42 protein-coding genes and 1 other RNA gene are annotated in these 54,367 nt (G+C 60.9%); 26 read left to right on the top strand and 17 right to left on the bottom strand.

Annotation, left to right across the window (positions count from 1 at the left end; all coding sequences use genetic code 11):
• Positions 1-350 precede the first annotated feature (350 nt).
• A complete protein-coding gene (locus KGA88_RS19310; RefSeq protein WP_223593559.1) occupies positions 351-1,142 on the top strand; it encodes a CPBP family intramembrane glutamic endopeptidase in 792 nt (263 codons plus the stop codon).
• A 105-nt stretch (positions 1,143-1,247) separates the two neighbouring features.
• On the top strand, positions 1,248-2,813 hold the full coding sequence (locus tag KGA88_RS19305) for a methyl-accepting chemotaxis protein (protein WP_223593557.1): 1,566 nt from the start codon (positions 1,248-1,250) through the stop codon (positions 2,811-2,813).
• Positions 2,814-2,991: 178 nt separating this feature from the next.
• Here the strand turns inward: KGA88_RS19305 and KGA88_RS19300 are convergent, their stop codons facing one another.
• A complete protein-coding gene (locus KGA88_RS19300; RefSeq protein WP_110659707.1) occupies positions 2,992-3,669 on the bottom strand; it encodes an alpha/beta family hydrolase in 678 nt (225 codons plus the stop codon).
• Between the two features lie 85 nt (positions 3,670-3,754).
• Between KGA88_RS19300 and ccoN (KGA88_RS19295) the strand changes: the two genes are divergently transcribed.
• From ccoN (KGA88_RS19295) to ccoP (KGA88_RS19260), 8 genes are all read left to right on the top strand, one after another.
• Complete coding sequence (ccoN, locus tag KGA88_RS19295) at positions 3,755-5,179, top strand: cytochrome-c oxidase, cbb3-type subunit I (protein WP_110659708.1); 1,425 nt, start codon at positions 3,755-3,757, stop codon at positions 5,177-5,179.
• Between the two features lie 10 nt (positions 5,180-5,189).
• Positions 5,190-5,798, top strand: a complete 609-nt coding sequence (gene ccoO, locus KGA88_RS19290; RefSeq protein WP_102698752.1) for a cytochrome-c oxidase, cbb3-type subunit II — start codon at positions 5,190-5,192, stop codon at positions 5,796-5,798.
• A 3-nt stretch (positions 5,799-5,801) separates the two neighbouring features.
• Positions 5,802-5,996: a cbb3-type cytochrome oxidase subunit 3 gene (locus tag KGA88_RS19285; RefSeq protein WP_110659709.1), complete on the top strand. Its 195-nt coding sequence runs from the start codon at positions 5,802-5,804 to the stop codon at positions 5,994-5,996.
• Positions 5,993-6,946 carry a cytochrome-c oxidase, cbb3-type subunit III gene (gene ccoP, locus KGA88_RS19280; protein WP_110659710.1) on the top strand — a complete coding sequence of 318 codons (954 nt, stop codon included), beginning with the start codon at positions 5,993-5,995 and terminating at the stop codon, positions 6,944-6,946. The genes KGA88_RS19285 and ccoP (KGA88_RS19280) overlap by 4 nt, the downstream gene beginning before the upstream one ends.
• 482 nt (positions 6,947-7,428) lie before the next feature.
• Positions 7,429-8,871: a cytochrome-c oxidase, cbb3-type subunit I gene (gene ccoN, locus KGA88_RS19275; RefSeq protein ID WP_110659711.1), complete on the top strand. Its 1,443-nt coding sequence runs from the start codon at positions 7,429-7,431 to the stop codon at positions 8,869-8,871.
• Positions 8,871-9,479 carry a cytochrome-c oxidase, cbb3-type subunit II gene (gene ccoO, locus KGA88_RS19270; RefSeq protein ID WP_007905434.1) on the top strand — a complete coding sequence of 203 codons (609 nt, stop codon included), beginning with the start codon at positions 8,871-8,873 and terminating at the stop codon, positions 9,477-9,479. The genes ccoN (KGA88_RS19275) and ccoO (KGA88_RS19270) overlap by 1 nt, the downstream gene beginning before the upstream one ends.
• A gap of 5 nt (positions 9,480-9,484) precedes the next feature.
• Positions 9,485-9,670: a CcoQ/FixQ family Cbb3-type cytochrome c oxidase assembly chaperone gene (locus KGA88_RS19265; RefSeq protein ID WP_003175465.1), complete on the top strand. Its 186-nt coding sequence runs from the start codon at positions 9,485-9,487 to the stop codon at positions 9,668-9,670.
• Positions 9,667-10,650 (top strand): cytochrome-c oxidase, cbb3-type subunit III, encoded by a 984-nt coding sequence (gene ccoP, locus KGA88_RS19260; RefSeq protein ID WP_110659712.1) that lies wholly within the window; start codon positions 9,667-9,669, stop codon positions 10,648-10,650. The genes KGA88_RS19265 and ccoP (KGA88_RS19260) overlap by 4 nt, the downstream gene beginning before the upstream one ends.
• A 255-nt stretch (positions 10,651-10,905) precedes the next feature.
• Here the strand turns inward: ccoP (KGA88_RS19260) and KGA88_RS19255 are convergent, their stop codons facing one another.
• Complete coding sequence (locus KGA88_RS19255) at positions 10,906-11,910, bottom strand: metallophosphoesterase family protein (RefSeq protein ID WP_223593555.1); 1,005 nt, start codon at positions 11,908-11,910, stop codon at positions 10,906-10,908.
• A 433-nt stretch (positions 11,911-12,343) separates the two neighbouring features.
• Here KGA88_RS19255 and ccoG point away from each other — a divergent pair, with 433 nt between their 5' ends.
• From ccoG to KGA88_RS19215, 8 genes are all read left to right on the top strand, one after another.
• Entirely contained in the window at positions 12,344-13,759 is a 1,416-nt protein-coding gene (gene ccoG, locus KGA88_RS19250; RefSeq protein ID WP_110659714.1) for a cytochrome c oxidase accessory protein CcoG, read from the top strand.
• 11 nt (positions 13,760-13,770) lie between these two features.
• The gene (locus tag KGA88_RS19245) at positions 13,771-14,310 is read left to right on the top strand and encodes a FixH family protein (RefSeq protein WP_110659715.1); all 540 of its coding nucleotides are present in this window, start codon (positions 13,771-13,773) and stop codon (positions 14,308-14,310) included.
• Between the two features lie 166 nt (positions 14,311-14,476).
• Positions 14,477-16,927: a heavy metal translocating P-type ATPase gene (locus KGA88_RS19240; protein ID WP_223593550.1), complete on the top strand. Its 2,451-nt coding sequence runs from the start codon at positions 14,477-14,479 to the stop codon at positions 16,925-16,927.
• A gap of 22 nt (positions 16,928-16,949) precedes the next feature.
• Positions 16,950-17,168, top strand: coding sequence for a cbb3-type cytochrome oxidase assembly protein CcoS (ccoS, locus tag KGA88_RS19235; protein WP_110662431.1), 219 nt, complete (start codon positions 16,950-16,952; stop codon positions 17,166-17,168).
• On the top strand, positions 17,161-17,844 hold the full coding sequence (locus KGA88_RS19230) for a sulfite exporter TauE/SafE family protein (protein ID WP_110662430.1): 684 nt from the start codon (positions 17,161-17,163) through the stop codon (positions 17,842-17,844). Before ccoS ends, KGA88_RS19230 begins: the two co-directional genes overlap by 8 nt.
• 237 nt (positions 17,845-18,081) lie before the next feature.
• Positions 18,082-19,464 (top strand): oxygen-independent coproporphyrinogen III oxidase, encoded by a 1,383-nt coding sequence (gene hemN, locus KGA88_RS19225; RefSeq protein WP_223593561.1) that lies wholly within the window; start codon positions 18,082-18,084, stop codon positions 19,462-19,464.
• A gap of 93 nt (positions 19,465-19,557) precedes the next feature.
• Complete coding sequence (gene fnr, locus KGA88_RS19220; protein WP_007995802.1) at positions 19,558-20,292, top strand: fumarate/nitrate reduction transcriptional regulator Fnr; 735 nt, start codon at positions 19,558-19,560, stop codon at positions 20,290-20,292.
• 80 nt (positions 20,293-20,372) lie between these two features.
• A complete protein-coding gene (locus tag KGA88_RS19215) occupies positions 20,373-20,921 on the top strand; it encodes an adenine phosphoribosyltransferase (RefSeq protein WP_008057870.1) in 549 nt (182 codons plus the stop codon).
• 129 nt (positions 20,922-21,050) lie between these two features.
• On the opposite strand, the gene KGA88_RS19210 is transcribed toward KGA88_RS19215, so the two are convergent.
• The 5 genes from KGA88_RS19210 to dnaX all read right to left on the bottom strand — a co-directional run bounded on the left by KGA88_RS19210 (position 21,051) and on the right by dnaX (position 26,863).
• A complete protein-coding gene (locus KGA88_RS19210; protein ID WP_223593547.1) occupies positions 21,051-22,199 on the bottom strand; it encodes an acyl-CoA dehydrogenase family protein in 1,149 nt (382 codons plus the stop codon).
• A gap of 181 nt (positions 22,200-22,380) precedes the next feature.
• A complete protein-coding gene (gene recR, locus KGA88_RS19205) occupies positions 22,381-22,983 on the bottom strand; it encodes a recombination mediator RecR (protein ID WP_046041325.1) in 603 nt (200 codons plus the stop codon).
• Between the two features lie 79 nt (positions 22,984-23,062).
• Complete coding sequence (locus KGA88_RS19200) at positions 23,063-24,097, bottom strand: NADP-dependent oxidoreductase (protein WP_110659233.1); 1,035 nt, start codon at positions 24,095-24,097, stop codon at positions 23,063-23,065.
• A gap of 272 nt (positions 24,098-24,369) precedes the next feature.
• Positions 24,370-24,708 (bottom strand): YbaB/EbfC family nucleoid-associated protein, encoded by a 339-nt coding sequence (locus KGA88_RS19195; protein ID WP_007971455.1) that lies wholly within the window; start codon positions 24,706-24,708, stop codon positions 24,370-24,372.
• A gap of 67 nt (positions 24,709-24,775) precedes the next feature.
• Positions 24,776-26,863 carry a DNA polymerase III subunit gamma/tau gene (gene dnaX / locus KGA88_RS19190; RefSeq protein ID WP_223593544.1) on the bottom strand — a complete coding sequence of 696 codons (2,088 nt, stop codon included), beginning with the start codon at positions 26,861-26,863 and terminating at the stop codon, positions 24,776-24,778.
• A 123-nt stretch (positions 26,864-26,986) separates the two neighbouring features.
• Between dnaX and KGA88_RS19185 the strand changes: the two genes are divergently transcribed.
• Positions 26,987-27,784 carry a substrate-binding periplasmic protein gene (locus KGA88_RS19185; protein WP_223593542.1) on the top strand — a complete coding sequence of 266 codons (798 nt, stop codon included), beginning with the start codon at positions 26,987-26,989 and terminating at the stop codon, positions 27,782-27,784.
• A gap of 60 nt (positions 27,785-27,844) precedes the next feature.
• On the opposite strand, the gene ffs is transcribed toward KGA88_RS19185, so the two are convergent.
• From ffs to KGA88_RS19155, 6 genes are all read right to left on the bottom strand, one after another.
• An RNA gene (gene ffs, locus KGA88_RS19180) (signal recognition particle sRNA small type) lies at positions 27,845-27,941 on the bottom strand.
• A 111-nt stretch (positions 27,942-28,052) separates the two neighbouring features.
• A complete protein-coding gene (locus KGA88_RS19175; RefSeq protein WP_223593540.1) occupies positions 28,053-29,219 on the bottom strand; it encodes a putative zinc-binding metallopeptidase in 1,167 nt (388 codons plus the stop codon).
• 170 nt (positions 29,220-29,389) lie between these two features.
• Positions 29,390-31,747 carry an NAD-dependent DNA ligase LigA gene (gene ligA / locus KGA88_RS19170; protein WP_110659890.1) on the bottom strand — a complete coding sequence of 786 codons (2,358 nt, stop codon included), beginning with the start codon at positions 31,745-31,747 and terminating at the stop codon, positions 29,390-29,392.
• Between the two features lie 166 nt (positions 31,748-31,913).
• Positions 31,914-32,768: a cell division protein ZipA gene (gene zipA / locus KGA88_RS19165; RefSeq protein WP_223593538.1), complete on the bottom strand. Its 855-nt coding sequence runs from the start codon at positions 32,766-32,768 to the stop codon at positions 31,914-31,916.
• A gap of 258 nt (positions 32,769-33,026) precedes the next feature.
• A complete protein-coding gene (gene smc / locus KGA88_RS19160; protein ID WP_223593536.1) occupies positions 33,027-36,515 on the bottom strand; it encodes a chromosome segregation protein SMC in 3,489 nt (1,162 codons plus the stop codon).
• A 2-nt stretch (positions 36,516-36,517) separates the two neighbouring features.
• A complete protein-coding gene (locus tag KGA88_RS19155) occupies positions 36,518-37,177 on the bottom strand; it encodes a GntR family transcriptional regulator (RefSeq protein ID WP_110660871.1) in 660 nt (219 codons plus the stop codon).
• Positions 37,178-37,454: 277 nt separating this feature from the next.
• Between KGA88_RS19155 and xdhA the strand changes: the two genes are divergently transcribed.
• From xdhA to guaD, 4 genes are all read left to right on the top strand, one after another.
• Positions 37,455-38,909 carry a xanthine dehydrogenase small subunit gene (gene xdhA / locus KGA88_RS19150; RefSeq protein ID WP_223593534.1) on the top strand — a complete coding sequence of 485 codons (1,455 nt, stop codon included), beginning with the start codon at positions 37,455-37,457 and terminating at the stop codon, positions 38,907-38,909.
• Complete coding sequence (xdhB, locus tag KGA88_RS19145) at positions 38,902-41,301, top strand: xanthine dehydrogenase molybdopterin binding subunit (RefSeq protein ID WP_223593533.1); 2,400 nt, start codon at positions 38,902-38,904, stop codon at positions 41,299-41,301. The genes xdhA and xdhB overlap by 8 nt, the downstream gene beginning before the upstream one ends.
• A 139-nt stretch (positions 41,302-41,440) precedes the next feature.
• The gene (gene xdhC, locus KGA88_RS19140) at positions 41,441-42,298 is read left to right on the top strand and encodes a xanthine dehydrogenase accessory protein XdhC (protein WP_110660868.1); all 858 of its coding nucleotides are present in this window, start codon (positions 41,441-41,443) and stop codon (positions 42,296-42,298) included.
• Positions 42,299-42,321: 23 nt separating this feature from the next.
• Positions 42,322-43,626, top strand: a complete 1,305-nt coding sequence (guaD, locus tag KGA88_RS19135) for a guanine deaminase (RefSeq protein ID WP_110660867.1) — start codon at positions 42,322-42,324, stop codon at positions 43,624-43,626.
• A 157-nt stretch (positions 43,627-43,783) separates the two neighbouring features.
• On the opposite strand, the gene KGA88_RS19130 is transcribed toward guaD, so the two are convergent.
• The gene (locus tag KGA88_RS19130; RefSeq protein WP_008050187.1) at positions 43,784-44,548 is read right to left on the bottom strand and encodes a GntR family transcriptional regulator; all 765 of its coding nucleotides are present in this window, start codon (positions 44,546-44,548) and stop codon (positions 43,784-43,786) included.
• 410 nt (positions 44,549-44,958) lie between these two features.
• Here KGA88_RS19130 and KGA88_RS19125 point away from each other — a divergent pair, with 410 nt between their 5' ends.
• A complete protein-coding gene (locus KGA88_RS19125; protein WP_223593532.1) occupies positions 44,959-46,173 on the top strand; it encodes a benzoate/H(+) symporter BenE family transporter in 1,215 nt (404 codons plus the stop codon).
• Positions 46,174-46,282: 109 nt separating this feature from the next.
• On the opposite strand, the gene KGA88_RS19115 is transcribed toward KGA88_RS19125, so the two are convergent.
• Entirely contained in the window at positions 46,283-46,627 is a 345-nt protein-coding gene (locus KGA88_RS19115; RefSeq protein ID WP_007971486.1) for a YggL family protein, read from the bottom strand.
• A 234-nt stretch (positions 46,628-46,861) separates the two neighbouring features.
• Here KGA88_RS19115 and dacB point away from each other — a divergent pair, with 234 nt between their 5' ends.
• Complete coding sequence (gene dacB, locus KGA88_RS19110; RefSeq protein ID WP_110662780.1) at positions 46,862-48,322, top strand: D-alanyl-D-alanine carboxypeptidase/D-alanyl-D-alanine-endopeptidase; 1,461 nt, start codon at positions 46,862-46,864, stop codon at positions 48,320-48,322.
• A 137-nt stretch (positions 48,323-48,459) separates the two neighbouring features.
• Here dacB and KGA88_RS19105 read toward each other — a convergent pair whose 3' ends face one another.
• Positions 48,460-50,859: a GGDEF domain-containing protein gene (locus tag KGA88_RS19105; protein ID WP_223593530.1), complete on the bottom strand. Its 2,400-nt coding sequence runs from the start codon at positions 50,857-50,859 to the stop codon at positions 48,460-48,462.
• 198 nt (positions 50,860-51,057) lie between these two features.
• Positions 51,058-53,328, bottom strand: a complete 2,271-nt coding sequence (gene rlmKL / locus KGA88_RS19100) for a bifunctional 23S rRNA (guanine(2069)-N(7))-methyltransferase RlmK/23S rRNA (guanine(2445)-N(2))-methyltransferase RlmL (protein WP_223593528.1) — start codon at positions 53,326-53,328, stop codon at positions 51,058-51,060.
• Between the two features lie 529 nt (positions 53,329-53,857).
• Here rlmKL and rmf point away from each other — a divergent pair.
• Entirely contained in the window at positions 53,858-54,073 is a 216-nt protein-coding gene (gene rmf, locus KGA88_RS19095; protein WP_003223300.1) for a ribosome modulation factor, read from the top strand.
• Positions 54,074-54,367: the final 294 nt, after the last annotated feature.

Genomic DNA, 54,367 nt, shown 5'->3' with positions numbered 1-54,367 from the left:
TCAGCCCCGCACTATGTCCTGCCTCATCGGCGAGAGGAGCGTATTTATCCTCGCGCCATCCGGCTCAAATCACCGAAGTATCCGATCAGAAATAAAAATGCCAGTCAGCTTAACTGACTGGCATTACCGCCTTCGGGCGGTGTTTTTGCTTGGGTCACGCTTATAATCGCAGCCCTCGGGACACCCCAATCCGTGGCGAGGGAGCTTGCTCCCGCTCGACTGCCAAGCAGTCGCCAGCCCTGCAGATGCACTTCATCTGGCACACCGGGTTGATGTTGCTGGGGCCGCTTCGCAGCCCAGCGGGAGCAAGCTCCCTCGCCACAAAAGCTATTCATCTCTAAGGACTTCACATGCTTGCCCTGCCATGGACGTTTCTGGCCCTGCTTTCCTTCGGCTACGGCCTGGCGCTGACCTACGGCCACCTTGGCTGGCTCTCGGCAATCCCGGTGTTCCTGTTGCTGGTCGCAGGTGTCGCCGTCCGCCAACACTACATCCCTTTTGCCCGCTACCTTGGCCATGGCCTGTTCATCGTCCTGGCCTTGGCCTTGGCGACGCATTGGCTACCCGGCTTCTATAACGGTCGCGTTATCGATCCCCAGCGTTTTACCGATGATGCCGTGTCATTCGCCATGCACCTGAACCTGGACAAACCGCTGATCGGCTTCTGGTTGTTACTGGTTTGCCCGTGGATTGTCGGCCGCCGTTCGCTTCGGCTATCGCTGTATGCCACCGCACTGGCACTGCCCCTGAGCACCGTGCTGGCGTTGGGCGGCGCGCTGTTGCTGGGCGTCATCGCCTGGACGCCGAAATGGCCGGATCAAGCCTGGTTGTGGCTACTGAACAATCTGGTGCTGGTGACCCTGGTCGAGGAAGCGCTGTTCCGCGGCTACATCCAGGGTGGCCTGAGGCGTTGCCTGAAAAACCTGCGCCATGGCGAAAACCTGGCCCTGCTCCTGGCTTCGTTGATTTTCGGCCTGGCGCATGTCGGGGCAGGATGGCAATGGGTCTTGCTGGCCAGCCTGGCCGGGATCGGCTATGGCCTGGCCTACCGTTTCGGCGGACTGGCTGCTGCCGTTGCCTGCCACTTCGGCCTGAACCTGCTGCACTTCGGCCTGTTCACCTATCCGATGCTCGCCGGCTGACGCAAGGGGCATTTTGCGACGCATCGCTGATTATCGAAAAATAATCTCAACAATCCGCCGATCTTGCCGATACAGCACTTGAAAGCCTTGCGGATTAAAAAAGCCATGCGTAACAACCAGCCAATTACACAACGCGAGCGGACCTTCCCGGCTCAGCAACGGTTGATTTCCACCACCGATGCCAAGGGCATGATCACCTACTGCAACGACGCCTTCGTCGAGATCAGCGGGTTTTCCCGAGAGGAGTTGATCCGTGCACCGCACAACCTGGTCCGTCACCCCGACGTCCCGGCCGCGGTGTTCGCACACATGTGGGCCACGCTGAAACAAGGCTTGCCATGGATGGGCATTGTCAAGAATCGCTGCAAGACCGGTGATCATTACTGGGTGAACGCCTATGTGACACCGATCTTCGAAGGCAAACAGGTGACCGGTTACGAGTCGGTGCGGGTCAAGCCCACCGCCGAACAGATCCGCCGCGCCGAAGCGCTCTACCAACGCATCAACCAGGGCAAGTCGGCCATTCCCTCTTCGGATAAATGGTTGCCGATCCTGCAGGACTGGTTGCCGTTCATTCTGGTCAGCCAGTTGAGCTTCATGATCGGTGCATCGCTGAACTCCCATTGGGGTTTTGCCCTGGCGGCCGGTCTTTCGGTGCCACTGGGCCTGATGGGCCTGCGGTGGCAACAGCGTGGCCTCAAGCGCTTGCTGCGCCTGGCCGAGCAGACCACGTCCGACCCGTTGATCGCACAGATGTACACCGACAGTCGCGGCGACCAGGCGCGCCTGGAGATGTCGATCCTCAGTCAGGAAGCGCGCCTGAAAACCTGCCTGACGCGTCTGCAGGACACGGCCGAACACCTGACCGATCAGGCCCGGCAATCCGATGCCCTGGCGCACAACAGCTCCAGCGGCCTGGAACGTCAACGGGTCGAGACCGAGCAAGTGGCCACTGCGGTCAACCAGATGGCCGCGACTACCCAGGAAGTCGCCAGCCACGTACAACGCACCGCCGACGCCACCCAGGAAGCCAATCGCCTGACCGGTCGTGGACGTGACATCGCCGGGGAAACCCGCGAAGCCATCCAGCGCCTGTCGGTGGTGGTCGGTGAAACCGGCGTGACCGTGACCCAACTGGCCAAGGACAGCAACGAAATCGGTGGTGTGGTCGACGTGATCAAAGGCATCGCCGACCAGACCAACCTGCTGGCGTTGAACGCCGCCATCGAAGCGGCCCGTGCCGGCGAGATGGGTCGTGGTTTTGCGGTGGTGGCCGACGAAGTCCGTCAGCTGGCGCAACGCACCAGCGAGTCCACCGGGCAGATCCATGCGCTGATCGCCAAGCTCCAGCAAACCGCCGGCACCGCCGTGCAGACCATGGAAGCCGGGCATCGTCAGGCCGAAGAAGGTGTAGCGCGGGTACTGGAAGCGGACCAGGCTCTGGTGGGGATCAGCGAAGCGGTGGCCAACATCACCGACATGACCACCCAGATCGCTGCCGCGACCGAAGAGCAAAGTGCCGTGGCTGAAGAAATCAGCCGCAACATCAGCAACATTTCCCAGTTGGCGGACCAGACTTCGGAACAGGCGCAGAACTCGGCGTTGCTCAGTGAAGAGCTGACCAAGACTGCCAATACCCAGTATTCGTTGGTGGAGCGGTTCAACCGCTGATAGAGGCTGGAATGACAAAAACCCGGACAGCGAAAGCTTCCGGGTTTTTATTGTCTCGTCGGAAATGATGTTGCCCGTCCTGGCCTCTTCGCGAGCAAGCCCGCTCCCACAATTGAAATGCATTCCAAATGTGGGAGCGGGCTTGCTCGCGAAGAGGGCCTGACTGGCACTGCAAATCTCATTGCAGAAATGCGGTTACCTTCCCAGCCGCAGCCGCCAAATGCTGCTCATGGCTAAACCCCGAAGCCTTCAACGGTTTCAAATCATGATCCCCCGCCGCCAGCCAGAACACCTCGATACTCGGTGACAGCACATAACCCTCGACCGCCTCACGATTACCCAGCGCATCGCGCTCGCCCTGCACAATCAACGTGCGGGTTTTCAAAGAAGCCAGATGTTCGACCCGTGGCTTCTCCGGCTTGCCCACTGCATAGAACGGATAACCCAGGCACACCAGCGCATCCGCGCCCAACTCATCAGCCAGCAGACTGGCCATGCGCCCACCCATGGACTTGCCGCCGATGGCCAGCGGCCCAGTGACATGACGTCGCACCTGGGCATACACCTCACGCCAGCATTCCAGCAGTTTCGGTGCCGGGTTCGGCGGGCGCTTGCCACCATCGATGCGCCGCTGTGCCATGTAGGGAAATTCGAAACGCAACACGTTGACGCCTTGCGCGGCGAGGCGTGCAGCCATGCCGCTCATCCAGTCGCTGTCCATCGGTGCGCCGGCGCCATGGGCGAGGATCAGCGTCGCCGCAGCCTTGCCGCTGGCGGCATTCCACAACCATCCATGATCCCGCACGCACTGCGCCCATTGATCCCCGTCAATACCGGCCTTGTGCTGTTTGTCCATGCTTGCCTCGCTTTTAGTCTGCCTATAACTCCAGGCGAAGGATGCGCTGCCGCACTCACTTCGGCTGAACCGTGGATGGGGAACCATGAACACTTCTATCAGTACCGCCTACAACTACAAGGTGGTCCGCCAATTCGCCATTATGACGGTGGTGTGGGGCATCGTCGGCATGGGGCTCGGGGTTTTTCTCGCGGCCCAGTTGGTCTGGCCCGAACTCAACTTCAATTTGCCGTGGACCAGCTTCGGTCGCTTGCGCCCGTTGCACACCAACGCGGTGATCTTCGCCTTTGGCGGCTGCGCCCTGTTCGCCAGTTCTTTCTACTCGGTGCAACGCACCTGCCAGACACAATTGTTTGCGCCAAAAATCGCCGCGTTCTGTTTCTGGGGCTGGCAGCTGGTGATCCTGCTGGCGGCCATCAGCCTGCCGCTGGGCTACACCAGCTCCAAGGAATACGCCGAGCTGGAATGGCCGATCGACATCCTGATCACCATCGTCTGGGTCGCCTACGCCATCGTGTTCTTCGGCACGATCATGCAGCGCAAGACCAAGCACATCTATGTCGGTAACTGGTTCTTCGGTGCGTTCATCATCACCGTGGCGATCCTGCACATCGTCAACAACCTGGAATTGCCGGTCAGCTTCACCAAGTCCTACTCGCTGTATTCCGGTGCCACCGACGCCATGGTGCAATGGTGGTACGGGCACAACGCCGTGGGCTTTTTCCTCACCGCCGGTTTCCTCGGCATGATGTATTACTTCGTGCCGAAACAGGCCGAGCGTCCGGTCTACTCCTATCGCCTGTCGATCGTGCACTTCTGGGCGCTGATCACTTTGTACATCTGGGCCGGCCCGCACCACTTGCACTACACCGCGCTGCCGGACTGGGCGCAGTCGCTGGGCATGGTGATGTCGTTGATCCTGCTGGCGCCAAGCTGGGGCGGGATGATCAACGGCATGATGACCCTGTCGGGCGCCTGGCATAAGTTGCGCAGCGACCCGATCCTGCGCTTCCTCGTGGTGTCCCTGGCGTTCTACGGCATGTCGACCTTCGAAGGGCCGATGATGGCGATCAAGACAGTCAACGCCCTCTCCCACTACACCGACTGGACCATCGGCCACGTACACGCAGGCGCCCTGGGCTGGGTGGCGATGATCTCCATCGGCGCGCTGTACCACATGATTCCGAAAGTCTTCGGACGCGAGCAGATGCACAGCATCGGCCTGATCAACGCGCACTTCTGGCTCGCCACCATCGGCACCGTTCTGTACATCGCCTCGATGTGGGTCAACGGTATCGCCCAGGGCCTGATGTGGCGTGCGGTGAACGAAGACGGCACGCTGACCTACTCCTTCGTCGAGACCCTGGTGGCCAGCCACCCTGGCTTCGTCGTGCGGCTGGTGGGTGGTGCGATCTTCCTCAGCGGCATGTTCCTGATGGCCTACAACACCTGGCGCACCGTGCGGGCCTCGCAGCCTGCCGACGTCGCCGCTGCCGCGCAGATGGCCTGAGGAGTCCGCCATGAAACACGAAACTATCGAGAAAAACGTCGGCCTGTTGCTGCTGCTGATGATCCTGGCCGTGAGCATCGGAGGCCTGACCCAGATCGTCCCGCTGTTCTTCCAGGACGTGACCAACAAACCGGTGGAAGGCATGAAGCCCTACACCGCACTGCAACTGGAAGGTCGCGACATCTATATCCGCGAAGGCTGTGTCGGGTGTCACTCGCAGATGATCCGCCCGTTCCGCGCCGAAACCGAACGTTACGGTCACTACTCTGTGGCCGGCGAAAGCGTCTGGGATCACCCGTTCCTGTGGGGCTCGAAGCGCACCGGGCCGGACCTGGCGCGGGTCGGCGCGCGCTACTCGGATGACTGGCACCGCGCGCACTTGTACAACCCGCGCAACGTCGTGCCGGAGTCGAAGATGCCGGCCTACCCGTGGCTGGTGGCCAATCAGCTCGACAGCAGTCATACCGAAACCAAGATCAAGGCCATGCGCACCCTGGGCGTGCCGTACACCGACGAAGACATCGCCGGTGCCGTCGCTTCGCTCAAGGGCAAGAGCGAGATGGACGCGCTGGTCGCCTACCTGCAAGTGCTCGGCACTGCCATCAAGAGCAAGAGGTGAGCAATGTTTGAATTGAGCACTGGAATGATCCGCGGTCTCGGCACCGTCGTGGTGTTCGTGGCCTTCGTCGGCTTGACCCTGTGGGTATTCAACAGCAAGCGCAGCCCGGAATTCGCCGAAGCGCGCCTGCTGCCCTTCGCCGACGAGCCACAACCCGACACCACCGAAGAATCAGCAACAAGGAGTACCCGGCCATGACCACCTTCTGGAGTACGTGGATCTGCGTACTGACCATCGGCAGCCTGATCGGCCTGACCTGGCTGCTGATCGGCACCCGCAAGGGCGAAACCAAAGGCAGCGTCGACCAGACCATGGGCCACAGCTTCGACGGCATCGAGGAGTACGACAATCCGCTGCCGCAATGGTGGTTCATGCTGTTCGCCGGCACGCTGGTGTTTGCCGTCGGCTACCTGATTCTTTACCCGGGCCTGGGCAACTGGAAAGGCATCCTGCCCGGCTACGAGAACGGCTGGACCGGCGTGCACGAATGGGAAAAGGAGATGGCCAAGGCTGACGCGAAGTTCGGACCGATCTTCGCCAAATTCGCAGCGATGCCAGTAGAAGAAGTGGCCAAGGACCCGCAGGCACTGAAAATGGGCGGCCGCCTGTTTGCCTCCAACTGCTCGGTGTGCCACGGCTCGGACGCCAAGGGTGCATTCGGCTTCCCCAACCTGAGCGACAGCGACTGGCGCTGGGGCGGCGCGGCCGAAACGATCAAGGCCACCATCATGGGCGGCCGGATGGCGATGATGCCAGCCTGGGGCGAAGTCCTGGGCGAAGCCGGTGTGAAGAACGTCGCCGCTTATGTGCGCCATGATCTGGCCGGCCTGCCGCTGCCTGCCGACAGCAAAGCTGACCTTCCGGCCGGACAGCAAGCGTTCAGCACCACCTGCGTCGCCTGTCACGGGGCAAACGGCCAGGGCACCGAAGCCATGGGCGCGCCGAACCTCACGCACCCGGCCGGGTTCATTTACGGCACCAGCCTGACGCAGCTTGAACAAACGATTCGCCATGGCCGCCAGGGCCATATGCCGGCGCAAAACGAACTGCTGGGCAATGACAAGGTGCAATTGCTGGCCGCGTATGTGTACAGCCTGTCCCACGGTTTGAATACCGAGCGCCTACAGGCTGAAGACAACCGCAAGTAAATCCCGACCGCTCTGCTGCCGCATTCTCCCGGATGCGGCAGTTCCCTGCCCCTTTGCGACCCATTGTCGCACCCTCGCATAGACTTTCTTTCGGATCACCGAATTCGGGTCTAAGCTTCCCCCGATGCGGACTGGCCGGTGCCGGTTCCAGGTCGACCCTGAACGATGTGTTCGACAAATCTGCCCGATGACAGGCCGCAAAGGCTGGTAGATACCGGCTGTCGCGCCAGTTGCCTTCGGTCAGCCAAAGGTTGCGTTTGAACACACCCCGTTACATCCGACCTGACCCCCTCGCCTGATCAGTCCGCCAGGACATTTTGCCCACGGGCAAATTTGTCCTTACGCGGTGCATGGAAAGGCCGCAGAATCAGCATTTGAAAGCATTGACCCAGGTCATGGCGCGTTGCAATGACCCCTTGCTTTCTCCATACTTGCGGCCGATTTTTAATCCTAATAAAACACCCAAACCGTGGAACCTTAGAATGAGCACAGCAATCAGTCCGACTGCTTATAACTATAAGGTAGTCCGCCAGTTCGCCATCATGACGGTGGTCTGGGGGATCCTTGGCATGGGGCTCGGTGTCTTCATCGCCTCGCAACTGGTCTGGCCGGAGTTGAACTTCGGTCTGCCATGGACGAGCTTTGGACGCCTGCGCCCGCTGCACACCAACCTGGTGATTTTCGCCTTCGGTGGATGTGCACTGTTTGCCACTTCTTATTACGTCGTGCAGCGAACCTGCCAAACGCGACTGATTTCCGACAGCCTCGCCGCCTTCCACTTCTGGGGATGGCAAGCGGTGATCATCGGCGCCATCGTTACCTTGCCGCTGGGTTACACCACCACCAAGGAATACGCGGAACTGGAATGGCCCCTGGCTATTCTGCTGGCCATTGTCTGGGTCACCTACGGTCTGGTGTTCTTCGGCACCATCGTCAAGCGCAAGACCAAGCACATCTATGTGGGTAACTGGTTCTACGGCGCGTTCATCGTCGTGACCGCGATGCTGCACATCGTCAACCACATGTCGCTGCCGGTCAGCCTGTTCAAGTCCTATTCGGCCTACTCGGGTGCGACGGACGCGATGATCCAGTGGTGGTACGGCCACAACGCCGTGGGCTTCTTCCTGACCACCGGTTTCCTGGGGATGATGTACTACTTCGTGCCGAAACAGGCCGAGCGCCCGATCTACTCCTATCGCCTGTCGATCGTGCACTTCTGGGCACTTATCACCCTGTACATCTGGGCCGGTCCGCACCACCTGCACTACACCGCACTGCCGGACTGGGCTCAGTCCCTGGGCATGGCGATGTCGATCATCCTGCTGGCTCCGAGCTGGGGCGGCATGATCAACGGCATGATGACCCTGTCGGGCGCCTGGCATAAGTTGCGCACCGACCCGATCCTGCGCTTCCTGGTGGTCTCCCTGGCGTTCTACGGCATGTCGACCTTCGAAGGCCCGATGATGGCCATCAAGACCGTGAACTCCCTGTCGCACTACACCGACTGGACCATCGGCCACGTACACGCCGGCGCTCTGGGCTGGGTAGCAATGATCTCGATCGGCGCGATCTACCACATGATCCCGAAACTGTTCGGTCGTGCGCAGATGCACAGCACCGGCCTGATCAACACCCACTTCTGGCTCGCAACCATCGGTACCGTGCTCTACATCGCTTCGATGTGGGTCAACGGCATCACCCAGGGCCTGATGTGGCGTGCAATCAACGATGACGGCACCCTCACCTACTCGTTCGTCGAAGCGCTGCAAGCCAGCCACCCAGGCTTCATCGTTCGCGCCCTGGGCGGTGCGTTCTTCGCCTCCGGCATGCTGTTCATGGCCTACAACGTCTTCCGTACCGTACGCGCCTCGAACCCGGCTGAAGCCAAAGCCGCCGAACAGATCGCCGTAGTTGGAGCTCACTGATGAAGCATGAAGCAGTCGAGAAGAACATTGGCCTGCTGGCCTTCTTCATGGTCATCGCCGTCAGTGTCGGCGGCCTGACCCAGATCGTTCCGCTGTTTTTCCAGGACGTCACCAACAAGCCGGTCGAGGGCATGAAGCCCCGCACCGCCCTTGAACTGGAAGGCCGGGACGTTTATATCGCCAACGGTTGTGTCGGCTGCCACTCGCAGATGATCCGTCCGTTCCGTGCTGAAACCGAACGCTACGGCCACTACTCGGTCGCCGGTGAAAGCGTCTGGGACCACCCGTTCCTGTGGGGTTCCAAGCGTACCGGTCCGGACCTGGCCCGTGTCGGCGGTCGTTACTCCGATGACTGGCAGCGTGCGCACTTGTACAACCCGCGCAACGTAGTGCCCGAGTCGAAAATGCCGGCCTACCCGTTCCTCGTGGAAAACAAGCTCGACGGCAAGGACACTGCGAAGAAAATGGAAGTCTTGCGCACGCTCGGCGTCCCTTACACCGACGAAGACATCGCCGGTGCAAAAGACGCAGTGAAGGGCAAAACCGAAATGGACGCGCTGGTGGCCTATCTGCAAGGCCTGGGCACCATCATCAAAAGCAAACGGTGAATTAGATGGATATCGGGATGATTCGTGGCCTGGGCACCGTTGTCGTGATGGTGGCCTTCATTGGACTGGCACTGTGGGTGTTCAGCCCCAAGCGCAAGTCGGAGTTTGAAGACGCGACCTTGCTGCCTTTCGCGGATGATCCCGAAGCCATCAAGCACGTCGAGCAAGCTTCTAGGAGTAACAAAGAATGACTACATTCTGGAGTCTGTACGTCACAGTCCTCAGTCTCGGTACGATCTTCGCCCTGACCTGGCTGCTGCTGTCGACCCGCAAGGGCCAGCGCAGCGAACAGACGGACGAGACGGTCGGGCACTCCTTCGACGGGATCGAGGAGTACGACAACCCGCTGCCGAAATGGTGGTTCATGCTGTTCGTGGGCACCATCATCTTCGCACTGGGCTACCTGGCGCTGTATCCGGGCCTGGGTAACTGGAAAGGCCTGCTGCCGGGTTACGGCTACCTCGACAACGAGAAGCAGACCCCGTTCGCCAACGGCCAGACCGGCTGGACCGGCGTTCACGAGTGGGAAAAGGAAATGGCCAAGTCGGACGCCAAGTTCGGTCCGATCTTCGCCAAGTTCGCTGCCATGCCCATCGAAGAAGTGGCCAAGGACCCGCAAGCCCTGAAAATGGGTGGTCGCCTGTTCGCTTCCAACTGCTCGGTTTGCCACGGTTCCGACGCCAAGGGCGCCTATGGTTTCCCTAACCTGACCGACGCCGACTGGCGCTGGGGCGGCGAGCCGGAAACCATCAAGACCACCATCATGGGCGGCCGTCACGCGGTGATGCCGGCGTGGGCTGAAGTGATCGGCGAGCAAGGCGTGGCCGACGTGGCCGCGTTTGTCCTGACCAACCTCGATGGCCGCAAGCTGCCGGAAGGCACCAAGGCCGACCCGGTTGCCGGGCAGAAACTGTTCGCCACCAACTGCGTGGCGTGCCACGGTCCGGAAGGCAAAGGTACGCCAGCGATGGGCGCACCTAACCTGACTCACCCGGCCGCGTTCATCTACGGTTCGAGCTTTGCTCAACTGCAGCAGACCATCCGTTACGGCCGTCAGGGCCAGATGCCTGCGCAAGAGCAAATGCAGGGTAACGACAAGGTTCACCTGCTGGCCGCTTACGTCTACAGCCTGTCTCACGGCGAAAAAGCTGCGGAAGCCGAGGCTCAGTAAGACCTGCGCTTTCGGTAACAACAAAGGCCGCGCCAGTGAATCTGGCGCGGCCTTTTTGTTGGCTTTCTCTGGTTGGGAGATCATTTCATTTTCGACCAGGACTCGGCCTCTGTAGGAGCTGGCTTGCCAGCGATGGTCGTTAACGATAACGCGTGTGACCGGATAAACGCGGCGCACTTGAGTCCATCGCCGGCAAGCCGGCTCCTACAGGTATTGCGTTATCGGTGTTTCCCGGGATTGCGTGAAGAACCTTTTTCATGGGCGGCTGGCAAAAATCGATTTCACGGGCACCGTCTGGATCAACTGACGCGCCTGCCAATCGTTGTTCTTCACCAGGCTGACATGCAGTTGCTTGCGATCCTCGGAAAAACTGGCAACCAGGTAAGTCTCCTGAGAAGCGCCACCGCTGAGAAACATCGGCACACCGTTCAGGCTGGAGACCTGGCCCCCGTCCTGATGGTAGTGACCCGCGAAGATGGCCGTGACCTCATACCTGGCGACCATTTCCCGGAAGCGTTTGACTTGCTCCCAATCCCCCATCATTCCGTCCGGCTTATGCATGTTGATGATGATCGCGTAGCCCTGAGCCCGGGCAGCCTTGAGATCTTTCTCCAACCAGTCGAGCGAACTGGTGATTTCGAATGTCGTCGGATTCAACACATGAGATATGCGGGTTCTGTAAGTCGGCTCATTATTCAACTGAACCATATGAACCTCGCCTATATTTTTTGAGTAAGCGAGACTGCCCGAATACAACCTGTAGAGCGCTTCTCCGGTTATACGCAGATCAATCTCGTCGACTTTACCCAAGTGGTGCTCCTTGAACTCCACGATACTGCCAGCAGCGCAGCTATTACTAAAACAATCATCAACATTATTCTGATAGTCGTGATTACCCAGACCATAAAGGTAATCACCTGCAAAGTATTTATTCAATGTCGACTCAAGGTAGGAGCGCTGCCATCCATGACCAAACGCTGTCATGTCGCCATTGATCATCAAGGGCACTTGTGACGGCGCGCCATGTTTCATACGGAAGTCGGCAATGCTCGCAAACTGGCTATCGAGCAGCCATCTGGAACGTTTTTCAAAGTCTGCAGCGGACTCGGGCTCGCCACTATCGGACTTCTCTGTCCATGGATATTGCGGATCAGAGGCAAAAACCATATGAAGCGGCATTCCTTCCACCGCCTGCACAACACTGGATGCCGAGAACAACAGCAGGCAGGCAAAAAACTTGATACTTGCATGAGTAAACATAGCGTCGAATTCCATCCATAGAATTAATAACACGCGAACAAAAAATCATCCGCAGTGGACTTTTAAATTATTCGACAAGAAACAAAACTTCAAAGATTCAGACGAATACAACCAAGTAAAGATATTTCCCGCGCGTCCCGCACCCTGGCAATCGCCGATCCGCCGCTCACACTAAGCGCAACCACACACTGCGCGTCCACTTGAGCGATATCGCTCGCCCTACCTGAAAACCGTCCATACTTCACAAGTCAATTGACTCAGATCACGTTTTGTTACATTCGCTACACCATCCGGGATTTTTACCCAACGCGACCAAAGGTCGCACCCGCAGGCTAGAGCGACAGGCGTATCATTGCGCCACTGCAACACCCCTTTTTGACCGCGGTCGGCATGTACTGACCGAGGCACTTTTCCACTGCCGTGGGATGCAATGATGAGCAACCAGATTCCGGTACACGACGTCACTCCACCCGCCAAGAACGCGAACAACAGCGTCGACCTCTACGCCTCCAGGGAAAAAATCTATACCCGCGCCTTCACCGGCCTGTTTCGCAACCTGCGGATGGCCGGCGGCGCCGTGCTGTTCCTGCTGTATTTCGGCACGGTGTGGCTGAACTGGGGCGGCCATCAGGCCGTGTGGTGGAACGTGCCTGAGCGCAAGTTCTTCATTTTCGGCGCCACCTTCTGGCCCCAGGACTTCATTCTGCTGTCCGGCATGTTGATCATCGCCGCGTTCGGCCTGTTCTTCATCACCGTGTACGCCGGACGGGTCTGGTGCGGCTATACCTGCCCGCAAAGCGTCTGGACCTGGATCTTCATGTGGTGCGAAAAAGTCACCGAAGGTGATCGCAACCAACGTATCAAGCTCGACAAGGCGCCGATGAGCGCCAACAAGTTCCTGCGAAAATTCAGCAAGCACAGCCTGTGGCTGTTGATCGGCTTCGTCACCGGCATGACCTTCGTCGGCTACTTCTCGCCGATCCGCGAACTGGTTTTCGACTTCTTCACCGGCCAGGCGGATGGCTGGTCGTATTTCTGGGTCGGGTTCTTCACCCTCGCCACTTACGGCAACGCCGGCTGGCTGCGTGAACAGGTGTGCATCTACATGTGCCCGTACGCACGCTTCCAGAGCGTGATGTTCGACAAGGACACCCTGATCGTTTCCTACGACCCGCGCCGTGGTGAAGGCCGTGGCCCGCGCAAGAAAGGTGTCGACTACAAGGCCCAGGGCCTGGGTGACTGCATCGACTGCACCATGTGCGTCCAGGTCTGCCCGACCGGTATCGACATCCGCGACGGCCTGCAAATCGAATGCATCGGTTGCGCCGCCTGCATCGATGCCTGCGACGCCATCATGGACAAGATGGAATACCCGCGCGGGCTGATCAGCTACACCACCGAGCACAACCTGTCGGGGCAGAAAACCCATAAACTGCGTCCGCGCCTGATCGGCTATGCGGTGGTGCTGCTGGCGATGATCAGCTTGCTGGTGACCGCGTTCTTCATGCGTTCGCTGGTGGGTTTCGATGTCAGCAAGGACCGTGTGCTGTACCGCGAGAACGCCGAAGGCCGGATCGAAAACGTCTACAGCCTGAAAATCATGAACAAGGACCAGCGCGACCATACCTACCTGCTCGAAGCCTCCGGCCTGCCGGATCTCAAATTGCAGGGTCGGCGAGAGATCAAGGTCGCGGCCGGCGAGATCGTCAGCCAGCCGGCCGAGCTGTCCGTCGCACCGGAAAAACTGCCGTCGAGCACCAACGAGGTGAAATTCATCCTCAAGGATGCAGACGACGACAGCATCCACATTGAAGCCAAGAGCCGGTTCATCGGCCCACAAAATCGTTGAGAGAACTGAACATGCCCGCTGCAAATGCCGCAAGTCCCTGGTACAAGCACCTCTGGCCGTGGATCATCATCGGGATCCTGGCTTGCTCGGTGACGCTGACCTTGTCCATGGTGACCATCGCGGTGAAGAACCCGGACAACCTGGTCAACGACAACTACTACGAAGCCGGCAAAGGCATCAACCGTTCCCTCGACCGTGAGCTGTTGGCGCAGAACCTGAAAATGCGCGCCAGCGTTCATCTCGATGACGTGACCGGCGAAGTCGACTTGCGCCTGAGCGGCGACAGCCAGCCCCAGACCCTGGAACTGAACCTGATCTCACCGACCCAGCCGGAGAAGGACCGCAAGATCACCCTGACCCGCAGCGACACCGAACAGGGCCGCTACATCGGCCAATTGAGCGACAAGATCGAAGGCCGGCGTTTTGTCGAGTTGCTCGGCACCCAGGACGAGCACATCTGGCGCATGTTCGAAGAGGAACTGGTCAGCCATGACAAGGACCTGCTGCTGGGTGACGAACCGTTGCAAGGCGCGGAAGACCTGAAAAAGTAAACATGCCATCGACTGTGGCGAGGGAGCTTGCTCCCGCTGGGGTGCGAAGCGCCCCTAAAACCTGCAACTGCGCTTCTTCAGGCACAGCGAGTCCGCAGCACTACGACTGCTTCGCAGCCGAACGGGAGCAAGCTCCCTCGCCACAAAGGCTTTCATGGCTACAGAAATGACCACCCCACTCCCCTGCTACCACTGCGCCCTGCCCGTCCCGGCCGGCAGCCGCTTCACCGCCGCCGTGCTCGGGGAGTCCCGCGAGTTCTGCTGCCCGGGTTGCCAGGCCGTGGCCGAGGCCATCGTCGCCGGCGGCCTGGAAAGCTATTACCAGCACCGCAGCGAAGCCTCGGCCAACCCCGAAGCGCTACCGGTGCAACTGGTGGACGAACTGGCGCTGTACGACCGTGCCGATGTGCAGCAATCCTTCGTTCGCCATGAAGGCGAACTCGCCGAAACCACCCTTTTGATGGAAGGCATCAGCTGCGCGGCTTGCGGCTGGTTGATCGAAAAACACCTGCGCACCTTGCCGGCGGTAGCCGAAGCTCGCCTGAACCTGTCCAACCATCGCCTGCACGTGCGCTGGAGCGACGCGCAACTCCCCCTGAGTCAGGTCCTCAGCGAACTGCGCCAGATCGGTTATGCCGCACACCCCTATCAGGCCGACCGCGCCAGCGAACAACTGGCCAGCGAAAACCGCCTGGCCCTGCGCCAGCTCGGCGTGGCCGGGCTGCTCTGGTTCCAGGCGATGATGGCAACCATGGCCACCTGGCCTGAATTCAACATCGACCTTAGCCCCGAAATGCACACCATCCTGCGCTGGGTCGCGCTGTTCCTCACCACCCCGATCGTGTTCTACAGCTGCGCGCCGTTTTTCAAAGGTGCCATGCGCGATCTGCGCACCCGCCACCTGACCATGGACGTTTCGGTATCGCTGGCCATTGGCAGCGCCTACATCGCCGGGATCTGGACGTCGATCACCGGGGTCGGCGAACTGTATTTCGATGCCGTCGGCATGTTTGCCCTGTTTCTGCTCGCCGGGCGTTATCTGGAACGGCGCGCCCGCGAGCGCACGGCTGCCGCCACCGCGCAGCTGGTAAACCTGTTGCCCGCCTCGTGCCTGCGATTGATGCCTGACGGCCAGAGTGAACGCATTTTGCTCAGCGAACTGCGTGTCGGCGATCAGGTGCTGGTTCATCCCGGCGCCATTCTTCCGGCTGACGGAAAAATTCTCGACGGTCAGTCGAGTGTCGACGAGTCACTGCTGACCGGCGAATACTTGCCGCAACCCCGCTCCCTCGGCGACGCAGTCACCGCCGGCACCCTGAACGTCGAAGGCGCGCTGACCGTCGAGGTTCAGGCCCTGGGCCAGAACACTCGCCTCTCGGCCATCGTTCGCCTGCTCGATCGTGCCCAGGCCGAAAAGCCGCGACTGGCGGAAATCGCCGACCGCGCCGCGCAATGGTTCCTGCTGTTGTCGCTGATCGCTGCCGCCGCCATTGGCCTGCTGTGGTGGGAGCTGGACTCATCGCGGGCCTTCTGGATTGTGCTGGCGATGCTCGTGGCGACCTGCCCGTGCGCGTTGTCACTGGCCACACCGACTGCCCTCACCGCCGCCACCGGTACGCTGCACAAACTTGGCCTGCTGTTGACTCGCGGCCATGTGCTCGAAGGCCTCAACCAGATCGACACGGTGATTTTCGACAAGACCGGCACCCTCACCGAAGGACGCCTGGCGCTGCGCTCGATCCGCCCTCTCGGCGCCCTCGACAGTGATCAATGCCTGAGCCTCGCCGCCGCCCTGGAAAACCGCTCCGAACACCCGATCGCCCGTGCTTTCGGACGCGCGCCGATGGCTGCCGAAGAAGTCCACAGCACCCCGGGCCTTGGCCTGGAGGGGCTGGTCGAAGGGCGTCGCCTGCGCATCGGCCAGCCAGGATTCGTTTGCGAGCTCAGCGGCGCCGTGGTGCCGTCGATGCCCGAAGAAGCCGGCCAATGGCTACTGCTGGGTGACAGCCAGGGACCCTTGGCCTGGTTCGTCCTCGATGATCGTCTGCGTGCCGACGCGCCCGCGCTGCTGGACGCGTGCAAGGCACGTGGCTGGCGCACGCTGTTGTTGTCCGGCGACAGCTCGCCGATGGTCGCCAGCGTGGCGGCGGAACTGGGCATCGATGAAGCCCGTGGCGGCTTGCGTCCGGACGATAAACTGCAGGTCCTGCAACAGTTGCATAAAGAAGGCCGCAAGGTGTTGATGCTGGGTGACGGGGTCAATGACGTGCCGGTGCTGGCGGCTGCCGATATCAGCGTCGCCATGGGTTCGGCCACCGACCTGGCGAAGACCAGTGCCGATGCCGTGTTACTGTCCAACCGCCTCGACGCGCTGGTGCAAGCCTTCAGCCTGGCGCGGCGCACCCGTCGGGTGATTATCGAGAACCTGCTGTGGGCCGGGTTGTACAATGGCCTCATGTTGCCCTTCGCCGCCCTCGGCTGGATCACTCCGGTCTGGGCGGCGGTGGGCATGTCGATCAGTTCGTTGACCGTGGTGTTGAACGCGCTGCGCCTGACTCGCATGCCGAGCGCGCCCGCCGCCAGCACCACGCCAGAAACCCGCCCGCTGCCGGCCTGAGCCGCGCGGGCATGGAGTCCAGATGCCAGCTCTTTACGTGATGATTCCCGCTGCGCTGCTGATCGTGGCCATCGCCGTCTATATCTTTTTCTGGGCGGTCGACAGCGGGCAGTACGACGACCTCGATGGCCCGGCCCACAGCATCCTGTTCGACGACCAGGACCCGAACCACACCGCTGCCGTCGATGAAGCCAGCGGCCAACCGGCCAAACCGCAAGACAAGGCTCCGCCCCATGTTTGAGCTGGCGCCACTGCTGGTGTCGGCAGTCATCCTCGGCTTGCTTGGCGGCGGCCATTGCCTGGGCATGTGCGGCGGCTTGATGGGCGCGCTGACCCTGGCGATTCCCAAGGAACAACGCAGCCGCCGCTTTCGCCTGCTGCTGGCTTACAACCTGGGCCGGATTCTGAGCTATGCCTGCGCCGGACTGCTGATCGGCCTGGCCGGCTGGGCCGTGGCCAGCAGCCCGGCAGCGATGTTCCTGCGCATTCTCGCCGGATTGCTGCTGATTGCCATGGGCCTGTACCTGGCCGGCTGGTGGAGCGGCCTGACCCGTATCGAAAGCCTCGGCCGAGGCCTGTGGCGGCATATCCAGCCAGTCGCCAACCGCTTGCTGCCGGTGTCGAGCGTTCCGCGTGCGCTGCTGCTGGGCGCGCTTTGGGGCTGGCTGCCGTGCGGCCTGGTCTACAGCACCTTGTTATGGTCGGCCAGTCAGGGCAATGCGCTGGACAGCGCATTGTTGATGCTCGCGTTCGGGCTCGGCACCTGGCCGGTGCTGCTCGCGACTGGCCTTGCCGCCGAGCGCATCACCGCACTGTTGCGCAAACGCAGCGTGCGGATGGCGGGCGGATTGCTGGTGATGCTGTTCGGCATCTGGACCCTGCCGGGGCCGCATCAGCATTGGTTGATGGGGCACTAGATCCTGCGGCAAGGGGGCTTGCTCCCGTTCGGCGGCGAAGCCGTCGCAAACCGGCCAATCCTTTCACACTGACTCACCGCATTCTCTGATTTTGGGGCCGCTTCGCAGCCCGACGGGGGCAAGCCCCCTCGCCACAAAAAAGCTTCAAACTCCCAGTTGATGCAAATCAAGATGCCCCGCCCCGCCCTCGCATAAAGTGGCTGACACTGCCAGCCAATCCGGGGGAATGCCCGCATGATGCTCGACGCCATTCGTTGGGACACCGATCTGATCCGCCGTTATGACCTGGCGGGACCGCGCTACACCTCGTACCCGACCGCCGTGCAATTCAACAGCCAGGTCGGCACTTTCGACCTGTTTCATGCCCTGCGCGACAGCCGCAAGGCCCAACGCCCGTTGTCGCTGTATGTGCACGTGCCGTTCTGCGCGAACATTTGCTATTACTGCGCCTGCAACAAGGTCATCACCAAGGATCGCGGCCGCGCACAGCCGTACTTGCAGCGCCTGGAACAGGAAATCCAGTTGATCGCCTGTCACCTCGACCCCGCGCAGAAAGTCGAGCAATTGCACTTCGGTGGTGGCACGCCGACCTTTCTCAGCCACGACGAACTGCGCCAGTTGATGGCGCATTTGCGCAAACACTTCAATTTGCTGGACGACGACTCCGGCGACTACGGCATCGAGATCGACCCCCGTGAGGCCGACTGGTCGACCATGGGCCTGCTGCGCGAATTGGGTTTCAATCGGGTCAGCATCGGTCTGCAAGACCTCGACCCGGCGGTGCAACGCGCGGTCAATCGCCTGCAAAGCCTGGAAGAAACCCGCGCGGTGATCGACGCCGCCCGCACCTTGCAGTTTCGCTCGATCAATATCGACCTGATCTACGGCCTGCCGAGACAGACGCCGGAGAACTTCGCCCACACGGTCGATGAAGTCATCCGCCTGCAACCGGACCGGTTATCGGTGTTCAACTACGCCCACCTGCCGGAACGCTTCATGCCGCAACGGCGCATCAACAGCAATGAGCTGCCGACGCCCGCGCAGAAGCTGGAAATGCTGCAGCGCACCATCGAGCAACTGATCAGCGCCGGCTACCGCTACATCGGCATGGATCACTTCGCCCTGCCCGACGATGAACTGGCGATTGCCCAGGAAGAGTCGACCCTGCAACGCAATTTCCAGGGCTACACCACCCACGGTCATTGCGATCTGATCGGTCTCGGCGTCTCGGCGATCAGCCAGATCGGCGACCTGTACTGCCAGAACAGTAGCGACCTGAGCGAGTATCAAAACGTCCTTGCATCCATGCAACTGGCCACCAGCCGCGGCCTGCTGTGCAATGCCGATGACCGTCTGCGGCGCGCGGTCATCCAGCAATTGATCTGCAATTTCAGCCTCGAGTTCGCTGACATCGAACAGGCCTTCAACATCGATTTCCAGGGCTACTTCGGCGATCTTTGGCCGCAACTGCAAGACATGGCCAAAGACGGGCTGATCAAGCTCGATCGCGACAGGATCACTATCCTGCCCGCCGGGCGGCTGTTGGCGCGCTCGGTGTGCATGGTCTTCGACGCGTACCTGGAACAACACAGCCGGCAACGGTTTTCACGGGTGATCTAGAGCGCTGCGACAAAAGCGCCACAGGCTGGCCTCAATGTCCTCGGGTGGGTTACCCTTACGTCTTATGTGTGATTTCCCACAAGGATTGAAGAAATGTCCGAGCCAGTAAAACTGCGCGCTCATAATCAAGCCCATTGCAAGGATTGCAGCCTGGCCCCTCTTTGCCTGCCACTTTCGCTGAATCTGGAAGACATGGACGCGCTGGACGAAATCGTCAAGCGCGGCCGGCCGCTGAAAAAAGGCGAATTCCTGTTTCGCCAGGGCGATACCTTCGATTCTGTCTACGCAGTGCGTTCTGGCGCCCTCAAGACCTTCAGCCTGAGCGACACCGGCGAAGAACAGCTCACCGGTTTCCACCTGCCGAGCGAACTGGTCGGCCTGTCGGGCATGGACACCGAAAAGCACCCGGTGTCGGCGCAAGCCCTGGAAACCACTTCGGTGTGTGAAATCCCCTTTGAACGCCTCGACGAACTGGCCCTGCAACTGCCGCAGTTGCGCCGTCAGTTGATGCGCGTGATGAGCCGCGAAATCCGTGACGATCAGCAGATGATGCTGCTGTTGTCGAAGAAGACCGCCGACGAACGCATCGCCACCTTCCTGGTCAACCTTTCGGCACGTTTCCGCGCCCGGGGTTTTTCCGCCAATCAGTTCCGCCTGAGCATGTCGCGCAACGAGATCGGCAACTACCTGGGCCTGGCGGTGGAAACCGTGTCCCGCGTGTTCACTCGCTTCCAGCAAAACGAACTGATCGCGGCGGAAGGCAAGGAAATCCGGATTATCGACCCGATCCAGCTGTGCGCCCTGGCCGGCGGTTCGCTGGAAAGCTGATACAAATCGTTGCGGCTGAGCGAAACGGTTCAGCCGCCGGTATAATGCGTCGTTTGCAGCCTTGCCAGGACACCACGACGATGGTCTTCGACTCCTTCGACATCAAATCCCTCATCCGCCCTGTCATCGACTTCCCGAAACCGGGTGTGATCTTTCGCGACATCACCCCGCTGTTCCAGTCGCCCACAGCCCTGCGCCTGGTGATGGACAGCTTCGCCCACCGTTACGTCGAGGCTGACTTCACCCATATCGGCGCGATGGACGCCCGTGGTTTCCTGATCGGTTCGGTACTGGCCTATCAGTTGAACAAGCCGCTGGTGCTGTTCCGCAAGCAAGGCAAGTTGCCGGCTGACGTGCTGGCCGAGGGCTATGCGACCGAGTACGGCGAAGCCTTCCTGGAAGTGCACGCCGACAGCCTGTGCGAGGGGGATTCGGTGGTGATGTTCGATGACCTGATCGCGACCGGCGGCACCCTGATTGCAGCGGCCAACCTGATCCGCCGCATGGGCGCCCGGGTGCATGAAGCGGCGGCGATCATCGATCTGCCTGAACTGGGCGGCTCGCAGCGCCTGGAAGACATGGGCATTCCTACGTTTTGCCTGACGCAGTTTGCCCTTTCCGACAAGTAAGCGTCGCCTGTACTGACGCTTTCGCGAGCAAGCCCGCTCCCACAATGAATCGCATTCTTCCTGACAGAATGCAGTCAACTGTGGGAGCGGGCTTGCTCGCGAATGGCATCGGTCGCTACACCGCCAAACTCAAAGCCCCATCTGCTTGCTGATGATCTCGTTCATCACTTCCCGCGTCCCACCGCCAATCGACAGAATCCGGTTGTCGCGGTACAGCCGCTCCACCAGGCTTTCACGCATGTAACCCAGCCCGCCGAGTATCTGCACCGCATCGTTGACGATCCGGTCTGCGGTATCCGTCGCAAAATTCTTGGCCATGGAAATCTCCTTGATCACGCTCTGCCCCACCGCCATTTTCGCCGCCTGGCGGTAAGTGAACTCCCGGGACACTTCCAGCGCCGTCGCCATCTCGGCGAGGCGATGCTTGATCACCTGAAACTTGCCGATCGGTTTGCCGAAGGCTTCGCGCTGGCGCGCCCACTTGAGGCTCTCCTCCAGCGCAAGTTGTGCGGTCATGTTGGCCATCAACGCCAGGGCCAGGCGTTCACTCTGGAAATTGCCCATGATGCAGGCAAAACCCATGTTCTCGGCGCCGATCAGATTGCCTGCGGGCACCCGGCAATCATCGAAGAACAGTTCGGCCGTGTCTGACGCCCACCAGCCCATTTTCTTCAGTTGCCGTCCTACGGTGAAACCCGGCGTGCCCTTTTCGATCAGTAACAGGCTGATGCCGGAGAACCCCGGCTCACCGGTACGCACAGCGACGGTATAGAAATCCGCGCGCACGCCGCTGGTAATAAAGGTCTTGCTGCCGCTGACCCGGTAAAAGTCGCCGTCGCGCACAGCTCGGGTTTGCAGGTTGGCGACGTCGGAGCCGCCACCGGGCTCGGTGACGGCCAGGGCGCTGATCTTCTCTCCCGACAGCACCTGCGGCACCACACGATCCCGTACTTCGGGACGGGCCCACTTGAGAATGGGCGGCAAGCCGATATCCAGCGAGCCCAGGCCGGCCACCAGCCCGCCTGAGCCGCAGCGCATCAACTCTTCACTGGCGGCCACCTTGGCGAACAGATCCCCTTCGTGACTGCCTCCGTAAGCCTGTGGATAACCGATGCCGAGAATCCCCGCCGCGCCGGCCTTGAGGTAGAGCTCGCGAGGAAAACTTTCGGCTTCTTCCCACAACTCGATATCAGGAAGAATCTCGCGCTCGACGAAACGCCTGACGCTGTCGCGGACCAATTGGTGGTCGGGGTCGAAGTATTCCTGAAAGGCAGACATCGGCGAGCTCCACTGAAGGGGTCAGCGAAGTTAACCGAGCGCTTGCTTGGTTTTCAACAGGATTGTGTGAATCAGCGAAACCGAGGCGCGCCCTTCGCGAGCAAGCCCGCTCCCACAGGGGATTGCATTCCAAATGTGGGAGCGGGCTTGCTCGCGAAGACGTCGGCCCAGACGACACAAATTACAGAGTGATCGGCTTACGCCCGGCAAACGAATGCGCCAGTGTCCCGCCATCCACCAGTTCCAGCTCACCACCCAGCGGCACGCCGTGGGCGATGCGCGAGGCGATCAGGCCTTTACTGCTGAGCAATTGGGCGATGTAGTGCGCCGTGGCTTCACCTTCCACGGTCGGGTTGGTGGCCAGGATGACTTCGGCGAAGGTGCCGGCCTCTTCGATCCGCGCCATCAATTGCGGGATGCCGATGGCTTCCGGCCCCAGGCCATCGAGCGGCGACAGATGCCCCTTGAGCACGAAATAGCGCCCGCGGAACCCGGTCTGCTCCACCGCATAAACGTCCATCGGGCCTTCCACCACGCAGAGCAAGGTGTCGTCGCGGCGGGTATCGGCGCATTGCGGGCACAGATCATCTTCCGTCAGCGTACGACACAAACGGCAGTGACCGACCCCTTCCATGGCCTGGCTCAGGGCCAGCGCCAGTCTCGAGCCGCCACTGCGGTCACGCTCGAGCAACTGCAACGCCATGCGCTGGGCGGTTTTCTGACCCACGCCAGGCAAAATTCGCAGGGCGTCGATCAGTTGGCGAATCAAAGGGCTGAAGCTCATGGTGGAAAAGTCCGACAAAACAACGAGACGCGGTTTATACCCGCGCCTCGGTTGAGCGTCAAATTGCAGCGTGAATTACTCAGTCACGGGAAACCCGCACCACCAACTTGCCGAAGTTACGCCCCTCCAGCAGGCCGATGAACGCATCAGGCGCCTGTTCCAGGCCATCGACCACATCTTCGCGAAACTTCACCTTGCCATCGCGCACCCAGGGCGCCATGGCACTGAGGAATTCCGGCTGGCGATCACCATAGTCATCGAACACGATGAAGCCCTGGATGCGCACCCGCTTGGTCAACAGGGTGCGCTGCAACAGGGGCAGGCGATCCGGTCCACTCGGCGCTTCATGGGCGTTATAGGAGGCAATCAGGCCGCAGAGTGGAATCCGTGCCTTCGGATTGAGCAACGGCACCACGGTGTCGAACACCTTGCCGCCGACGTTTTCATAATAAATGTCGATGCCCTTGGGACAGGCCTGCGCCAGCTCGTCAGCAAAATCCGCGCTCTTGTGGTCGATACAGGTGTCGAAGCCCAGCTCCTCTACCACATAACGGCATTTGTCCGCGCCGCCGGCCACGCCGACCACGCGCAGCCCCTTGATCTTCGCCACCTGGCCGACTACCGAACCCACTGCGCCGGACGCGGCCGCCACCACCAGGGTTTCGCCGGCCTTGGGCTGGCCGATGTCCATCAGGCCCATGTACGCGGTCATGCCCGGCATCCCCAGGACTCCGAGGGCCATCGACGCACTGGGCAATCCCGACGGCACCGGGATGATGCTGCGCCCGTCATTGATGCTGTGGCTTTGCCAACCGGTGGCGCCGACCACCAGATCACCTTCCTGGAACTTCGGATTGAGCGACCGCTCGACTCGGCTGACCGCGCCCCCGGTCATGACTTCACCGATTTCCACCGGTGCGGCGTAGGACGGCGCATCACTCATGCGCCCGCGCATGTAGGGATCCAGCGACAGGAAAACGGTCTTGAGCAGCACCTGGCCGTCGGCCAGATCCGGCAGCGCCACCCGCTCCATGCGGAAGTTTTCCGGCGTTGGCGCGCCTACCGGGCGAGAAGCCAGGACAATGCGTTGATTGAGGGTCATGGGGTCGGACATGGCAGCGTCTCCTTTGATCGATGGGGTTCGGTGATATAGGGAGCAGACCTTTGTGGTGGTATGGCGTTCGATGTTTATTCAGTTGGACCGAGGCGACATTATCGCTGGCAAGCCAGCTCCTACAGGGTTCTATGTCGCCCGAAAACCCTCTGTAGGAGCTGGCTTGCCAGCGAAGACTATTTCACAGGCACTACATGCCTGCCTGCCAGAAACAAAAATGCCAGGCGCTATGCCTGGCATTTTTTGTAGCTCATCTGCCGCCTGAAGGCGAATCAGAATGGCAGTTTCATGCCCGGCGGCAGTTGCATGCCGGCGGTCATGCTACCCATCTTGTCCTGGCTGTTGGCTTCGATCTTGCGCACGGCATCGTTGACGGCGGAGGCGATGACCGCTTCGAGCATTTCCTTGTCGTCTTCGCTCATGCCTTCGACCAGGCTTGGGTCGATGGTCACGCTCTTGACGTCATGACGACCGGTCATCACCACGGTGACCATATCGCCACCGGCTTTACCGGTGACTTCGGCGTTGGCCAGTTCTTCCTGCATCTTGGCCATTTTTTCCTGCATCTGCTGCGCCTGCTTCATCAGGCCGGCCATGCCACCTTTCATCATGGTAATCACCTCAAAAGTACTTGGATCAAAACAGCGCTCGGCCCATGTGGCCGAACGCCTTCAGTTATTAGCCCTGAGTGACCAGGGCGTCGACAGGTTCAATAGTATCGTTACGGACCACCGCACCGAACTGTTGCATCATTTGCTGGATGAACGGATCGCCGTGGATCGACTCCTCCGCCTCGCGCTGACGGTTGGCGCGGCGGCGTGAAGCCGCCTGTGCCGGGGTTTCCTGCTCGGGCTTGATCAGCTCGATGCTCAGGGTCAGCGTGCGCTGGTGATACTGGTTCAGCGCATCGTTGAGCCGCCGCTGCTGAGTGGCGTTGAACAAGGCACTGTGGGCCGGGTCCAGGTGCATCAGCCAATTGTCGCCATCCACCGCGATCAGCGTGCAGTTGGCGGCGATGCTGCCGGTCATGCCGGAGATCGGCAATTTCGGGAACATCTCCAGCCATTGCAGGGCCAGGCCGGTGGCCGGCATTGCCGCAGGTTCCGGCTCGGGCTCGGGCGCCGGGTCGGCGGCGTGCTCGCTGGCCAGTTCGTCGAGGTAACTGTAGGCCGAATCCATGTCCGGCTCGATGTAATCCTCGTCCAGCGGCGGCTCGTCATCCAGGTCCATGCCCGGCGTCGCGGCATCGACCTCGGCCACCGAAGGTTCCGGGATCGGCGCGGCGGCCCATTCCGGGGCGTCCGGCACCACGCTGTCCGGCGTCGGCAACGGCATCGGCGGTAACTCGGGTTGTTCGCTGGCGGTTTCCAGCACCGGCTCCACCGCCGGATGCTGAACGGGCGCGGGCTCTACCGGGTCGTTCCACGGCAGGTCGACAACTTCTTCGACCACGACCGCTTCAACCACAGGCGCAGGTTCTGGCGCAGGTTCAGGCACAACGACCGGCGCAACCGGTTCCGGTGCAGGCGCTGGAGCCGCTACTGGCGCAGCCGCTATCGGTGCAACGGCCGCTGCGACTACCGGCGCAACAACTGGCGCGGCAGCCACTGAGTTTGCGGAATCAACTGTGGCCTGGCTGATCCCCACTGGCTTTAGCGGTTGCCTCGGGGCATCCGCGGTGTCTGCGGGCCGGAACGCCAGCATCCGCAGCAAGACCATTTCAAAACCACCCCGGGGATCCGGCGCCAGCGGCAGGTCGCGGCGGCCGATCAGGCCCATCTGGTAGTAGAACTGCACGTCTTCGGCCGGCAAGGCCTGGGCCAGCGCCAGCACGCGATCACGGTCGCCGTGACCGTTGTCGACACCTTCCGGCAAGGCCTGGGCGATGGCAACGCGGTGCAGCACATTGAGAATTTCCGAAAGCACGCCGTTCCAGTCCGGGCCTTGTTCGGCCAGGTGGCGGACGGCTTCGAGCAACGCCTTGGCATCGCCTTCGATCAGCGCATGCAGGACGTCGTAGACCTGCCCGTGATCGAGGGTCCCGAGCATTGCCCGCACGTCGGCGGCCATGACCTTGCCTTCACCGAAGGCAATCGCCTGGTCGGTCAGGCTCATGGCGTCACGCATCGACCCGTCGGCGGCACGCCCCAGCAACCACAGTGCATCGTCTTCGAACGGCACGTTCTCGACACCCAGCACGTGGGTCAAGTGCTCGACCACGCGCTCCGGCGTCATGTTCTTCAGGGAGAACTGCAGGCACCGCGACAGAATCGTTGCAGGAAGTTTCTGCGGATCGGTGGTGGCCAGGATGAACTTGACGTAGGGTGGCGGCTCCTCGAGGGTTTTGAGCAGCGCGTTGAAGGAATGGCTGGAGAGCATGTGCACTTCGTCGATCAGGTAGACCTTGAAGCGCCCGCGGCTCGGGGCGTACTGCACGTTGTCGAGCAGCTCGCGAGTGTCTTCGACCTTGGTGCGGCTCGCGGCGTCGATCTCGATCAGGTCGACAAAGCGGCCTTCGTCGATTTCACGGCACACCGAGCACTCGCCACAGGGGGTCGAAGTGATACCTGTTTCACAGTTCAGGCATTTGGCAATGATCCGCGCGATGGTGGTCTTGCCGACCCCACGGGTACCGGTGAACAGGTAGGCGTGGTGCAGCCGCTGGCTGTCCAAGGCATTGATCAGAGCCTTGAGCACATGGGTCTGGCCGACCATTTCGCGGAACGAGCGCGGACGCCATTTACGTGCAAGAACCTGATAACTCATCGAAAACCGTCGCAGCGAAGGAAGCAGAAGCGGCTAATGCTAGCGGAGCAAGGCACAAATTGCATCCGGTGCGCTCGCGTATTGTGGCTAAGCTGCACATCGGGGGCTAATAACGGAGTGTTTATGCGGCTGGCCTTGGGGGCATTGCTGTTGATCAGCCTGGATGGCGTAGCCGCTGATGCGCCGTTGCGCTTTGCGATAACCGACAGCTGGACCATGCCCATGGTGCAACTGGAACGGGGCAAACCGACCCAGGGCATCCTGTATGACGTGATGCTCAGCCTTGCGACCCAGGTTGGCGTTCCGGCCGAATTCCATGTGCTGCCCCGCGCACGGGTGCAAAACGCCATGGAACACGGCGAGGTCGATGTCCGCTGCTATGCCGCACAATCGTGGCTGCCCCACCAGACCGGCGACTTCCTCTGGAGCATCCCGCTCTTTACCCAGCCCGACCTGCTGATCAGCCGGCATGCGCGCCCCGCTGCGATCAATCCGGCGGATTTGTCGCACCAGTCCATCGGCACCGTGCTGGGCTATAGCTACCCGACCCTGCAACCGCTGTTCGAAACCGAACAGTTGCATCGCGACGACGCACGCAATCAGGAACAGGTGCTGGAAAAACTCCTCGCCGGCCGCAACCATTACGCCGTCAGCAATCAATGGACCCTGGACTGGTTCAATCAACGCCTGCTGCCGGCGCAACAGCTGCGCAGCGTGGCGGTGCTTCAGGAACAGGATGTCGGCTGCTACGTGCGCAACGACCCGCAAGTGCCGGTACAGCGCATTCTGCGCACCCTGGCACAGATGAAAACGTCCGGGGAGATCGATGCGATTGTTCGGCTGTATATCGGTGGCGAACCTGCGGCTGCCGACAATTCGGAAACGACAAAAAACCGCCCCGGAAAAAATCCTGGCAGCTAGCGAAAGTCTGTTTTCAGAAAGATAACGCGAGAGAACACCCGCGTGGCGTTAAGGTGGTAACCCTACCAGCCACACCCCGGCACACAATGTTCCCGCTGTGGCTGCTGCCTTCCGGCTCTGACCAGGTTCACGGGTAATCGTTGCGGGGGGACCGATAGGGTCACCATAACGACGCTCACCAGTCGGCGAGCCGCGCCATTGTACCTATCTGAGACGAAGTTACAACCGTTGGTTTCGGATTAAAAACATGAGGGGGTTCAAGCACTTGCTATTGCGCCTGGAGCACCTCGTCCGCCCTGCCGCCCTCTTGCTGGATCACCAGGTGAATAAAGTGCAGCCTGGCAATGACGGCTGGCGGCAGGACGAACGGATAGAAATCGGGCTGCCCCATGCTGCGTGACAGCTCATTGAGCATGCCGGCCAGTTCGATCCACGCATTGACGAACGACAGAAACGTCGCGCCACCGGGATGCTGTGGATCGTAGAGGGTATCCAACGGAAACGGCTGATAGTCGAAATCCATTTCCCGCGCACTCATGCCAAAACCCAGCGCGGTATCCACGGCGTCCATCATGTGCAGGTAATGCGCCCAGGTTTCCGCCCAGTCTTCCCACGGGTGCATGGTCGCGTAGGCGCTGACGTAATGCTGCTGCCAGTCGAGCGGTGCGCCCTGCTGATAATGCCGCTCGAGGGCTTCGGCATAGCTGGCGCGTTCATCGCCGAACAATTGGCGAAAGGGTTCCAGCCATTGGCTGTTGGCGATCAATCGGTCCCAGTAGTAATGCCCGACCTCATGACGAAAATGCCCGAGCAACGTGCGATAGGGTTCGTGCATTTGCACCCGCACCTGTTCGCGATGGGCGTCGTCGGCTTCCTTGATATCGAGGGTGATCAGGCCATTGGCGTGGCCGGTGGTGGGCGGCTTGCCTTCGAGGTCGACGCCGATGAAATCAAACGCAAGGCCCTTATCTTCATCGACGCTTTTTGGAATCACCTGCAACCCCAGGCTGACCAGTTGCGCGACCAGACGCCGCTTGGCGGTTTCCACCTTGCGCCAGCGCTCGTGGTTGTCGGCTATCGACAGATCAGGAATGGTGCGATTGAGGCTGCAGGCAATGCACAAGACGTCATGGTCGTTGGCAGGCAGTAACCAATTGCAGGCCGCCGGGGAGTCGAGGTTGGCGCAGCGTCGAAACAGGCCGGCCCCGGGATCGTCATCCAGCAACCAGGTGCCCGTTTGCACACCCGGTTGCAGCGAGGACAAGCGACTCTGCTGCGGCTGATAACCCAACGCCGCCGAACAGGCCAGGCACTGGCTGTTGCGAAAGAACAGCGACTGCCCGCAACGACAGGACCAGACCTTGCTGTTGCGCGAATTCTCATCCATGAACGGCGCGGCGATGCGCGAGCTGAGCTGTTCGAAGAAGCGGTACATGGCGATCTCTCCCTGGGGCTTGCCAAGACTAGATCATTCCCGAGAGCTGATCGTTCCCGCTTTCTGTGCTGCTTAAATCGCCTTCGCGAGCAAGCCCGCTCCCACATTCGATCGGATTCCTACAGGAAGAACTCGGTTAAATGTGGGAGCGGGCTTGCTCGCGAATGGCTTCACACCGAAATATCGTGCTTGCGCAGGAACTCGACAAACGCCTCCTCATCCAGCACTTTCAACCCCAGCTCATTGGCCTTGGTCAACTTCGAACCGGCACCCGGCCCTGCAACTACGCAATGGGTCTTGGCCGACACGGAGCCCGCCACCTTGGCACCCAGGCTTTCGAGCTTGTCCTTGGCCACATCTCGGCTCATCAGTTCCAGCGAGCCGGTCAGCACCCAGGTCTGCCCGGCCAGCGGCAAGCCTTCGACGACCTTCTTCTCGCTCTGCCAGTGCATGCCGAAATCGGCCAGTTGCTTCTCGGCCGCTTCGGCCAATTGGCGATTGGCCTCGATCGCAAAGAACTCGCGCACGGAATTGGCCTGTTTCTCCGGCAGCGCCTGACGCATGTCCAGCCAGTCCGCCCCGATCACCGCCTGCAGCGAGCCGAACTTGTCCGCCAGTTTCTGCGCGCCACCCGGGCCGACCAAGGGGATATGCAGCTTGTCGAGGAAACCACCCAGCGTGGTGCTCGCCGAAAACTCCGCGCCCAAATCGCCCTGATCCTGAATCTGCAAACCATGCCTGAGCAAATCAGCGATCACCTGCTGGTTATGCGCATCCTCGAAGAAGCTGTGGATCTCGTGCGCGACCTCCAGCCCGACATCCGGCAAGTACGTCAGCACCTGCGGCAAGGCCTGCTGCACACGCTCCAGCGAACCCAGGGAGCGCGCCAGCACCTTGGCCGTCTCCTCGCCGACATCGGGAATCCCGAGGGCGTAGATGAACCGCGCCAGTCCCGGTTTTTTGCTGTCTTCAATGGCGCCGAGCAGGTTCTTGCTCGACAGTTCGGCAAAGCCTTCAAGGTCGACGATCTGCTCGAACGTCAGGGCGTACAGATCGGCCGGCGAGCTCACCAGGCCTTCGTCGACCAGTTGCTCGACGCTCTTCTCGCCCAGGCCTTCGATGTCCATGGCGCGACGGGAAACGAAGTGGATGATTGCCTGCTTGAGCTGCGCGCCACAGGCCAGGCGGCCGACGCAGCGGTACACCGCGCCTTCGCTGACCGTCTCGCGGCCCTTGCTGCGCTTGATCAGTTGCGTGCGCTCGACATGGGACCCGCACACCGGGCACTGCTCGGGAATCTGCACCGGCCGGGCGTTTTCCGGACGACGCTCCATGACCACCTGCACCACCTGCGGAATCACGTCACCGGCACGGCGAATGATCACGGTATCGCCGATCATCAGGCCCAGGCGCGCGACTTCATCCATGTTGTGCAGCGTGGCGTTGGCCACCGTGACACCTGCGACCTTGACCGGCTTCAGGCGCGCCACCGGCGTCACCGCACCGGTGCGGCCGACCTGGAATTCCACATCGAGCAGTTCGGTGAGCTCTTCCATCGCCGGAAACTTGTGGGCGATGGCCCAGCGCGGCTCGCGGGCGCGAAAGCCCAGCTCACGCTGGGAGGCAATACTGTTGACCTTGAACACCACGCCGTCGATTTCATACGGCAGCGCGTTGCGGCGCTCACCGATGTCGCGGTAGTAATCCAGGCACTCGGCGATACCCTGCGCCAGTTTCAGCTCGTGGCTGATCGGCATGCCCCAGGCCTTGAGTTGCTGCAAGTTGCCGATGTGCGTATCGGCAATCTCCGCCGACACCTGGCCGATGCCGTAGCAGCAGAATTCCAGAGGACGGTTGGCGGTGATCTTCGAATCCAGCTGGCGCAAACTGCCTGCCGCGGCGTTGCGCGGGTTGGCGAAGGTCTTGCCGCCGACTTCCAGTTGCGTGGCGTTGAGCCGCTCGAAACCGGCCTTGGACATGAACACTTCGCCACGCACTTCCAGGGTCGCCGGCCAACCGCTGCCGTGCAGCTTGAGCGGGATGTTGCGCACGGTGCGCACGTTGACGCTGATGTCTTCGCCAGTCGTACCGTCGCCACGGGTGGCGCCGCGCACCAGCACGCCATCCTGATACAGCAGGCTGACGGCCAGGCCATCGAGCTTGGGCTCACAGCTGTACTCGACTGTCGCGCCGCCACCGAACAGGTCGCCCGCCGGCAAATCCAGGCCTTCGGTCACCCGGCGGTCGAACTCGCGCATGTCGGTTTCTTCGAAGGCGTTGCCGAGGCTGAGCATCGGCACTTCGTGACGCACCTGGGTAAACGCCGACAGCGCCGCGCTGCCCACTCGCTGAGTCGGCGAGTCGCTGGTGATCAGTTCGGGATTGGCCGCCTCCAGCGCCTTGAGCTCGTTGAACAAGCGGTCGTATTCGGCGTCCGGAATGCTCGGCTCGTCGAGCACGTGGTAGCGATAGTTGTGCTGATCCAGCTCAGCGCGCAGCTCTAAAATGCGGTTCTTGGCGGCGGTCATGGATGTTCTCTCATAAAGCAAAAGAGCAGCCTAGGCTGCTCAATTTGTAGATGCGGCGCAGATTCATTGTAGGAGGCCGGCTTGCCGGCGATGGCGATTTCAAGTCCGCATCGCCAGCAAGCCGGCTCCTACAGTGTGTGGCAGTCATGTCCACACATTTCAAAAATCAACGCTTCTGAGTCAGGGCGCGGCGTTCGAATTCGACGATGCGCTGACGGTAATGCTCAATCGTTTGTGCGGTGAGTACGCTGCGCTGGTCGTCCTTCAGTTCGCCGTTGAGCTCCTGGGACAGTTTGCGCGCTGCCGCCACCATCACGTCGAACGCTTGCTTCGGATGGCGAGGGCCTGGCAGACCCAGGAAGAAGCTCACCGCCGGGGTGCTGAAGTGATCGATGTCGTCCAGGTCGAAAACGCCGGGCTTGACGGCGTTGGCCATGGAGAACAGCACTTCACCGTTGCCCGCCATGCTTTCGTGACGGTGGAAAATATCCATCTCGCCGAAACGCAGGCCGCTTTCCAGAATGTTCTGCAACAGCGCCGGGCCCTTGAAGCCGGCCGCGTCGCGGCAGATCACGCTGATCACCAGCACTTCTTCAGCTTGCGGCTGCTCTTTGTCGCCCAGCGATGGCGAGGACTTGGTGTCATCCGGGAAGTCGTCGTCGCGGCTGCTGAAGCTCGGGCCACCATCCAGATCCAGGCTGAGATTCATGTCGCCCTGGGAAGGCTCGCTGTGGCCACGCTTGCCGCGCTTGGAGCCCGACTCGCGAGGCTCACGGGCCGGCATGCTCACCGACGGCAGATCCTGCTCGTCCAGTTGCGGCTCTTTATGGTTGTCCAGCACTCGCGGCGGGCCCAGCAGCTCGGCGCTGCTGTCCTCGTCCGGCAGGTTGGACAGACTTCGGTCAAGACGGAACTTCAGTTTTCCCTTGCCGCCGCGCATCCGGCGCCAGCCATCAAAAAGAATACCGGCAATGACAATAATGCCGATGACGATCAGCCACTCGCGCAGACCGATTTCCATGTAATCCCGTGCCTCTATAAAAAATGCTGAAAAATAAGGGGTTTACAACCTGCAAACCGCTTTAAAACGTGGCGCCAACTCTATGTTCTGACAGGCGTTTTGCCCACGTATACGAAAAATTGACATTAAACTAGCACGACCAAAGGCAACTTTACACCGTCTACCACGTTGGCTAGCGCGAATATGTCGATTGGCCAGCAAGTCGAAGTCAGCAAAAGAGTCCTACAACCCGTAAACACCCCTTCCCACGATCACGACTCAGGCATCCACCATCGCCATTGCCTCCTCCACATCCACTGCCACCAGACGTGAACAACCGGGTTCGTGCATCGTCACACCCATCAGTTGATCAGCCATTTCCATGGCGATCTTGTTGTGGGTGATATAGATGAACTGCACTGTCTGCGACATCTCTTTTACCAACCGCGCGTAGCGTCCAACGTTAGCGTCATCCAATGGCGCGTCAACTTCATCGAGCATGCAGAACGGCGCCGGATTCAACTTGAAGATCGCAAAAACCAGGGCCAATGCGGTCAGGGCTTTTTCGCCACCAGAGAGCAAATGGATGGTGCTGTTCTTCTTTCCTGGCGGCTGCGCCATGATCGTTACCCCTGTATCGAGTAGATCTTCGCCCGTCAGTTCCAAATACGCGCGGCCTCCACCGAAAACTTTTGGGAAAAGCGCCTGTAAACCGCCATTGATCTGATCAAAGGTATCCTTGAAGCGGTTACGGGTTTCCTTGTCGATCTTGCGAATCACGTTCTCGAGGGTTTCGAGCGCTTCGACCAGGTCGTCGTTCTGCGCATCCAGATAACGTTTACGCTCCGATTGTTGCTGGTACTCATCGATGGCTGCGAGGTTGATCGCGCCCAGGCGCTGAATTCGCGCGGCGATGCGCTCGAGTTCTTCCTCGGCGTCCTTCTCGTTGGCCTCGGCGGTCAACGTCGCGAGTACGCCATGGAGATCGTAGCCGTCTTCCAGCAACTGGTCCTGCAAAGTCTTGCGGCGCACGGTCAGGGCTTGCCATTCCATGCGCTGGGTTTCGAGCTGGCCGCGAATCAACTGCGATTGCTGTTCGGCCTGGCTGCGGCGCTTCTCGGCGTCGCGCAATTCGCGATCGGCATCTTCGAGGGCGATCTGCGCGGTCTTGAGCTCCTCGTCGACAGTCATACGCTTGTCGAGCAACTCTTCGAGTTTCAAACGCAGCTCTTCCAGTGGCGCTTCGCCCTCCTCCAGATTGAGGCTCAATTGCTCGCGTTTTTCGGTCAGGCGTTCGGACTGCATTTCCAGACGCTCCAGCGCCTGGCGCGTGGAATCGTGCTGCGCCTTGAGCGAGCCCAGACGCACCGCCAACTGGTGGGCGTGATCCTTGTGTTGCCGGGCTTCCTGACGCACCCGGTCCAGGCGTTCACGCAAACTGTCGCGCTGGGCCAACAGCAACTCACGCTGCTCGGTGTCCAGCGCCATGCTGTCGAGGGCTTCCTGCAATTGCAGGCGCGCTTCGCCGATGTTTTCGTGCTCCAGGGCTCGCTGTTCGTCCAGCTCGGTGAGCTCTTCGTCGAGACGGGTGCGGCGCAGGGTCAATTGCTCGGCCTTGGCTTTACCGGCGGACAACTGGGCTTTCAGTTCACCCTGCTGACGCGCTTCGTCTTGCAGCAAACGGCGCAGATGCTCACGGCCGTTTTCCTGCTGACGCTGCTGCGCCCGCAGGTTCTGTAATTGGGTTTCCAGGGTTTCGACAGCGGCTTCGCGCTCTTCGCGCTCAAGGCCCAGTTGCTGGATTTCCTGACCACGGGCGAGCACACCGCTTTCGGCTTCGCTGGCCCGACGCACACGCAAGAAGTGCCGGCCGACCCAGTAACCATCACGGCTGATCAGGCTCTGCCCGGCAGCCAATTGACTGCGCAAGGCCAGGGCCTGTTCGAGGCTGTCGACCGGCTTGACCTGCCCCAGCCATGGCGACAGATCAATCTGCGCCTCGACCTTGTCCAGCAAGCTGCCCGGCATCCGCACACCATCGCTGGCCGGGCTGAGCAAGCGCAAGTCGCCCTGGGTAAACCCGGACAAATCGAAATCGTTGAAATCGTCCACCAGCACCGCTTGCAGGTCGGCGCCGAGCACGGTTTCCACCGCCAGCTCCCAACCGGCCTCAACCTTCAGGCCTTCGGCCAGGCGCGGGCGATTCGCAAGATTCTGTTCACGCAGCCATTCGGCGGTGCCGGTGCCCGGATCGAGCGCGGCTTGCTGCAAGGCTTCGAGCGATGCCAGGCGACCGTTGAGGCGCTGTAAATCACCCTGGGCCTGCTGTTGCGCCGTCAACGTTTGCTGCAGTTGCTGGCGCAGTTGCTCAAGCTTTTCGACCTGGGCTTCTTCGCTGGTCTGCAAGTCCTCAAGGGTCGCCTCGGATTCCGCGAGCTGCTCGCTGAGCTCCATGATCGCCGCGTCTTCCGGGTCCGCCGAGAGCAAGGCGCGTTCTTCGCCAAGACGCTTCTGGCGATCGGCCAGGCGCTCCAGGCTGGTTTCCAGCTGCTGGATCCGCGACTGCTGCACTTCGGCCTGACGGCGCGGCTCGGCGGCGGTGAGGTTGAACGTATCCCACTGCTCCTGCCAGCCGTGCATGGTGGTTTCGGATTCTTCCAGGGCGGCAGCGGCCTCTTCGGCGGCGGCGCTGGTGACTTCCTGCTCCGGGGTGAGCATGTCCAGCTCTTCGCCCAGGGTCAGCAGCAGCGTGCGGTCGTGACCCAGGTGGGATTCGGTTTCCAGGCGAGCGCGCTCGGCCTCCTTCAAATCGTCCTGCAACTGGCGCAAGCGCTGCTGGCCGTGCTGGATGCTCTGCTCGACCCGGGCGATGTCGCCGCCGACCGAGTAGAAGCGTCCTTGCACCAGGTTGAAGCGCTCCGACAGGTCGTGATGCCCGTCACGCAGGCGCTCGATGCTCGCGTCGGCGTTGCGTTGTTCAGCCACCAGGGCTTCGAAAGAAACCTCCTGGTTGCCGATGATCGCTTCACGCTGGCCGACCTGATCGTTCAGCGCCTGCCAGCGCAGGGCCGACAGCTGGGCCTTGAGCTGACGCTCCTCGCCCTTGAATTCCTGATACTTCTTGGCGGCCTCGGCCTGGCGGTGCAAGCGTTCCAGCTGACGCTCAAGCTCTTCACGCAGGTCGGTCAGGCGCTCAAGGTTTTCGTGGGTGCGGCGGATACGGTTTTCCGTCTCGCGCCGGCGCTCCTTGTACTTGGAGATGCCCGCGGCTTCTTCGATGAAGTTACGCAGGTCTTCGGGCTTGGACTCGATCAGCTTGGAGATCATCCCCTGTTCGATGATCGAGTAGCTGCGCGGGCCGAGACCGGTGCCGAGGAAGATATCGGTGATGTCGCGACGCCGGCATTTGGTGCCGTTGAGGTAATAGGTGGTCTGGCTGTCGCGGGTCACTTTGCGGCGAATGGAGATTTCCGCATAAGCAGCATATTCACCAAGCAGTGTGCCGTCGGAGTTATCGAACACCAGCTCGATACTCGCCTGGCTCACTGGCTTGCGGCTGGTCGAGCCGTTGAAGATGACGTCGGTCATCGACTCGCCACGCAGGTTCTTCGCCGAACTCTCGCCCATCACCCAGCGCACGGCGTCGATGATGTTCGATTTGCCGCAACCATTGGGCCCGACCACCGCCGCCATGTTACTGGGGAAGTTCACCGTGGTCGGGTCGACGAAGGACTTGAACCCCGCCAGCTTGATGCACTTGAGCCGCAAGATCAGGCGTCCGTCAGAGCGGAGATCACCAGATCGCAACTGCGCTGGGCGTAAGCCGTCAGCACCACGCGAATCTGCGCGAAGTCACGGGCGATCACGGCGGCAAGCAGGCGTTCGAACAGCTCCAGGTACTCGCTCATCGACGCCTTGCGCTGGTCCAGGGCAAGGAAATAGGCACGGCTCATGGCCGGCTGCAGATTCTCGACGGTTTCCTGCAAGTACGGGTTGTTGGCGAACGAGTACGTGGCGCGCATCACGCTGAAACTGTCGTCGACGAAGGCATGGATGTCCTGGCGCTCGTAGCTGGCCGCCAGGCGCTGCTGAATCTGCACGAACGGCGCCAGATCGGCCTGGACTTTCCAGCCATTGGCCACGGCATTGGCGAGCAGGATGTACATTTCGCTCATCAGCGTGCACAGGCTCTGCACCTTGTGCGGGGTGAGTTCCGTCACATGAGCGCCACGGCGCGGCAGGATCGCGATCAGGTGCCGACGCTCGAGGATCAGCAAAGCCTCGCGGACCGAACCACGGCTGACATTGAGGGCCAGCGTGACCTTCTGTTCCTGGATGCGCTCCCCGGGCTTCATTTCGCCGCGAATGATGCGTTCGGCGAGGTGGTGAGCGATTTGCTCGGCGAGGCTGTCCGGCGCCTTGAACGTCATGGTTGTCCTTCAAACTCTTCGATCTGTACAAGCGGCGCAGTGTAGCGCAATTGCCGCATCAGGGCGGAGTGCCCGCCCTGAGGTTTTTTGGCACGATTCAAGCAAATTCAAGCAAAAAGGCAGGCTAACGAACCAGCGACAATAATTAACCAACAGGTAGTTGATCGACAAAATGCATTTTCCTGACCTTTAAGTCAGAAAATCATTGACCGAAAAGTCAGACCTGCTAAATTCGGTCCTATCGGTTAACAACAATAATGAGTCTGCGAGGCCTTCCGTGATCCAGTTTTTACTAAACCAGGAACTCCGTAGCGAGCACGCCCTGGACCCGAACCTGACCGTGCTCAATTATCTGCGCGACCATGTGGGCAAGCCCGGCACCAAAGAAGGCTGCGCCAGCGGTGACTGCGGCGCCTGCACCGTGGTGGTTGGCGAATTGCAGACCGATGATGACGGTCGCGAACACATTCGTTATCGCAGCCTCAACTCGTGCCTGACCTTCGTGTCGTCCCTGCACGGCAAACAATTGATCAGCGTTGAAGACCTCAAGCACAAAGGTGAACTGCACAGCGTGCAGAAAGCCATGGTCGAGTGCCACGGCTCGCAATGCGGCTTCTGCACTCCCGGTTTCGTGATGTCGCTGTTTGCCCTGCAAAAGAACAGCGACGCACCGGATCATGCCAAGGCCCACGAAGCACTCGCCGGCAACCTCTGCCGCTGCACTGGCTACCGGCCGATCCTGGAAGCCGCCGAGCAGTCCTGCTGTGGCAAACAACCGGATCAGTTCGATGCCCGTGAAGCCGAGACCATCGCGCGCCTGAAAGCCATTGCCCCGACCGATATCGGCGAACTCAACAGCGGCGACAAACGCTGCCTGGTGCCGCTGACCGTGGCCGACCTGGCCGACCTCTACGACGCTTATCCACAGGCCCGCCTGCTGGCCGGCGGTACCGACCTGGCGTTGGAAGTGACGCAGTTCCACCGCACCTTGCCGGTGATGATCTACGTCGGCAACGTCGCCGAGATGAAACGCATCGACCGTTTTGACGATCGCCTGGAAATCGGCGCCGCCACCTCCCTTTCCGACTGCTACGAGGCCTTGAACGCCGAGTATCCGGATTTCGGTGAATTGCTGCACCGCTTCGCCTCCTTGCAGATCCGCAACCAGGGCACCCTCGGCGGCAACATCGGCAACGCCTCGCCGATCGGTGACTCGCCGCCGCTGCTGATCGCACTGGGCGCGCAAATCGTCCTGTGCAAAGGCGAAACCCGCCGCACCATGGCCCTGGAAGATTACTTCATCGATTACCGCGTCACTGCGCGCCAGGAAAGCGAGTTCATCGAGAAGATCATCGTGCCGCGCGCCTGCGTCGAAAAACTGTTCCGCGCCTACAAGGTGTCCAAGCGCCTGGACGATGACATCTCTGCTGTCTGTGCCGCCTTCAACATTCGCCTGGAAAACGGCGTAGTGGCTGAAGCCCGCGTCGCCTTCGGTGGCATGGCGGCCATCCCGAAACGTGCCGCTGCCTGCGAAGCCGCGCTGCTCGGCTCGCCATTCAACAACGCCAGCGTTGAGCGCGCCTGCGCTGCCCTGGGCGAAGACTTCACGCCGCTCTCGGATTTCCGCGCCAGCAAGGAATATCGCCTGCTCAGCGCGCAGAACCTGCTGCGCAAATACTTCATCGAACTGCAAACACCGCACATCGAGACTCGGGTGACCGCTTATGTCTAATCATCATGCCGTAGAGAAGACCCAAGCCGAATTGGCTGAACTGTTCGCCAAGGACCTGACCACCGGTGTCGGCCGCAGCGTCAAGCACGACAGCGCCGCCAAGCATGTGGCCGGTGAAGCGCAGTACATCGACGATCGCCTGGAGTTTCCGAACCAGTTGCACGTCTATGCACGCATGTCGGACCGTGCCCACGCCCGCATCATCAGCATCGACACCGCGCCGTGCTACGCCTTCGAAGGCGTGCGCATCGCCATCACCCACGAAGACGTGCCGGGCCTGAAAGACATCGGCCCACTGATGCCCGGCGATCCGCTGCTGGCCATCGATACTGTGCAATTCGTCGGTCAACCGGTGGTCGCCGTCGCCGCGAAAGACCTGGAAACCGCACGCAAGGCCGCGATGGCCGCGATCATCGAATACGAAGACCTGGAACCTGTGCTGGACGTGGTCGAAGCGCTGCGCAAACGCCACTTCGTACTCGACAGCCATACCCATAAGCGTGGCGATTCAGTCTCGGCGCTGGCCACCGCCGAGCACCGCATACAGGGCACGCTGCACATCGGCGGCCAGGAACACTTCTACCTGGAAACCCAGATCTCTTCGGTGATGCCGACCGAAGATGGCGGCATGATCGTCTACTGCTCGACCCAGAACCCTACCGAAGTGCAGAAGCTGGTAGCCGAAGTACTGGACGTGTCGATGAACAAGATCGTCGTCGACATGCGCCGCATGGGCGGTGGTTTCGGCGGCAAGGAAACCCAGGCGGCCAGCCCGGCGTGCCTGTGCGCGGTGATCGCGCACCTCACCGGCCAGCCGACCAAGATGCGCCTGCCGCGCGTCGAAGACATGCTGATGACCGGCAAGCGTCACCCATTCTACGTCGAGTACGACGTGGGCTTCGACAGCACCGGCCGCCTGCACGGCATCAACCTGGAACTGGCCGGCAACTGCGGTTGCTCGCCTGACCTGTCGGCGTCGATCGTCGACCGGGCGATGTTCCACTCGGACAACTCGTACTACCTGGGTGACGCGACCATCAACGGTCACCGCTGCAAGACCAACACCGCGTCGAACACCGCCTACCGTGGTTTCGGCGGCCCGCAGGGCATGGTCGCCATCGAAGAAGTGATGGACGCCATCTCTCGCCACCTGGCCCTGGATCCTTTGGCGGTGCGCAAGGCCAACTACTACGGCAAGACCGAGCGCAACGTCACCCACTACTACCAGACCGTCGAGCACAACATGCTCGAAGAGATGACCGCGGAGCTTGAAGAAAGCAGCCAGTACGCCGAGCGTCGCGAAGCGATTCGTCGCTACAACGCCAACAGCCCGATCCTGAAAAAAGGCCTGGCGCTGACCCCGGTGAAATTCGGTATTTCCTTCACTGCCAGCTTCCTCAACCAGGCGGGTGCCCTGGTGCACATCTACACCGACGGCAGCATCCACCTGAACCACGGCGGCACCGAAATGGGCCAGGGCCTGAACACCAAGGTCGCGCAGGTCGTGGCTGAAGTGTTCCAGGTGGAAATGGACCGCGTGCAGATCACCGCGACCAACACCGACAAGGTACCGAACACCTCGCCGACCGCCGCTTCCAGCGGTGCCGACCTGAACGGTAAAGCCGCGCAGAACGCCGCCGAAACCATCAAGCAACGCCTGGTGGAGTTCGCTGCCCGCCAGTACAAAGTCAGCGAAGAAGATGTGGAATTCCACAACGGCCACGTGCGGGTCCGCGATCACATCCTGACCTTCGAAGCGCTGATCCAGCAGGCGTACTTCGCCCAGGTGTCGCTGTCGAGCACCGGGTTCTACAAGACTCCGAAAATCTACTACGACCGCAGCCAGGCTCGTGGTCGTCCGTTCTACTACTTCGCCTTTGGCGCGGCGTGCTGCGAAGTGCTGGTCGACACCCTGACCGGCGAATACAAGATGCTGCGCACCGACATCCTCCACGACGTCGGCGCCTCGCTGAACCCGGCCATCGACATCGGTCAGGTCGAGGGTGGTTTCATCCAGGGCATGGGTTGGCTGACCATGGAAGAGCTGGTGTGGAACAACAAGGGCAAGCTGATGACCAACGGCCCGGCCAGCTACAAGATCCCGGCCGTGGCGGACATGCCGCTGGACCTGCGGGTGAAGCTGGTGGAAAACCGCAAGAACCCGGAAGACACAGTGTTCCACTCCAAGGCCGTGGGCGAACCGCCGTTCATGCTCGGGATCGCCTCCTGGTGTGCGATCAAGGACGCCGTAGCGAGCCTGGGTGATTACAAGCATCAACCGAAAATCGACGCACCGGCGACCCCGGAGCGCGTGTTGTGGGGCTGTGAGCAGATGCGCCAGTTGAAGGCGGCGAAAGCGGCCGAAGCTGAAGTCGAGTTGGCTCCGCTCTAGGACCGAGGTGACTGGATCGCCAGCAAGCCGGCTCCTACAGACAGGCGGTGCGTCGCGATTTTGCGACCGACACGAAACCTGTAGGAGCCGGCTTGCTGGCGAAGACGACCGAACAGACAACGACGATGTCGAGGTGAACATGTACAACTGGATCGACGCCCTCGCCGACCTGCAAAACCGCGGTGAACCCTGCGTACTGGTCACCATCATCGAAGAGCTCGGCTCGACGCCGCGCAACGCTGGCTCGAAGATGGTCATCAGCGCGAACCAGGCCTTCGACACCATCGGTGGCGGGCACCTGGAATACAAGGCCATGCAGATCGCCCGCGAGATGCTGGTTAGCGGCAAGCAGGACACCCATCTTGAGCGTTTCAGCCTCGGCGCCAGCCTCGGCCAATGCTGCGGTGGTGCAACCGTTTTGCTGTTCGAACCGATGGGCCAGGTGCAGGCGCAGATCGCCGTGTTCGGTGCCGGCCACGTAGGCCGCGCCTTGGTGCCGCTGCTGGCCAGCCTGCCTTGCCGGGTGCGCTGGATCGATTCGCGGGAAGATGAATTCCCCGAGCAGATTCCCCACGGCGTGCGCAAAATCGTTTCCGAAGAACCTGTGGATGAAATCGATGATCTGCCTGCCGGCAGCTATTGCATCGTGATGACCCACAACCACCAGCTCGACCTCGAACTCACCGCTGCGATCCTCAAGCGCAACGACTTCGCCTACTTCGGCCTGATCGGTTCGAAGACCAAACGCGTGAAGTTCGAACACCGCCTGCGCGACCGTGGTTTCGACAGCAGCGTCGTGCAACGCATGCGCTGCCCGATGGGCATCGGCGAAGTCAAAGGCAAGTTGCCTGTGGAAATCGCCATCTCCATCGCCGGCGAAATCATCGCCACCTACAACGCCAATTTCGGCCAGCAAACGTCCAGCGCCGAACCGATTGCCAAACTGCTGCCCGCTTCACGCCGCAGCCACGCTTCGAAGCAAGCCGCCTCGAACTGACAAGCCAGACATTGAGAACTCACATGCCTTTGACTCGCAAAGCCTACCGCGCCGCCATCCTGCACAGCATCGCCGACCCTGCCATCGTTGGTATCGAAGCCTCCTACGAGTATTTCGAAGACGGCTTGCTGGTTGTGGATAACGGCCAGATCAGCGCCCTCGGCCACGCCAGCGAACTGCTGCCGACCCTGCCGGCCGATATCGAAATCACCCACTACCAGGACGCGCTGATCACCCCTGGCTTCATCGACACCCACATCCACCTGCCGCAAACCGGCATGGTCGGCGCCTACGGCGAGCAATTGCTGGACTGGCTCAACACCTACACCTTTCCGTGCGAAAGCCAGTTCGCCGACAAGGCCCACGCCGACCAGGTCGCGGATATTTTCATCAAGGAACTGCTGCGCAACGGCACCACCACGGCGCTGGTATTCGGCAGCGTACACCCGCAATCGGTGAACTCGTTCTTCGAAGCGGCCGAGCAGCTCGACCTGCGCATGATCGCCGGCAAGGTGATGATGGACCGCAATGCCCCGGACTATCTGACCGACACCGCTGAATCCAGCTACGTCGACAGCAAGGCGCTGATCGAACGCTGGCACGGCAAGGGTCGCCTGCACTACGCGGTCACCCCACGCTTCGCACCGACCAGCACCCCGGAACAGCTGACCCTGGCCGGCCAGTTGCTGACCGAATACCCGGATCTGTACATGCAGACCCACATCAGCGAAAACCTCAAGGAAATCGAGTGGGTCAAGGAACTGTTCCCGGAGCGCAAGGGTTACCTGGACGTCTACGATCACTACCAGTTGCTCGGCGAGCGCTCGGTGTTCGCCCACGGTGTGCACCTGTGTGATGACGAGTGCGCGCGGCTGGCGGAAACCGGTTCGGCCATCTCGTTCTGCCCGACCTCGAACTTCTTCCTCGGCAGCGGCCTGTTCAACCTGCCGATGGCCGAGAAGCACAAGCTCAACGTCGGCATCGGCACCGACGTGGGCGGCGGCACCAGTTTCTCGCTGCTGCAAACCCTCAACGAAGCCTACAAGGTCATGCAGCTGCAAGGTGCGCGCCTGAGCCCGTTCAAGTCGCTGTACCTGGCCACCCTCGGCGGCGCCCGCGCGCTGCGTCTGGAAGACAAGATCGGCACCCTGCTACCGGGCACCGACGCCGACTTCCTGGTGCTGGACTACAACGCCACGCCGCTGCTGAGCTATCGCTTGCAGCAGGCCAACAACATTGCCGAGACGTTGTTTGTGTTGATGACGCTGGGGGATGACCGGACTGTGCTGCAGACTTATGCGGCGGGGAATCTGGTGCATCAGCGCTAAGATTTTTCCGGGCATAAAAAAATCCCCCGCAATCGTTAGATTCCGGGGGATTTTTTATGCCCTGTAGGAGCGAGCTTGCTCGCGATGAACCCAAGGGCACCACTGGGTATCAGGCTTCCCGCGTAATCGTTAACGACCATCGCGAGCAAGCTCGCTCCTACAGCTTCGCGGTGGAACGCCCAGGCTTCTTGGTCTGCAACAAATGCGAGAACACCGCATGCAGATCATCCGACGCACTTTCCTCATCAAGGTTGAGCTTGCTGTCGATGTGATCCATGTGATGCATCATCAGGTTGACCGCCAGCTCAGCGTCGCGCTTCTCGATGGCGTCGATCAACTGGGTGTGCTCGTCGTAGGAGCAATGGGAACGGTTGCCGCTTTCGTACTGGGCGATGATCAGCGATGTCTGGGACACCAGGCTGCGCTGGAAGCTGATCAACGGCGCGTTTTTCGCCGCTTCGGCCAGTTTCAGGTGGAATTCGCCCGACAGGCGGATGCCGGCACCACGGTCGCCACGGGAAAAGCTGTCGCGCTCGTCGTTGACCATCTGGCGCAATTCGGCAATCTGCTCGGCGGTCGCGTGCTGAACGGCCAGTTCAGTGATCGCGCGCTCCACCAGACGGCGGGCCATGAACACCTGACGGGCTTCTTCGACGCTCGGGCTGGCGACCACGGCGCCGCGATTCGGACGCAGCAACACCACGCCTTCATGGGCCAGGCGCGACAAGGCGCGGCGAATGATGGTACGGCTGACCCCGAAAATCTCCCCCAGCGCTTCTTCGCTCAACTTGGTGCCGGGCGCCAGACGCTGCTCGAGGATGGCCTCGAAGATATGCGCGTAGACAATATCGTCCTGGGTACCGCTGCGGCCGGCTTTACCAGCTCGCGGTTGTTTCTTTAGGGGTTGCAACTGTTCGTTCATGGGCACTCGAGTCGGAAGAACTGCGGCGAATTGACCGTGACTGTAATACGGCACAGTGGGTCGCTGGCAAGTATCGCGTAAAAAACACTGCGATTGTACACAATGGAGGGTGGCAACACGACTGTACGGCTGAATGTTGCCTCGGCTGTATCGCAACGCCTGGTTACTTTTGAGTTTAGGCTTAAAACACAAAACTTTTGTCGAGAGACATTTTTGTGGCGAGGGAGCTTGCTCCCGCTCGACTGCGCAGCAGTCGTAAAATCAGCCGACGCATTCCATTGGACACACCGCGGTGCCTGGATTGGGGCTGCTTCGCAGCCCAGCGGGAGCAAGCTCCCTCGCCACACATTTGGGTTAGCCACAAATACCTGCCGGATTCACTGCTTTCATAGACAAGGAACACCACCGTCATGAACGACGCCACGCACACGCAACTCCGCCCGTTGGCCGACACCTCGCCCTCGGCCATCGTCGCCGGGTTCATTGCCATGATGACCGGCTACACCAGTTCCCTGGTGTTGATGTTCCAGGCCGGGCAAGCGGCGGGCCTGAGCAGCGGGCAGATTTCTTCGTGGATCTGGGCGATCTCCATCGGCATGGCGGTGTGCTCCATTGGCCTGTCCCTGCGTTATCGCACGCCGATCACCATTGCCTGGTCGACCCCCGGCGCCGCGCTGCTGATCACCAGCCTGGGCGGCGTGAGCTACGGCGAAGCCATTGGCGCCTACATTACCTGCGCAGTGCTGGTGACGATTTGCGGGCTGACCGGCAGCTTCGAACGGCTGGTGAAAAAGATCCCTGCCTCCCTGGCCGCCGCCCTGCTGGCGGGGATCCTGTTCAAGATCGGCAGCGAGATTTTCGTCGCCGCGCAACACCGCACCGCCCTGGTACTGGCAATGTTCGTCACTTATCTGCTGGTCAAGCGCCTGTCGCCGCGTTATGCGGTGTTGGCGGCATTACTGATTGGCACCGCCTTGTCAGGCTTCATGGGGCTGCTGGACTTCAGCGGTTTTCACCTGGAGGTGGCTACACCGGTGTGGACCACGCCGCACTTCTCCATGGCCGCAACCATCAGCATCGGCATCCCGCTGTTTGTCGTCGCCATGACCTCACAGAACATGCCTGGCATCGCCGTACTGCGCGCCGACGGTTACACGGTGCCCGCCTCTCCGCTGATCACCACCACCGGCATCGCCAGTTTGCTGCTGGCACCGTTCGGCTCCCACGGGATCAACCTGGCGGCGATCAGCGCGGCAATCTGCACCGGGCCGCACGCCCATGAGGATCGCAACAAACGCTACACCGCGGCGGTCTGGTGCGGGATTTTCTACGGGATCGCCGGGGTGTTCGGCGCGACGCTCGCGGCATTGTTTGCCGCGCTGCCCAAGGAACTGGTGCTGTCGATCGCGGCGCTGGCGCTGTTCGGCTCGATCATCAACGGCTTGAGCATCGCCATGAGCGAAGTGAAGGAACGTGAAGCGGCGCTGATCACCTTCATGGTCACGGCATCGGGGCTGACGCTGTTTTCCATCGGTTCGGCGTTCTGGGGGATTGTCGCGGGGGTGGTGACGCTGGTGATCCTGAACTGTGGGAGCGAGCCTGCTCGCGATGGTCGTCAACGATAACGCTGGGAACATGACACCCCGCGGTGCTCTCAGGTTCATCGCGAGCAAGCTCGCTCCTACAAAAAAAGCATAAAAAACGGCGACCCTTGGGTCGCCGTTTTTTAGAACATCAAGCTACCGGATTGATCGGCTTTTCCGGGTACCAGACGTCCAGCAGCGGGCTGACTTCAACGCTGGTCAGCTCGGTGCGGCCTTTGAGCCAGGCTTCAACGGCAGCGCGCTGTTCAGCGCTGACCGAGCCACGCTTCTGCAGGCAAACCAGACCGTAGTCGTCGCCGCCAACATAACCCAGGCCGTTGGCTTCCATGGCTTCTTTGAGGAACGCGTCGAGGAAAGCATCAATGGCTTCATCAGCCAAATCTTCTTTGAAATCCAGGTTCAGTTCGAAACCCAGCTCTTGAAATTCATCGACGCACAGTTTTTTGCGCAGACGCTGGGAACGGTTAGTCGCCATTGGAACAATCCTCTTAAGTAATAACGGGCGGCACTTTAGCAGTTTAAGCCGCCGATTGCCTGACTCTCTGGGCCACCACGCCTACCGTCGGTAAAAAAATAGCCGTTCAGACAGCCCGCGCACGGCACAACTCGTGACACCTTGGGGCATAATGCCGACACTTTCATGACCATTGAGGGAATTTATCTCCATGCCCTCATCTTTTTTCCCCTCGGCTGTAGGGTTTTATTTCAGATGATCAAATCTTTGCGTCCATTGCTGTTGGCCGGTTTTCTTCTCCCCCTGGCCCTTCCCGTTTGCGCCGCCCCCATCAATACCGCGTTGTCGCCCAACGTTGAAAAAGCCCTGAAAGCCAGCAAGTTGCAGGACAACGCCCTGTCGCTGGTGATGATCCCGCTCACCGGTCCCGGCACCCCGACGGTGTTCAACGCCGACGTCTCGGTCAACCCGGCGTCGACCATGAAACTGGTCACCACCTACGCGGCCCTGGAAATGCTCGGCCCGAACCACCAGTGGAAAACCGAGTTCTACACCGACGGCACCTTGAGTGGCGGCATCCTCAACGGCAACCTCTACCTCAAGGGTGGCGGCGATCCGAAGCTGAACATGGAAAAACTCTGGCTGTTGATGCGCGACTTGCGTGCCAACGGTGTCACCCAGGTCACCGGCGACCTGGTGCTGGATAAAACCTTCTTCGTGCAACCGCAACTGCCGGAGTTCAATGACGACGGCAATGACGAGAACAAGCCGTTCCTGGTCAAACCCGACTCGCTGCTGGTCAACCTCAAGGCGCTGCGCTTCGTCGCGCGCAATGACTCAGGCAAGGTACTGGTCTCGGTGGAGCCGCCGATTGCGAGCATCCGCATCGACAATCAGGTCAAGGCCCTCAACTCCAAGCAATGCACCGGTGGCGTGCGCTACAACCCGGTGGCTCAGGCCGATGGCACTGTGACCGTTACCGTCGGCGGTCAACTGGGTGAAGGCTGTAGCTCGCAGACTTACCTGTCGCTGCTCGACCACGCGACCTACACCGCCGGCGCCGTCCGCGCGATCTGGAAGGAACTGGGTGGCAGCATCCAGGGCAAGGATGTGCTGGCGCCTACACCGAAAGACGCCAAGGTCCTGGCCCGGGCGTTCTCGCCGGACCTGGCGGAAATCATCCGCGACATCAACAAGTACAGTAACAACACCATGGCCCAGCAGTTGTTCCTGAGCCTCGGCCAACGCTTCCGTACCGATGCCGATGGTGACGACGCCAAGGCCGCCCAGCGTGTCGTGCGCCAGTGGCTGGCTAAAAAGGGCATCACCGCGCCGCACCTGGTGATGGAGAACGGCTCCGGCCTGTCCCGTGCCGAGCGCGTCAGCGCCCGGGAAATGGCCTCGATGCTCGAAGCGGCCTGGCACAGCCCGTATTCTGCCGAATACATCAGCTCGATGCCGATTGCCGGCACCGACGGCACCATGCGCAAACGCCTGAAGACCACTGCCATGCGCGGTGAAGCCCACGTCAAGACCGGCACCCTGAACACCGTGCGGGCGATTGCCGGTTTCAGTCGCGACGTTAACGGTAATACCTGGGCAGTGGTGGCAATCCTCAACGACAAGGCCCCGTTCGGCGCTTCTTCGGTGCTTGATCAGGTGCTGCTGGACCTGTACCGCCAACCGAAAGTGCCGCAGACGGCTTCGGTGTTGTAACCGGCCCCTGAGAACCACGGAGATCTACTGTGGGAGCGGGCTTGCTCGCGAAGACGGCAGCACATCCAACAATGATGTGACTGACAAACCGCTTTCGCGAGCAAGCCCGCTCCCACAGGGTCAGCGTACAACCCGGGTTAAATCATTTCCTCTTCGACCCTATCCCTTCCCGCCTGCTTTGCCGCATACACCCCCGAATCCGCGCGCAACAGCAAGGCATCGGCGCCCTCTCCAACCCGCCAACTGGCAATCCCGAAACTGGCGGTGACCGTACCGACACCTTCGATGGGTGAACTGCGCAGGCCTTGCCACAATTGCTGGGCCAACACATAGGCATGTTCGCCACTGATATCCGGGCACAGCACCATGAACTCTTCACCGCCCAGGCGGCAGAACACATCGGTGCGACGCAGCCGGTGGCCGATCCGTTCGCAGACCGCCTGCAACACCCGATCACCGATGGCATGACCATGCAGGTCATTGATCCGCTTGAAGTGGTCGATATCGAGCATGATCACCGACAGATCCCCACCGCCACGCTCCACCCGGGCCATTTCGGTGGTCAGGCGTTCCTGGAAATAACGCCGGTTGTGGATGCCGGTCAGCGAATCGGTGACCGACAACGCGCGCAACTCTTCTTCCACCCGTTTCATATCGGTAATGTCCGAGATGTAGCCGTGCCACAGCACACCGCCACCGGGCAGTTCCTCCGGAGTGGCTTCGCCGCGAACCCAACGCAAACCACGTTGCGGCAGCTGCACGCGGTACTCCTCGCGCCAGGGGCTGAGGGTGTCGGCCGAGGCGCGGATCGAGGCGCGGACACGGGTGGTGTCCTGAGGGTGAATGCGGGTGAAGATCGACTCGGCATTGAGCAGCAGCACATCGGGCTCCAGCTCATAGATCTCGCGAATGCCGTCGCTGGCGTAGATCACGCTGAAACGCCCGTCGAACTCCATCTTGAACTGGTAGATGCCACCGGGCACGTGGGCGCTGAGTTTCTTCAACAGCAGGTCCCGCGCTGCGAGCGCTTCGTGGACCCGTTTGCGTTCGGTGATGTCGATGCACACCGCCAGGTGCCCGACCCACAGGCCTTGCTCGTCGAGCACCGGTGTGGCGAGCATGTTGACCATCAAATGGCTGCCATCGCCGCGCACCAGCGTCCACTCCCGCGCCTCGTGGCCGCCCTCCACGCCGCCTTCGACCAGCATCGCCTGGCAGGTCGGCACCGGTTTGCCATAACGTGCGCTCAACTCCGCCGAGCGAGCGACCAATTCCCGGGGCAGGTGCAGGTTCTCCAGGGTCATATGGCCGACCACTTCGGCACTGATATAGCCGAGCATCTGCTCGGCACCGGCATTGAAGGTGCTGATGACGCCGCGCAGGTCGGTGGCGATGATCGCGACCTGGGTGGCGGCATTGAGCACGCCTCGCAACTGACCATGGGTGCCACGCAGTTCCTGCTCTCGATCGCGCAGCTCCTGGGTGCGTTGCTCGACCAGCCTCAACGCCCGCTGCCGCTGACTGACCAACACATACAGCAAGGCACTGAGCATCACGCTGAGCAATCCACCCAACACCACCAGGCTGGTTACCGAGGAATGGTTGGCCTGCACGAACGCATCGCTGGGCTGGATATCGACCTGATAGTCATGGTCGGCCATGCGCAACAGGCGCGTGGCGGACAATTCGCTGATGGCCGGCGGGTTGGGCGACTCGAACAGCACCTCGTGCTGGTCGTCGGTCGACAAATCGAGGATGCGCACCGAGAGATAGTCATGGCTCGCTTCCGGCAGTCCGTCCGCCAGCAACTGGCGCATGCTGATCACCGCCATGACATAACCGTAGGGCTTCGCGGCTGCGTGGTCCTGACTGTTGCGCTTGGTGACCGGCGCGACCAGCAACACGCCTCGCGCATAGGCCGGCTCGATACTCACCAGGTGCATTGGTTGTGATACCGCCATGCCGCCATGCCGATCAGCCCGTTCGAGCGTGGCACGCCGCAGCGGTTGGGCCAGCAAGTCGTAACCGAGGGGAGAACCGAGTTTGCTTTGCGTCTGGCTATACAGCACCGCTACGTACTCATCTCGCTCGCCGGCCAGTTGCAATTGGCCGGCGGCATTGAGTTCTCTCAGGGTGAAAGTGCTCAAGCCTTCGTCACTCGCTCGACGCTCGAACGCCGCCCGCTCGTCACGAGTGACCCGCTGGGCATAGGAGTACGCCTGGGTACGCAGCAGCAAAGGTTGGGTATAGCCGTCGAACTCCGCCCGGGACACCGAATCGGAGTTGGCGAAAAAACGGCGCAAGCCATCGAGGCGCTGCACCTGATCTTCAAAACGCTCTTCGATACGGCTGTAACGCTCACTGGCCAGCAGTTGAAAGCGTTGCCGCAATTGATGGTGAAACAGATTCAGCGTCGACCACGCCAGCAAGCCCGTGAGCACCCCACCGACAAGCAATACCAGCAACGCGACCAGCCAGGCCGAGACATCTTCGCTGATAAAACCCAGGATCTTGGGGCGCACGGCGTGCAACGACATAGAACGCAAACTCAAAACGCCAGGTGCGGGGAACCCCTTTGGCCATGAGTTGAGTTATAGCTATTAGCCACTAATTTGACCAGCACTGTAGGAGCGAGCTTGCTCGCGATGGTCTCAAGAACGCCGCGTGCATTCAGAAAGCTCGCGTTATCGTTATCGACCATCGCGAGCAAGCTCGCTCCTACAGGTATCCACGTATCAACGGGCCGTGATTTTCCAGGCACGATGAATCTTGGCGTTACGGGCAAAATCCGGATCGATGGTCTGGGCGGTGATCTCTTCGACCGCATAGCGCTCGCCGAGATTGGCCTCCAGTTCGAACTTGCGGAAGTTGTTGGAGAAGTACAACACACCACCTGGCGCCAGACGCGCCATGGCCAGGTCGATCAGTTGCACCTGATCGCGCTGCACGTCGAACACGCCTTCCATACGCTTGGAGTTGGAGAACGTCGGCGGGTCGATGAAGATCAGGTCGTACTCGTCACGACTGGCTTCCAGCCACGCCATCACATCGCCCTGCTCCAGGCGGTTCTTGTCGGAAAAACCGTTCAGCGACAGGTTGCGACGCGCCCAGTCCAGATAGGTTTTCGACAGGTCGACACTGGTAGTGCTGCGCGCACCGCCCTTGGCCGCATGCACACTGGCCGTCGCGGTGTAGCAGTACAGATTGAGGAAGCGCTTGCCGGCCGCCTCTTTCTGGATACGCATGCGCATTGGCCGATGGTCGAGGAACAGGCCGGTGTCGAGGTAGTCGGTGAGGTTCACCAGCAGCTTGATCCCGCCTTCGTTGACCTCGACGAACTTGCCCTGCGCCGCCTGGCGCTCGTACTGCTTGGTGCCGCTCTGACGCTCGCGGCGCTTGACCACCACGCGGCTCTTGTCGATGTTCAACGCCTGCGGAATCGCCGCCAGGGCATCGAACATGCGCGCCGAGGCTTTTTCCGGGTCGATGGATTTCGGCGCGGCGTACTCCTGGACGTGGACCCAGTCGTGATACAGGTCGATGGCCATGGAGTATTCCGGCATGTCGGCATCATAGACGCGGTAGCAGTCGATGCCTTCACGCTTGACCCACTTGCCCAGGGCCTTGAGGTTCTTTTGCAGGCGGTTGGCGAACATCTGCCCGCCTTCGCTCAGGCGCGGTTGCTCGACCACCGGAGCGGGTGCCGGCGTCGGCTTGATCGGGTTGCCGTTCTTGTTGAACTTGCGTTCCTGCGGCTCGTCCGGCGTCTGATCGTAGGCGGCTTGTTCACGCTCGACCTGGCGTTGCTCCGGGGTACGGCGCTCGCCAGTGACGAACTGGTCCGGCAGCACCTTGATCAGCAACAGCTTGCACGGCAAGGCGCCGTTCCAGAACGAATACTGTTTGTGGCTGCGGATGCCCATGCGCTTGCCCAGGTCCGGCGCGCCGGTGAACACCGCCGCTTCCCAGTTCAGGCAGGCCTGACGCAGGCGTTCGCCGAGGTTCTGGTAGAGGTAGAGCAGGCTCGCCTCGTCACCCAGACGCTCGCCGTACGGAGGGTTGCAGATCACCAGGCCTTTCTGGTTCTGGTCCGGGCGCGGTTCGAACGTCGCGACTTCGCCCTGGTAGATCTTGATCCACTCGCTCAGGCCGGCACGCTCGACGTTGTTGCGGCCCGGTTGAATCAGCCGTGGATCGGCTTCGTAGCCGCGAATCCACAACGGTGGCTTGGCCAGGCCGGCCGCCGCGCGCTCAGAGGCTTCTTCGTGGAGTTTTTTCCACAGCGCCGGCACGTGACCGAGCCAGGCGGTGAAGCCCCACTGCTCGCGACGCAGGTTCGGCGCGATGTCGGCGGCGATCATTGCCGCTTCGACCAGGAAGGTCCCGACACCGCACATCGGGTCGGCCAGTGCACCGCCTTCGGCCGCGATACGTGGCCAGCCGGAACGGATCAGGATGGCGGCCGCGAGGTTTTCCTTCAGCGGTGCCGCACCTTGCTGCAGGCGATAGCCGCGCTGGTGCAGGCTGTGGCCGGAGAGGTCGAGGGACAGAATGGCTTCGCCACGGTCCAGGCGCAGGTGAATGCGCAGGTCCGGGTTGAGCTTGTCGATGGACGGACGGTCGCCTTGCGGGGTGCGCAGTTTGTCGACGATGGCGTCCTTGACCTTCAGCGCGCCGAAATGGGTGTTGTCGATGCCCGAGCCATGGCCGCTGAATTCGACGGCCAGGGTGCCGTCATTGAGCATGTGGTCTTGCCACTCGATGTCCAGCACGCCGTGGTACAGGTCTTCGGCGTCCTTCATCTGGAAACGCTTGAGCACCAGCAGCACGCGGTTGGCCAAGCGCGACCACAGGCACAGGCGATAAGCGGTTTCCATGGTGGCCATGCCGCGCACGGCAGAGGTGTGTTCCCGTGCTTCCTCAAGGCCAAGCCCGATGGCTTCCTCGATGAGCAGGCCTTCAAGGCCTTTTGGGCAAGTGAGGAAGAGTTCGAAACGATCGGACATGGGAATTCCAGAACCTTTAGCTGAGTGACCGGGCAACGCATTGCCGGTCCGGTTTTCAATCAGGCGCTTTTCTCGAAGAGCGCCCGCGTGGCACGAAAGTGTGCCGCTCCACCCCTGCTGCCCGGGTTAAATGAGCTTAGATGCAAGGACAGATAAAAAAGTTGATGCAACAAAATGTCATAAGTCGACCCTTCGTCGAATAGTGCTTCCCGGCAACGGGAGCCATTCTCAGTAAAGGATTAAGCCCATCATCCAGCGCAGGGCTGATCATACCGGGGTTTGGCCAATAAATACGCTAAAAACACGCTGTTACTTATGGCCTTAGCACATGAATAGTTACGTGCTTATGACAAAACGATCATTCCCTCGATGTGACGCATTGGTTAGAACTCAATACAGGTTGGCGCCGCAATGACGCCAACACCTTGGCTCGTCACGCCGGCAACGAGCCCCAACGGCAGAGTTTTTCTGCCAGACCTCGATAGAGGTCGACGCGATAAATACAGTCAACAAGTGAGGGCTACACCCTATGAGAAGACTTAAGCGTGATCCGTTGGAAAGAGCATTTTTGCGCGGATATCAATATGGCGTTGGTGGCAAATCCCGTGAGCTTTGCCCATTTACTCTACCGTCGGTACGTCAAGCCTGGATCAACGGCTGGCGAGAAGGACGCGGCGACAACTGGGACGGTATGACCGGCACTGCGGGAATCCACAGACTCAACGAACTTCACGCCGTCGGCTAATTACAGGGCACAACACTCCGACACGACAATTTGACTTTGTACTGAATTAACCATGCGTGTCCCATCCGGACCGCGGGCTCCGGCCCAGGGGCTCCTTCAAGGAGCCCTTTTTTATGCCTGCTCAATTTCAGCGGCAAACCTTTGTGGCGAGGGGGCTTGCCCCCGTTGGGCTGCGAAGCGGCCCCAAAACCAAACAGCTCGGTGTGTCAGGTAAAACAGTGTGCAACGATTTACGACTGCTTCGCAGCCGGACGGGGGCAAGCCCCCTCACCACAACCCCCCCCCCACAAAAGC

Source organism: Pseudomonas sp. A-R-19, from assembly GCF_019956575.1.
In the GTDB taxonomy this organism is placed as follows: domain Bacteria; phylum Pseudomonadota; class Gammaproteobacteria; order Pseudomonadales; family Pseudomonadaceae; genus Aquipseudomonas.
The sequence above is the reverse complement of the archived record's forward strand: the minus strand, read 5'-3'. Positions and strand labels throughout refer to the sequence as shown.

What these genes read in the sequence shown, in the direction of transcription:
- KGA88_RS19240 (WP_223593550.1), top strand. Translation starts at nt 14,477, where the DNA reads ATGACCACCCCACTCCCCTGCTACCACTGCGCCCTGCCCGTCCCGGCC.
- KGA88_RS19305 (WP_223593557.1), top strand. Translation starts at nt 1,248, where the DNA reads ATGCGTAACAACCAGCCAATTACACAACGCGAGCGGACCTTCCCGGCT.
- fnr (WP_007995802.1), top strand. Translation starts at nt 19,558, where the DNA reads ATGTCCGAGCCAGTAAAACTGCGCGCTCATAATCAAGCCCATTGCAAG.
- KGA88_RS19130 (WP_008050187.1), bottom strand. Translation starts at nt 44,548, where the DNA reads ATGAACGAACAGTTGCAACCCCTAAAGAAACAACCGCGAGCTGGTAAA.
- KGA88_RS19125 (WP_223593532.1), top strand. Translation starts at nt 44,959, where the DNA reads ATGAACGACGCCACGCACACGCAACTCCGCCCGTTGGCCGACACCTCG.
- xdhC (WP_110660868.1), top strand. Translation starts at nt 41,441, where the DNA reads ATGTACAACTGGATCGACGCCCTCGCCGACCTGCAAAACCGCGGTGAA.
- recR (WP_046041325.1), bottom strand. Translation starts at nt 22,983, where the DNA reads ATGAGCTTCAGCCCTTTGATTCGCCAACTGATCGACGCCCTGCGAATT.
- ccoP (WP_110659712.1), top strand. Translation starts at nt 9,667, where the DNA reads ATGACTACATTCTGGAGTCTGTACGTCACAGTCCTCAGTCTCGGTACG.
- rmf (WP_003223300.1), top strand. Translation starts at nt 53,858, where the DNA reads ATGAGAAGACTTAAGCGTGATCCGTTGGAAAGAGCATTTTTGCGCGGA.
- ccoO (WP_102698752.1), top strand. Translation starts at nt 5,190, where the DNA reads ATGAAACACGAAACTATCGAGAAAAACGTCGGCCTGTTGCTGCTGCTG.
- KGA88_RS19215 (WP_008057870.1), top strand. Translation starts at nt 20,373, where the DNA reads ATGGTCTTCGACTCCTTCGACATCAAATCCCTCATCCGCCCTGTCATC.
- xdhB (WP_223593533.1), top strand. Translation starts at nt 38,902, where the DNA reads ATGTCTAATCATCATGCCGTAGAGAAGACCCAAGCCGAATTGGCTGAA.
- KGA88_RS19265 (WP_003175465.1), top strand. Translation starts at nt 9,485, where the DNA reads ATGGATATCGGGATGATTCGTGGCCTGGGCACCGTTGTCGTGATGGTG.
- KGA88_RS19300 (WP_110659707.1), bottom strand. Translation starts at nt 3,669, where the DNA reads ATGGACAAACAGCACAAGGCCGGTATTGACGGGGATCAATGGGCGCAG.
- zipA (WP_223593538.1), bottom strand. Translation starts at nt 32,768, where the DNA reads ATGGAAATCGGTCTGCGCGAGTGGCTGATCGTCATCGGCATTATTGTC.
- KGA88_RS19200 (WP_110659233.1), bottom strand. Translation starts at nt 24,097, where the DNA reads ATGTCCGACCCCATGACCCTCAATCAACGCATTGTCCTGGCTTCTCGC.
- KGA88_RS19245 (WP_110659715.1), top strand. Translation starts at nt 13,771, where the DNA reads ATGCCCGCTGCAAATGCCGCAAGTCCCTGGTACAAGCACCTCTGGCCG.
- ccoO (WP_007905434.1), top strand. Translation starts at nt 8,871, where the DNA reads ATGAAGCATGAAGCAGTCGAGAAGAACATTGGCCTGCTGGCCTTCTTC.
- ccoN (WP_110659708.1), top strand. Translation starts at nt 3,755, where the DNA reads ATGAACACTTCTATCAGTACCGCCTACAACTACAAGGTGGTCCGCCAA.
- KGA88_RS19105 (WP_223593530.1), bottom strand. Translation starts at nt 50,859, where the DNA reads ATGTCGTTGCACGCCGTGCGCCCCAAGATCCTGGGTTTTATCAGCGAA.
- KGA88_RS19210 (WP_223593547.1), bottom strand. Translation starts at nt 22,199, where the DNA reads ATGTCTGCCTTTCAGGAATACTTCGACCCCGACCACCAATTGGTCCGC.
- ccoS (WP_110662431.1), top strand. Translation starts at nt 16,950, where the DNA reads ATGCCAGCTCTTTACGTGATGATTCCCGCTGCGCTGCTGATCGTGGCC.
- KGA88_RS19285 (WP_110659709.1), top strand. Translation starts at nt 5,802, where the DNA reads ATGTTTGAATTGAGCACTGGAATGATCCGCGGTCTCGGCACCGTCGTG.
- KGA88_RS19230 (WP_110662430.1), top strand. Translation starts at nt 17,161, where the DNA reads ATGTTTGAGCTGGCGCCACTGCTGGTGTCGGCAGTCATCCTCGGCTTG.
- KGA88_RS19115 (WP_007971486.1), bottom strand. Translation starts at nt 46,627, where the DNA reads ATGGCGACTAACCGTTCCCAGCGTCTGCGCAAAAAACTGTGCGTCGAT.
- guaD (WP_110660867.1), top strand. Translation starts at nt 42,322, where the DNA reads ATGCCTTTGACTCGCAAAGCCTACCGCGCCGCCATCCTGCACAGCATC.
- dnaX (WP_223593544.1), bottom strand. Translation starts at nt 26,863, where the DNA reads ATGAGTTATCAGGTTCTTGCACGTAAATGGCGTCCGCGCTCGTTCCGC.
- ccoG (WP_110659714.1), top strand. Translation starts at nt 12,344, where the DNA reads ATGAGCAACCAGATTCCGGTACACGACGTCACTCCACCCGCCAAGAAC.
- ccoP (WP_110659710.1), top strand. Translation starts at nt 5,993, where the DNA reads ATGACCACCTTCTGGAGTACGTGGATCTGCGTACTGACCATCGGCAGC.
- KGA88_RS19310 (WP_223593559.1), top strand. Translation starts at nt 351, where the DNA reads ATGCTTGCCCTGCCATGGACGTTTCTGGCCCTGCTTTCCTTCGGCTAC.
- KGA88_RS19255 (WP_223593555.1), bottom strand. Translation starts at nt 11,910, where the DNA reads ATGTTTACTCATGCAAGTATCAAGTTTTTTGCCTGCCTGCTGTTGTTC.
- KGA88_RS19185 (WP_223593542.1), top strand. Translation starts at nt 26,987, where the DNA reads ATGCGGCTGGCCTTGGGGGCATTGCTGTTGATCAGCCTGGATGGCGTA.
- hemN (WP_223593561.1), top strand. Translation starts at nt 18,082, where the DNA reads ATGCTCGACGCCATTCGTTGGGACACCGATCTGATCCGCCGTTATGAC.
- KGA88_RS19195 (WP_007971455.1), bottom strand. Translation starts at nt 24,708, where the DNA reads ATGATGAAAGGTGGCATGGCCGGCCTGATGAAGCAGGCGCAGCAGATG.
- ccoN (WP_110659711.1), top strand. Translation starts at nt 7,429, where the DNA reads ATGAGCACAGCAATCAGTCCGACTGCTTATAACTATAAGGTAGTCCGC.
- KGA88_RS19175 (WP_223593540.1), bottom strand. Translation starts at nt 29,219, where the DNA reads ATGTACCGCTTCTTCGAACAGCTCAGCTCGCGCATCGCCGCGCCGTTC.
- KGA88_RS19155 (WP_110660871.1), bottom strand. Translation starts at nt 37,177, where the DNA reads ATGACGTTCAAGGCGCCGGACAGCCTCGCCGAGCAAATCGCTCACCAC.
- dacB (WP_110662780.1), top strand. Translation starts at nt 46,862, where the DNA reads ATGATCAAATCTTTGCGTCCATTGCTGTTGGCCGGTTTTCTTCTCCCC.
- rlmKL (WP_223593528.1), bottom strand. Translation starts at nt 53,328, where the DNA reads ATGTCCGATCGTTTCGAACTCTTCCTCACTTGCCCAAAAGGCCTTGAA.
- ligA (WP_110659890.1), bottom strand. Translation starts at nt 31,747, where the DNA reads ATGACCGCCGCCAAGAACCGCATTTTAGAGCTGCGCGCTGAGCTGGAT.